Annotated in this window: 50 protein-coding genes; 30 read left to right on the top strand and 20 right to left on the bottom strand. The window is 41.4% G+C overall.

Annotated elements, in window-relative coordinates; all coding sequences use genetic code 11:
- Nucleotides 1-217 precede the first annotated feature (217 nt).
- The 4 genes from rtcA (at nucleotide 218) to mnmA (ending at nucleotide 4,276) form a co-directional block, all read left to right on the top strand.
- A complete protein-coding gene (rtcA, locus tag V7K36_RS26075) occupies nucleotides 218-1,267 on the top strand; it encodes an RNA 3'-terminal phosphate cyclase (RefSeq protein ID WP_335120586.1) in 1,050 nt (349 codons plus the stop codon).
- Between the two features lie 120 nt (nucleotides 1,268-1,387).
- Complete coding sequence (locus V7K36_RS26070) at nucleotides 1,388-2,872, top strand: GMC family oxidoreductase (RefSeq protein ID WP_335120585.1); 1,485 nt, start codon at nucleotides 1,388-1,390, stop codon at nucleotides 2,870-2,872.
- 40 nt (nucleotides 2,873-2,912) lie between these two features.
- The gene (locus tag V7K36_RS26065; RefSeq protein WP_335120584.1) at nucleotides 2,913-3,089 is read left to right on the top strand and encodes a hypothetical protein; all 177 of its coding nucleotides are present in this window, start codon (nucleotides 2,913-2,915) and stop codon (nucleotides 3,087-3,089) included.
- A 131-nt stretch (nucleotides 3,090-3,220) separates the two neighbouring features.
- Nucleotides 3,221-4,276, top strand: a complete 1,056-nt coding sequence (gene mnmA / locus V7K36_RS26060; protein WP_335120583.1) for a tRNA 2-thiouridine(34) synthase MnmA — start codon at nucleotides 3,221-3,223, stop codon at nucleotides 4,274-4,276.
- A 284-nt stretch (nucleotides 4,277-4,560) separates the two neighbouring features.
- Here mnmA and V7K36_RS26055 read toward each other — a convergent pair whose 3' ends face one another.
- The 4 genes from V7K36_RS26055 to V7K36_RS26040 form a co-directional block, all read right to left on the bottom strand.
- Nucleotides 4,561-4,986, bottom strand: coding sequence for a hypothetical protein (locus V7K36_RS26055; RefSeq protein ID WP_335120582.1), 426 nt, complete (start codon nucleotides 4,984-4,986; stop codon nucleotides 4,561-4,563).
- A gap of 850 nt (nucleotides 4,987-5,836) precedes the next feature.
- Nucleotides 5,837-6,013, bottom strand: a complete 177-nt coding sequence (locus V7K36_RS26050; protein WP_335120581.1) for a type II toxin-antitoxin system RelE/ParE family toxin — start codon at nucleotides 6,011-6,013, stop codon at nucleotides 5,837-5,839.
- Complete coding sequence (locus V7K36_RS26045) at nucleotides 6,013-6,282, bottom strand: type II toxin-antitoxin system ParD family antitoxin (RefSeq protein ID WP_335120580.1); 270 nt, start codon at nucleotides 6,280-6,282, stop codon at nucleotides 6,013-6,015. Before V7K36_RS26045 ends, V7K36_RS26050 begins: the two co-directional genes overlap by 1 nt.
- Before the next feature lie 122 nt (nucleotides 6,283-6,404).
- Entirely contained in the window at nucleotides 6,405-7,058 is a 654-nt protein-coding gene (locus tag V7K36_RS26040; protein WP_335120579.1) for a Uma2 family endonuclease, read from the bottom strand.
- Nucleotides 7,059-7,256: 198 nt separating this feature from the next.
- On the opposite strand from V7K36_RS26040, the gene sat reads away from it, so the two are divergent.
- The 8 genes from sat to V7K36_RS26000 all read left to right on the top strand — a co-directional run bounded on the left by sat (nucleotide 7,257) and on the right by V7K36_RS26000 (nucleotide 18,146).
- A complete protein-coding gene (sat, locus tag V7K36_RS26035; protein ID WP_335120578.1) occupies nucleotides 7,257-8,435 on the top strand; it encodes a sulfate adenylyltransferase in 1,179 nt (392 codons plus the stop codon).
- Between the two features lie 155 nt (nucleotides 8,436-8,590).
- A complete protein-coding gene (locus V7K36_RS26030) occupies nucleotides 8,591-10,861 on the top strand; it encodes a caspase family protein (RefSeq protein ID WP_335120577.1) in 2,271 nt (756 codons plus the stop codon).
- A 247-nt stretch (nucleotides 10,862-11,108) separates the two neighbouring features.
- Nucleotides 11,109-12,044 (top strand): DUF2382 domain-containing protein, encoded by a 936-nt coding sequence (locus tag V7K36_RS26025; RefSeq protein ID WP_335120576.1) that lies wholly within the window; start codon nucleotides 11,109-11,111, stop codon nucleotides 12,042-12,044.
- A gap of 257 nt (nucleotides 12,045-12,301) precedes the next feature.
- Nucleotides 12,302-13,222 (top strand): YsnF/AvaK domain-containing protein, encoded by a 921-nt coding sequence (locus tag V7K36_RS26020; RefSeq protein ID WP_335120575.1) that lies wholly within the window; start codon nucleotides 12,302-12,304, stop codon nucleotides 13,220-13,222.
- A 248-nt stretch (nucleotides 13,223-13,470) separates the two neighbouring features.
- Nucleotides 13,471-14,394: an ion channel gene (locus V7K36_RS26015; protein WP_335120574.1), complete on the top strand. Its 924-nt coding sequence runs from the start codon at nucleotides 13,471-13,473 to the stop codon at nucleotides 14,392-14,394.
- 105 nt (nucleotides 14,395-14,499) lie between these two features.
- Complete coding sequence (locus V7K36_RS26010; protein ID WP_335120573.1) at nucleotides 14,500-14,703, top strand: hypothetical protein; 204 nt, start codon at nucleotides 14,500-14,502, stop codon at nucleotides 14,701-14,703.
- A gap of 343 nt (nucleotides 14,704-15,046) precedes the next feature.
- The gene (locus V7K36_RS26005) at nucleotides 15,047-16,741 is read left to right on the top strand and encodes an alpha/beta hydrolase (RefSeq protein WP_335120572.1); all 1,695 of its coding nucleotides are present in this window, start codon (nucleotides 15,047-15,049) and stop codon (nucleotides 16,739-16,741) included.
- Between the two features lie 601 nt (nucleotides 16,742-17,342).
- Complete coding sequence (locus V7K36_RS26000; protein WP_335120571.1) at nucleotides 17,343-18,146, top strand: hypothetical protein; 804 nt, start codon at nucleotides 17,343-17,345, stop codon at nucleotides 18,144-18,146.
- A gap of 142 nt (nucleotides 18,147-18,288) precedes the next feature.
- Here the strand turns inward: V7K36_RS26000 and V7K36_RS25995 are convergent, their stop codons facing one another.
- Nucleotides 18,289-19,623: an HlyD family efflux transporter periplasmic adaptor subunit gene (locus tag V7K36_RS25995; protein WP_335120570.1), complete on the bottom strand. Its 1,335-nt coding sequence runs from the start codon at nucleotides 19,621-19,623 to the stop codon at nucleotides 18,289-18,291.
- 956 nt (nucleotides 19,624-20,579) lie between these two features.
- On the opposite strand from V7K36_RS25995, the gene V7K36_RS25990 reads away from it, so the two are divergent.
- The 8 genes from V7K36_RS25990 to V7K36_RS25955 all read left to right on the top strand — a co-directional run bounded on the left by V7K36_RS25990 (nucleotide 20,580) and on the right by V7K36_RS25955 (nucleotide 27,267).
- Nucleotides 20,580-20,882 (top strand): hypothetical protein, encoded by a 303-nt coding sequence (locus tag V7K36_RS25990; RefSeq protein WP_334826556.1) that lies wholly within the window; start codon nucleotides 20,580-20,582, stop codon nucleotides 20,880-20,882.
- A gap of 84 nt (nucleotides 20,883-20,966) precedes the next feature.
- A complete protein-coding gene (locus V7K36_RS25985; protein ID WP_335120569.1) occupies nucleotides 20,967-21,248 on the top strand; it encodes a hypothetical protein in 282 nt (93 codons plus the stop codon).
- Nucleotides 21,249-21,332: 84 nt separating this feature from the next.
- On the top strand, nucleotides 21,333-21,620 hold the full coding sequence (locus tag V7K36_RS25980; RefSeq protein ID WP_335120568.1) for a hypothetical protein: 288 nt from the start codon (nucleotides 21,333-21,335) through the stop codon (nucleotides 21,618-21,620).
- A gap of 71 nt (nucleotides 21,621-21,691) precedes the next feature.
- Entirely contained in the window at nucleotides 21,692-21,970 is a 279-nt protein-coding gene (locus tag V7K36_RS25975; RefSeq protein ID WP_335120567.1) for a hypothetical protein, read from the top strand.
- Between the two features lie 71 nt (nucleotides 21,971-22,041).
- On the top strand, nucleotides 22,042-22,326 hold the full coding sequence (locus tag V7K36_RS25970) for a hypothetical protein (RefSeq protein WP_335120566.1): 285 nt from the start codon (nucleotides 22,042-22,044) through the stop codon (nucleotides 22,324-22,326).
- Nucleotides 22,327-22,790: 464 nt separating this feature from the next.
- Nucleotides 22,791-23,066 (top strand): hypothetical protein, encoded by a 276-nt coding sequence (locus tag V7K36_RS25965; protein WP_335120565.1) that lies wholly within the window; start codon nucleotides 22,791-22,793, stop codon nucleotides 23,064-23,066.
- 111 nt (nucleotides 23,067-23,177) lie between these two features.
- Nucleotides 23,178-25,322: a peptidase domain-containing ABC transporter gene (locus tag V7K36_RS25960; RefSeq protein WP_335120564.1), complete on the top strand. Its 2,145-nt coding sequence runs from the start codon at nucleotides 23,178-23,180 to the stop codon at nucleotides 25,320-25,322.
- A 1,072-nt stretch (nucleotides 25,323-26,394) separates the two neighbouring features.
- On the top strand, nucleotides 26,395-27,267 hold the full coding sequence (locus V7K36_RS25955) for an SDR family NAD(P)-dependent oxidoreductase (RefSeq protein ID WP_335120563.1): 873 nt from the start codon (nucleotides 26,395-26,397) through the stop codon (nucleotides 27,265-27,267).
- Between the two features lie 93 nt (nucleotides 27,268-27,360).
- Here V7K36_RS25955 and V7K36_RS25950 read toward each other — a convergent pair whose 3' ends face one another.
- From V7K36_RS25950 to V7K36_RS25940, 3 genes are all read right to left on the bottom strand, one after another.
- Nucleotides 27,361-28,014, bottom strand: coding sequence for a PepSY-associated TM helix domain-containing protein (locus V7K36_RS25950; protein ID WP_335120562.1), 654 nt, complete (start codon nucleotides 28,012-28,014; stop codon nucleotides 27,361-27,363).
- A gap of 114 nt (nucleotides 28,015-28,128) precedes the next feature.
- Nucleotides 28,129-30,825, bottom strand: a complete 2,697-nt coding sequence (locus V7K36_RS25945; protein ID WP_335120561.1) for a TonB-dependent siderophore receptor — start codon at nucleotides 30,823-30,825, stop codon at nucleotides 28,129-28,131.
- Between the two features lie 270 nt (nucleotides 30,826-31,095).
- On the bottom strand, nucleotides 31,096-31,311 hold the full coding sequence (locus V7K36_RS25940; protein WP_335120560.1) for a hypothetical protein: 216 nt from the start codon (nucleotides 31,309-31,311) through the stop codon (nucleotides 31,096-31,098).
- 23 nt (nucleotides 31,312-31,334) lie between these two features.
- Between V7K36_RS25940 and V7K36_RS25935 the strand changes: the two genes are divergently transcribed.
- The 3 genes from V7K36_RS25935 (at nucleotide 31,335) to V7K36_RS25925 (ending at nucleotide 35,391) form a co-directional block, all read left to right on the top strand.
- The gene (locus tag V7K36_RS25935) at nucleotides 31,335-32,831 is read left to right on the top strand and encodes a glycosyl hydrolase family 57 (protein ID WP_335120559.1); all 1,497 of its coding nucleotides are present in this window, start codon (nucleotides 31,335-31,337) and stop codon (nucleotides 32,829-32,831) included.
- Nucleotides 32,832-33,146: 315 nt separating this feature from the next.
- A complete protein-coding gene (locus tag V7K36_RS25930; RefSeq protein WP_335120558.1) occupies nucleotides 33,147-34,304 on the top strand; it encodes an FIST signal transduction protein in 1,158 nt (385 codons plus the stop codon).
- 7 nt (nucleotides 34,305-34,311) lie between these two features.
- Nucleotides 34,312-35,391 carry a sensor histidine kinase gene (locus V7K36_RS25925; protein WP_335120557.1) on the top strand — a complete coding sequence of 360 codons (1,080 nt, stop codon included), beginning with the start codon at nucleotides 34,312-34,314 and terminating at the stop codon, nucleotides 35,389-35,391.
- A 38-nt stretch (nucleotides 35,392-35,429) separates the two neighbouring features.
- Here the strand turns inward: V7K36_RS25925 and V7K36_RS25920 are convergent, their stop codons facing one another.
- On the bottom strand, nucleotides 35,430-36,788 hold the full coding sequence (locus V7K36_RS25920) for a sensor histidine kinase (protein WP_335120556.1): 1,359 nt from the start codon (nucleotides 36,786-36,788) through the stop codon (nucleotides 35,430-35,432).
- 406 nt (nucleotides 36,789-37,194) lie between these two features.
- Here V7K36_RS25920 and V7K36_RS25915 point away from each other — a divergent pair, with 406 nt between their 5' ends.
- On the top strand, nucleotides 37,195-37,959 hold the full coding sequence (locus V7K36_RS25915) for a Uma2 family endonuclease (RefSeq protein ID WP_335120555.1): 765 nt from the start codon (nucleotides 37,195-37,197) through the stop codon (nucleotides 37,957-37,959).
- Nucleotides 37,960-38,067: 108 nt separating this feature from the next.
- Nucleotides 38,068-39,219, top strand: coding sequence for an S-layer homology domain-containing protein (locus V7K36_RS25910; protein ID WP_335120590.1), 1,152 nt, complete (start codon nucleotides 38,068-38,070; stop codon nucleotides 39,217-39,219).
- Between the two features lie 134 nt (nucleotides 39,220-39,353).
- Here V7K36_RS25910 and V7K36_RS25905 read toward each other — a convergent pair whose 3' ends face one another.
- Both V7K36_RS25905 and V7K36_RS25900 read right to left on the bottom strand, forming a co-directional pair.
- A complete protein-coding gene (locus tag V7K36_RS25905) occupies nucleotides 39,354-39,791 on the bottom strand; it encodes a CAAD domain-containing protein (RefSeq protein WP_334826599.1) in 438 nt (145 codons plus the stop codon).
- Nucleotides 39,792-40,273: 482 nt separating this feature from the next.
- On the bottom strand, nucleotides 40,274-40,516 hold the full coding sequence (locus V7K36_RS25900) for a hypothetical protein (protein WP_335120554.1): 243 nt from the start codon (nucleotides 40,514-40,516) through the stop codon (nucleotides 40,274-40,276).
- Nucleotides 40,517-40,875: 359 nt separating this feature from the next.
- On the opposite strand from V7K36_RS25900, the gene V7K36_RS25895 reads away from it, so the two are divergent.
- Nucleotides 40,876-42,549, top strand: coding sequence for a sensor histidine kinase (locus V7K36_RS25895; protein WP_335120553.1), 1,674 nt, complete (start codon nucleotides 40,876-40,878; stop codon nucleotides 42,547-42,549).
- Nucleotides 42,550-43,177: 628 nt separating this feature from the next.
- On the opposite strand, the gene V7K36_RS25890 is transcribed toward V7K36_RS25895, so the two are convergent.
- The 4 genes from V7K36_RS25890 to V7K36_RS25875 all read right to left on the bottom strand — a co-directional run bounded on the left by V7K36_RS25890 (nucleotide 43,178) and on the right by V7K36_RS25875 (nucleotide 46,574).
- On the bottom strand, nucleotides 43,178-43,879 hold the full coding sequence (locus V7K36_RS25890; protein ID WP_335120589.1) for a carbonic anhydrase: 702 nt from the start codon (nucleotides 43,877-43,879) through the stop codon (nucleotides 43,178-43,180).
- A gap of 28 nt (nucleotides 43,880-43,907) precedes the next feature.
- Entirely contained in the window at nucleotides 43,908-44,219 is a 312-nt protein-coding gene (locus V7K36_RS25885) for a P-II family nitrogen regulator (RefSeq protein ID WP_335097396.1), read from the bottom strand.
- Between the two features lie 4 nt (nucleotides 44,220-44,223).
- Nucleotides 44,224-45,192, bottom strand: coding sequence for a sodium-dependent bicarbonate transport family permease (locus V7K36_RS25880; protein ID WP_335120552.1), 969 nt, complete (start codon nucleotides 45,190-45,192; stop codon nucleotides 44,224-44,226).
- Between the two features lie 509 nt (nucleotides 45,193-45,701).
- Entirely contained in the window at nucleotides 45,702-46,574 is an 873-nt protein-coding gene (locus tag V7K36_RS25875; protein ID WP_335120551.1) for a LysR family transcriptional regulator, read from the bottom strand.
- Nucleotides 46,575-46,687: 113 nt separating this feature from the next.
- Between V7K36_RS25875 and V7K36_RS25870 the strand changes: the two genes are divergently transcribed.
- The gene (locus V7K36_RS25870) at nucleotides 46,688-47,068 is read left to right on the top strand and encodes a YybH family protein (protein WP_335120550.1); all 381 of its coding nucleotides are present in this window, start codon (nucleotides 46,688-46,690) and stop codon (nucleotides 47,066-47,068) included.
- A 21-nt stretch (nucleotides 47,069-47,089) separates the two neighbouring features.
- Here V7K36_RS25870 and V7K36_RS25865 read toward each other — a convergent pair whose 3' ends face one another.
- Nucleotides 47,090-47,386 (bottom strand): hypothetical protein, encoded by a 297-nt coding sequence (locus V7K36_RS25865; RefSeq protein WP_335120549.1) that lies wholly within the window; start codon nucleotides 47,384-47,386, stop codon nucleotides 47,090-47,092.
- A gap of 138 nt (nucleotides 47,387-47,524) precedes the next feature.
- Here V7K36_RS25865 and pcrA point away from each other — a divergent pair, with 138 nt between their 5' ends.
- A complete protein-coding gene (gene pcrA, locus V7K36_RS25860; RefSeq protein WP_335120548.1) occupies nucleotides 47,525-49,849 on the top strand; it encodes a DNA helicase PcrA in 2,325 nt (774 codons plus the stop codon).
- A 48-nt stretch (nucleotides 49,850-49,897) separates the two neighbouring features.
- Here the strand turns inward: pcrA and V7K36_RS25855 are convergent, their stop codons facing one another.
- The 4 genes from V7K36_RS25855 to V7K36_RS25840 all read right to left on the bottom strand — a co-directional run bounded on the left by V7K36_RS25855 (nucleotide 49,898) and on the right by V7K36_RS25840 (nucleotide 53,085).
- Complete coding sequence (locus V7K36_RS25855) at nucleotides 49,898-50,191, bottom strand: antibiotic biosynthesis monooxygenase family protein (RefSeq protein ID WP_335120546.1); 294 nt, start codon at nucleotides 50,189-50,191, stop codon at nucleotides 49,898-49,900.
- Between the two features lie 91 nt (nucleotides 50,192-50,282).
- Complete coding sequence (locus V7K36_RS25850; RefSeq protein ID WP_335120545.1) at nucleotides 50,283-50,927, bottom strand: retron system putative HNH endonuclease; 645 nt, start codon at nucleotides 50,925-50,927, stop codon at nucleotides 50,283-50,285.
- Nucleotides 50,924-52,177: an AAA family ATPase gene (locus V7K36_RS25845; protein WP_335120543.1), complete on the bottom strand. Its 1,254-nt coding sequence runs from the start codon at nucleotides 52,175-52,177 to the stop codon at nucleotides 50,924-50,926. The genes V7K36_RS25850 and V7K36_RS25845 overlap by 4 nt, the downstream gene beginning before the upstream one ends.
- Nucleotides 52,178-52,182: 5 nt before the next feature.
- Nucleotides 52,183-53,085, bottom strand: coding sequence for a metallophosphoesterase family protein (locus tag V7K36_RS25840; protein ID WP_335120542.1), 903 nt, complete (start codon nucleotides 53,083-53,085; stop codon nucleotides 52,183-52,185).
- A 135-nt stretch (nucleotides 53,086-53,220) separates the two neighbouring features.
- Between V7K36_RS25840 and V7K36_RS25835 the strand changes: the two genes are divergently transcribed.
- Both V7K36_RS25835 and V7K36_RS25830 read left to right on the top strand, forming a co-directional pair.
- Entirely contained in the window at nucleotides 53,221-54,084 is an 864-nt protein-coding gene (locus V7K36_RS25835; protein WP_335120541.1) for a hypothetical protein, read from the top strand.
- Nucleotides 54,085-54,215: 131 nt separating this feature from the next.
- Nucleotides 54,216-55,049 carry an ATP-grasp domain-containing protein gene (locus V7K36_RS25830; RefSeq protein ID WP_335120540.1) on the top strand — a complete coding sequence of 278 codons (834 nt, stop codon included), beginning with the start codon at nucleotides 54,216-54,218 and terminating at the stop codon, nucleotides 55,047-55,049.
- Nucleotides 55,050-55,305 lie beyond the last annotated feature (256 nt).

The following is a 55,305-nucleotide window of genomic DNA, read 5'->3' as shown; positions in this document are numbered from 1 at the left end:
CAAGCTAAGAACATCGGAAGCTGGGTGCGATGAAAGTCGCACGCCCAGATTTAACTGAGAGGTGCGGGGAATAATATCCCCCATCGACTCAACCAGAACTTTCTCTGTATATTTGTGTAACCTCCCTCTAAAAAGCTAGCTACTAGGCGTCTATAATTTGTGTTTTGATTTTAAAATCCGTGGGGATAACCCAAAATCCAACATCCCAAAATCGCCCATGATTGAAATTGACGGTTCCTACGGAGAGGGAGGCGGACAAGTTCTTCGCACTTCCTTAAGTCTAGCCGCCATCACCGGCGAACCCATAATAATTACAGGTATTCGCGCCGGACGTAAAAAGCCAGGATTAGCAGCACAACACTTAACAGCAGTTCGGGCGGCGGCGAGAATTTGTAATGCCCAACTACGGGGTGATGCTTTGGGTTCAATGCTGCTAGAATTCATCCCAGGTAGTGCTGTGCAAGCTGGAATTTATACCTTTGATGTTAGTAAAGCACAACAAGGTGGTTCTGCGGGTGCGATCGCTCTAGTTTTACAGACAATTCTCTTACCTTTGGCACTAGCATCGGGCAATTCCCAAGTAACACTAAAGGGTGGAACTCATGTGAACTTTAGCCCGACAGTGACGTACATTGAGCAAGTTTATCTGCCAATATTGCAACGCATGGGTGTAGAAGCTCAAGTCAAGTTAGGCGCTTGGGGGTGGTTTCCCCAAGGTGGGGGAGAGGTAGTGTTACAGGTGAGTGGCGATGGTAAAATCGGCGGGATTAACTTGGTAGAACGGGGAGAGTTACAACAGGTGCGAGGACTAGCAGTAGTAACGGAATTGCCTTCAAATATTCCGCAACGGATGGCGAATTGTGCAGAGAATTTGTTACGGTCAGCCCATTTGAAAGTTAGTGTACAGGCTTTGCGAGAAAGAGGTGTGGCACCTGGGGCGGGTATTTTCCTAACTGCTGAGTATCAGAACAGCTTGACTGGCTTTGGTGGATTCGGGCGTTTGCGGTTGTCGGCGGAAACAGTTGCAGAGATTGCTTGTCAGCAACTACTCAAGTTTCATCAAACTGGTGCAGCAGTGGATGAACATTTAGCAGACCAATTATTATTGCCAGCTGCTTTAGCGTCACACGAAAGTCAGTATCGAGTGGCTGAGGTGAGTAGACATTTGACGACAAATGCAGCAGTAATTGAACAGTTTGGGCTAGCGCAGATAACAGTAGATGAAGCTGATAAAATAGTGTCAGTGATTCCTGTAATTGGTGGATGAGATTAAAGACTAAATACTTTCTTAAGAGCCTTGATTATGGCAGTATTGTGGCTAAAAAAAAAGGTTACTGTCCGCTCGAAGGTTAACATAATCTTCATACCGGACAAAGAGTTAAGCAAAATGAAAGAAATATTTTATGACTATATTGTTATTGGTGCTGGCTCCGCTGGGAGCATAGTTGCCTCAAGACTTGCTGCTCATAGCTCAAATATAAGTATTCTCCTGCTCGAAGCTGGAGACAGTCCAAATAACTCACAAATGTGGACACCAAGTGACTGGTATGAAGTTTTGACTAGCTATCCTGAAATTGAGTGGGGTTATAAGTCAGTAAGCCAACCAAACTTAAATAATCGTTTTATTAGCCTATCGCAAGCAAAAGTTTTAGGAGGGTGTGCGCTACATAATGCTATGGTCTACGTGCGAGGTAGCATCTCTGATTTTGATGCGTGGGGACAGGTAGCGCCGGGTTGGTCATGGAATGATGTTAGGCCACATTTTGAGGCGGTAGAGAAGACCATGAAAGTGATAAAAGGAGAAAGAGATGAGTTCATTGAAAACTTGTTTGCTGCCGCCAATCAAAGTGGTTTGACTTATAATTGTGACTACAATACCAATTCGAGTCAATATGGATATGCTGAATTTCAATTTAACATAATTAAGACAGCCAGTCTGATTCGACAAACCACGTATAGCACTTTCCAACCAAAGGGATATCAAAATGTAACCGTGCTAAGTCAGGCTTTTGTAACCCAAATCTTATTCGATAATTCAATAGCAGTTGGTATTAAATATATTAAAGATGATCAAGAACAGTTTGCTAACGTAAACAAAGAAGTTATTTTGAGTGCAGGTGCGATCGCAAGTCCAAAAATATTAATGCTTTCAGGTGTCGGCGACGAAAACGAATTAAAAAAACTTGGTATTCCTGTAGTTGCGAATATTCCGCAAGTCGGTAAAAATTTTCACGATGACCTTTTTCTCAGAGTCGGATTTTCTATACCCACTAATCGAGATTTGCCTTTTTATTCTTACGGTCTAGCACCAGCAGTTATCTTTGACTCTACAGAAAACAATAGGGATGTTATCGACATAGAAACCAGTGTAGGTGTTGGAACCTTAAAAGGTTTGTCACCTGAATCTAAGTATTCTTTTTGGTTGTGGCCAAACTTAATGCACTTGAAAAGTAAGGGAACTGTTACTTTGTCCTCAAAGAATCCTGAAGATGCTCCCGTCATTGATCCAGGGTATCTTACTGAACCTGAAGATTTAGAGAAGTGTAAAAAGGCGCTTAAGTTAAGCATACGCATTTGCACACAAACAGGCTTAGACTCATGGCGTGAAGCGCAAATCGTTCCACAACCTGGTGAAGATTTGGAGGACTATATCAGACAAACTGCTGGTACAACACAACATTATTGCGGAACTTGTAAGATGGGATCTGACGAGAATTCCGTTGTGGACACAGAACTCAAGGTGCGTAATACGTCTAAGCTACGCGTAATTGACTCTTCCGTGTTTCCGCTTCCCATAACTGCAAATACGGCGGCAGCAACCATGATGATTGCTCATAAGGGAACTGACATAATAATTAGGTCGTTACAATAAAGCTAGTGGACTATCCAAGGCAAACCTATGTTAATTAATCTTGACAAAAAGATTAATTAACATAGGTTCGCTTATTTTGAGGGATGAAAGGGAATTAACGTCTGAATCGCAAACGGCCAGAACTTATCAAGAGTTAAACCAAGCTATTACACAAGCTTTAGAAACAATAACTAAAAAAGACATTATTGGTTGGTTTACCCTCCTAGCAAGGCTTTGAAGAGTGTGTGCTACAATTAGACAACCACGCAGCAAAGCTGTTACTCTTTAACTTGGCACACCATCACCAGCCAGAATGCTTACTATAATTTAGTTTTTGAATTTTGAATTGCTTATTATATCGTGCTTTGTATGAAAAAAGTCGTCGTTGGTCTTTCTGGTGGTGTTGACAGTTCCACTGCCGCAGCTATCCTGCACCATCAGGGCTATGAAGTGATTGGTTTGACTCTTTGGCTAATGAAAGGCAAAGGTCAATGTTGCTCTGAAGGTATGATTGACGCGGCTGATATCTGTGAACAACTAGGCGTTCCCCATCAGGTTGTGGATATTCGGGATCTCTTTCAGACGCATATTGTCGATTACTTGGTGACTGGTTACAGTGCTGGGATCACACCTTTGCCTTGCTCCCAGTGCAATAAGACGGTGAAGTTTGGCCCAATGGTACAATATGCCCATGAAGAATTGGGATGCGATCGCATCGCCACTGGTCATTATGCCCGAATTAGCCATGACGAAGCAACTGGACGTTACCAATTATTAAGGGCTGTTGACCGCAACAAAGACCAGTCATACTTCCTCTATGATTTGTCTCAAGATTTACTTGCAGCAACTATATTTCCTCTAGGCGAACTAGAAAAAACTGACACGCGCCGCATCGCTACCGAATACGGACTGAAAACTGCTGATAAGCCAGAAAGTCAAGACTTATGCTTAGTGGAAAGTAACGGTTCCATGCGGGCATTTCTCGATAAATATTTAGCTCCCAAAATGGGCAATATTGTAGATGTCACAGGCAAAGTTTTAGGACAGCATGATGGTGTCCATCACTATACCATTGGACAGCGCAAAGGTTTGGGGATTGCTGCTGCCGAACCGTTGTATGTGATTGAATTAGATGCGGAAAATAATAAAGTAGTAGTAGGCGATCGCACTAAGGTAACTCAGCCAGAATGCACAGTAAATCGGGTAAATTGGGTTTCTATTGCTGAACCATCCACCCCAATTCATGCCGAAGTGCAAATTCGCTATCGTTCAACCGCTACACCAGTGACGGTGATTCCGTTGGAAAAGTCTCGTGTGCGTTTGGTGTTTGATGAACCCCAAATCAGCATCACTCCCGGACAAGCGGCGGTGTGGTACGACGGCGAGAAAGTGTTAGGTGGCGGAATTATTGAGCAGTTTAGTTGAATCTCACATCGGTTTTGGTAGAAGCCAAAACTTAGGGCTATTTCGTTCTAGCCAGAAACGGGGGTAAATGAGCAATCGAACAGAAAGTTACGCGCTTGGCTGTAACCCTTACTGGATAAGCATTATATCAATCAATATTTTTGGCAATTCTCAATGTACCAATTAAGCTATTATAAGTACTGCTGCAATTTTTTGTTTTCACGCTATCTGCCATGATTGTTTTCATAGAAAAAATCATGGCAGACTAGTATTTTAAAAAATATTTGCAACTAAGAAGCGTTGCATTAGACGAGACTTACTATCCCAGTGGGATCTAAGACAAAAGCATAATTTCCAGGAGCGTTGACGGTAGTTTTATTTAGTTGAATACCAGCTGTGCTCAAATCTCCATCAAACCTAACATCAGCTGTTGCTGATGGGTCTGAAAAGTCTATTGAATTACCGGGTTTAAGTTGAAGATTTTGTGCAATTGTATTACCAAAGTTTACATCAAAAGAGAGCGGAGAAGAAGTTCCATTGTATATGTCAAGTGGATTTTTCGGTAAGGTCGGATTGGGTGTGAGTGTTGGGTTGGCTAGGAGGCGTGTCTGGAATACTGGGGCTCCACCGCTAATAACTTGAGAGGTCTCATTATCTAACTCTTTGAGTAAACCTAGAGCTTCTAAATCTGTTTTATTGTCTGAACTAAATTGCGAGTGTTGAGAATTCATACGTGATACTCCAATTAAATGCAATATACAATGCTAGGGATGTATTCATCCCATATTGTTTAGTACGATGCATTTTCTGATTTATGCACTCAATAGAAACCTGGTGTCAACTTAACGTGAAAGCCAGTCTATAACTAGCTTTTATAGATTGTCTTGTTGTCTCGTTCCCAGTCTCCAACTGGGAATGCCGTTCTAGAGGCTCCGCCTCCCTTGCTGGCATTGATCTGCATTTCCAGCCAGAGGCTGGAAACGAGATTTGAAAAGGCTTTTAGCTTAAGTTGACACGGATGTTCATGAATTGCCCCTACGGGAAATCAGGTCTTTCACTACCTTTTTGCGTAATTCCTGCTTTTATTAGTCGTCTTTAGACGACTTTCGCTATTAGAGGATGTTTTAAAAGTCGTGATTGATGTATCAAATATTTTTACCCCACCCTAACCCTCCCCTTATAAAGGGGAGGGAACTTGATTTTCTTGTTTCCCCCCAATATATCGGGGGGATTAAGGGGGGTAAAAAATCACACCGTATAACTTTTCAAACACCCTCTTAGCTCGACTTTATCCATTTTTACGCTTAGGCGATCGCTATTACTGAAACCTTTGTGGGACAGTAGTTTTACTTTTCTAACTTCATCGAGAATCTGTGACGTGGAAAAAGTATTTGCGAAAAAGCCAGGGTTTTTCCCGGATAAATAAAACCGAGTTCTTAATTTTGGATAAAGTCGAGCTTAGACTCAGAATTCATTCTGAGGCGGACTAGATGAGAATGAAATAGCCCTCAATTGCCAGACCTGATCAATAGGGCATTGAAAAGATAATTACTTATGGAGTCAATGATGACTGAAGCAATTTTAAATGAGCAAGAATTGACAAGATTTTCCCATTCCTGGCATTTTACCCAGTTGTTTGAAAGTTATTTCTGCTGCTGCAAGAAACCTATCTGAAGCTTCCAAGTTATCTTCTGCAATATAAGTCGCTAATTCTATCAAGTCGCGGATGACTTGCGGTCGTTTGCTTACATCGTTCATTACCCTTGGTTTGACCCTTTATGCTTGGCGATTCTTTCGTGCACAGCTTGGCGGATGTCTTCCCAATCGTCAGGAGTCATCTCAGTTGCATTCCCTGAATTTAGACCTTCTAAAAGCATCGCTTCCAAACGTTCAGCCGCCTGACGCTTTTGATCTTGGCGCACTAACTCACGGAAATATTCACTGACACTGCTGTAGCCACCAGTCGCCACTTTCTCTTCTATATAAGTGCGCATCGCATCAGGAAGAGATATATTTATACTTTTCACTGGCACTAATTCCCTAATTTTTCCTTCATCATATTATTCTATGGCAATTTATGCCATTTATTGCCATGCAGGAGCAATTAGCAAAAGCAATACCTGCGGTGGCTACATATACTTACTCTTTATCAAAAACTACTTCTATCTAATGCTTCTTCAAACTCTTTCAAAGCTTGTACGGTTCCTAATTGCCAAGCTCGTTCAACTGTAGCAACAATAATTTGAGTTAAAGGGATATTTGGAAAATTAGGACTGTGATCAGATTCGATGTAATGTCCATCCCTAAGTAAATAAATCCTCAGCTTTTTACTATCGTAAATCCATAGTTCTGGAACTGCGATCGCTTCGTAAGCATCAAGAGTTGTTTTTGATGTCACATCTGTTTCAATTGCCAAATCAGGAGGCGGATCATCTCGTTCTAGTTTGCGACGACCAATCATTCTTTGGTAATTGTGGATGTAGAAGCAAGCATCTGGTTCTACCCCTGCTGTATTTTCCCGCTTGAAGGTGGTTGAACCGAAGGGTTCATAACTTTTACCTGCGATCTTCAGCAAGATTTTTACAATATCTGAAATTAAGTCCTTTGATTTTTCGTGTTCGGGTAGAGGAACCATAATTTCTAACGTAGACTTGCTATAAGCAACTCGTAGCGATCGCTTTTCCCCCAGTTCCTGCAAAATAGACTCAAATTCCTCCCAACTGATATCCTGGATATTCACTGTACTACCAGGCGCTAGCCGCATTTGGCTAACAGGTTTCACAACGGGCGATACAGCAGTCATAAGCATTTTCCTTATAAAGGAACTATTCTGAAACTTGAGGCTGGATTAGCTTTAGCGTAACCGAATCACATCGCTTAGAGGCCAGTTGCAAAATTTCCCTCCATTCCTCAAACTCTTTTTTTTCTCAGTACCGGCATTTGATAAGTTAGTTAGTACATAATCTGAAACAATAACAGTTAATACAAAGAGGGGATTACGTTGAGTCAAAATCCAGATGCTATAGCCCCCCACGGTGGACAGTTGGTTAACCGTATCGCCACACCAGAACAAAGAGCAGAGTTTCTTTCAAAAGCTGACTTTTTGCCGCGAGTGCAACTTGACGATCGCGCCGTTTCTGATGTAGAAATGATTGCGATCGGTGCTTTTAGTCCACTCACGGGTTTTATGAACCAGGAAGACTACGATCGCACTGTTACAAAAATGCGACTAGCTAACGGTCTTGTGTGGTCAATCCCGATTACACTATCGGTCAGTGAAGAAGTAGCTTCCCCGTTGCAAGAAGGCGGCTTAATCCGTCTGGATAATTCCAGAGGTGAATTTATTGGGGTTTTGCAACTTACACAAAAATATCACTACGACAAAACCCGCGAAGCAATTAATGTCTACCGCACTGATGATGTCAATCATCCAGGCGTACAGGTACTCTATAACCAAGGTACTGTACATCTGGCGGGTGATATTTGGCTGTTGCAGCGCGAACCTCATCCCCAGTTTCCCACTTACCAAATTGATCCAGCAGCCTCACGGCAACTATTTCAAGACAAGGGTTGGAAAACCATCGTCGGCTTTCAAACTCGCAACCCCATCCACCGCGCCCATGAATATATTCAAAAGTGCGCTTTAGAAATCGTTGATGGTCTATTTTTGCACCCATTAGTCGGGGCGACAAAAGAAGATGATATTGCTGCTGACGTGCGGATGCGCTGCTATGAAATTTTGCTGGAACATTACTACCCCTTGGACAGAGTAACTTTGGCAATAAATCCCGCCGCAATGCGCTATGCTGGCCCTCGTGAGGCCATATTCCATGCTTTAGTCCGCAAAAACTACGGCTGTACTCACTTTATCGTCGGACGGGATCATGCTGGCGTTGGTGACTATTACGGCACTTACGATGCTCAATACATCTTTGAAGAGTTTGCGCCAAGCGAATTGGGTATTGTGCCGATGAAATTTGAACACGCTTTCTACTGTACGCGCACTAAGCAAATGGCAACATCTAAAACCAGTCCCAGCAAACCAGAGGAACGCATTCACCTATCGGGGACAAAAGTTAGAGAAATGCTGCGGCGCGGTGAGTTACCTCCTCCAGAATTTTCCCGTCCAGAGGTGGCGGCAGAGTTAGCGCGGGCAATGCGGATAGAAGTACCTGTTTAGGGCATTGGGCATTGGATATTCTTTCTCCCTCTGCTCCCTCGTCTCCCCGACTCCCCCAACTTTGATCAACAAGCAAACATCATAAACTGTAACTTTACATTACAGAGTTCAGCCCTGTAAGCTGCTAACTGATAGCTTAGGGCTGATAGCTAATTATGAAACGGCGCAGGTTTTTACACAGAATTGGCTCAATACTCGCGGTATTGGGGGTAACTGAAGCTGAGTGGTTGACTTTGGGAAATCGCTATTATCAGGCTTTGGCACAACCCAGTTCGCGCAAGTTGGCATTGTTAATAGGTATTAACCAATACCCACAAATGCCAGCCCTCAGTGGTTGTCTGATGGATGTGGAATTGCAAAGAGAACTTTTGATTCATCGCTTTGGCTTCCAAGGATCAGATATTTTAACCTTAACTGAGGAACAAGCTAGCAGAGAATTCATTGAGGCGGCTTTTTTAGATCACCTGGGTAAGCAAGCTAAACCCGATGATGTGGTCGTCTTTCACTTTAGCGGCTATGGCAGCCGTGTCAAATTGGAAACATCGCCAGATAGAATGCAAAATGCTTTGATGACAGCTAATGTGAGTCAAAACTCACAAGATGATAAAATAGTCAACTATATATTAGAAGAAACTCTACTGCTATTATTGCGATCGCTCCCTACAGACCGAGTAACAGCAGTGTTAGATACTAGCTATTATGCTCCTAGTACAGTCTTAGGATTAAAAACTCGCGCCCTTCAGGAGTCACTAGAGGCAAAGTTAGCAGCAGATGAACTCGACTTGCTCAAACAACTTAAAACTCAGAAGTTACCCAGCACACCTGTTGTCTTAGCGGCTACCTCAAATCCAAAGCAGTCGGCGAGGGAAGGACTCTTTTCTGGTTTTAGTGCTGGGTTATTTACCTACGCCTTGACGCAGTATTTGTGGGAATTCACCCCAGCCACCACAATTCAAGTCGCTCTGTCTCATGTGGAAAATTCTCTATCCAAATTGGGTAGCAAACAGCAGCCAGCTTTATTAAGTAATCAGAAAAATTCACTAGCACAGGATGTGGAAAACCTCTCTCCAAACCTCTCCCCTACAAGGGGAGAGGCTTTGAATTCTCCCCCTTCTCTACTAGGGAAGGGGGCTGGGGGGTTAGGTTTTCCAGATGATGTGAAAAGTCAGCTACTGCCAGACAGTACCATTGGTGCAGAAGGGGCGGTTAGTGCCATTGAAGAAGACGGCAAAACAGTTCATCTGTGGTTGGCAGGATTACCTCCACAAGTGCTGCTATACTACGGAGTGAATTCTCGATTTACCCTAGCAACAACAGAGCAATTAGTATTGCGATCGCGGACTGGGTTAACAGCAAAAGCGCAAATTTCCAAAATTGATAGTACAACTCCTCTGCAAGTCGGGCAACTCGTCCAAGAAGCAGTCCGGGTTTTACCCCGGAATATTAATTTAACAATTGCTTTGGATACTGGACTAGAAAGAATTGAGCGGGTAGATGCCACAAGTGCCTTTGCCACATTTTCCCGTGTGTCCACCGTAGTAATAGGAGAAAAACCAGCTGATTATCTATTTGCCAAGCTACAGCAAACGCTTAGTCGCTATGGACTATTTTCTCTTGGTGGCGAGCTAATTCCCAATATCACCGGGGAAGTAGGAGAAGCAGTGAAATTAACCGTGCAGAGGTTAGCGCCAAAATTATCAACCTTGCTAGCAGCCAAGTTATGGCGACTCACAGAAAATCAAGGTTCTTCTCGCTTGGCTCTCAAGGCAACCTTAGAAATAATTAGTGACACATCGCCGAGCGTTGTCATGCAGCGTGAAACAGTGCGAACTTTTAAAACTGAAACTTCAATTAAAAAATCACTCCCCACTCCAAACTCAACACGGGCTAAACAACAGCTATCCACTAATAGCACTCCGATTGTGCCTATCGGTAGTCGAATGCAATATCGAGTGGAAAACCAGAGCGATCGCCCAGTATATTTAATCTTGCTGGGATTAAACAATAATCATACAGCAATTGCCTTGCACTCTTGGGAAACCCCCCAAGAACCCAACACTGCGGACACCAAGCCCCTCCTCAAAGAAGTTGTCATCCCCCCAGGTGAAACCCTCACCTTACCCCAAACTAATGCTGCTTCCGCATGGGTGATTTCAGAACCAGCTTTATTTGACGAACAACAACTAATTCTTAGTACTGCCCCCTTTAGCGAAACTCTCGCCGCCTTGAACACTGCTAAGTATTCCACAGCCGAACAAAGCCCGATTGGCCCATTGTTGAATTCCTTAGACATTGCACAAGCCTTGCTACAAGACTTGCATAACGCCAGCGCCCTCAAAACGGAGATCAACGGCACAGCAGCCGACTCATATATCTTGGATGTGAATAATTGGGCAAGTTTTAGCTTTAGTTTTCAAGTAATGTAAACAGATAAACCACGAAATATCTAAATTAAATTCAGTTGCTAGTAAGAGCAGACACGGCGCAATATTTTTGACATTCGCGTCTCTAGTTAGCTATATTGTTGTATATGCCATCAAGAAAAATATCTATAACTTTTGATTATTTAAGTCTGGAAATAATTCATTCGGCAGAAGGAGGTAAAAAAGTAAATAAATGTCTATTTTAGTTATTAAGAGATGAAGAGAAAATTTTTGAGGTTAAATATAAATAATGGTTCTTCACAAACTAGAAGATTTCGAGCCTAACTATCAGGATAGTTTTGATGGACATGACATTAAGGGTCTAGGCGTCTATGCACAAGGAGCTGATGAAAAGATTGGCACTGTCAGCGATGTTTTAGTTGATGAAGAAGGTCATTTTCGCTATTTAGTCGTTGACTTAGGCTTCTGGATTTTTGGTAAAAAAGTATTATTACCAATTGGTCGTAGCCGTATCGACTATAAAACTGATCGTGTTTACACAATTGGCTTGACTAGAGAGCAAGCAGAAGATTTACCTGAGTTTAATGAACGCCAAACCCTTGATTACGACTATGAAGAACGGGTGCGTGGGGTATATCGGCAACCGGCAGACTCCGCCCTGCCTCTAGGTGCTTCATTACCACAACCGGGAGACTACGCCCTTCCTCTAGATGCTTCATTACCATTGCAAGCGATGACACCCGTAGATACAACCTATCAACAGCCGGTTACGCCTACTTACAATCGTGATAGCTACACTTACCAAAATGAGCCTTCTTTATACGGGTTAAATGAGGAAGATCATCAAACCCTGAGATTGTATGAAGAACGGCTGATTGCCGGTAAGAAACGCCAAAAGACTGGAGAAGTAACGATTGGCAAGCATGTTGAGACTGATACTGCACGGATTGCAGTGCCGGTAGAAAGAGAGCGAGTTGTAATTGAACGTGTAACTCCAGCAGATGCAGGTACTGCCGTTTCTGGGCGCGAAGCAGACTTCCGTGAAGGCGAAGTTACTCGCATAGAACTTCACGAAGAAACTGCTGATGTTCGCAAAGAAGCATTTTTGCGTGAAGAAGTCAGAGTTAGAAAAGTGGTGGATCAAGAGACAGTTGAAACTCAAGAAACTGTGCGTCGTGAAGAGTTAGATGTGAATTCTGGTAATCTTCCGATTGAAGAACGCTAACTATTCATAGTCATTAGCTAGTAACTAATGACTAATAATTAATTCTACACCGTGCAGGTAAGGCTGTTGAATTAGCTTTACCTGTACTTGCAATGGCTGATACCAGTTTAGATTTTGGATTGCGAATATTGCTCTGGATATGGGTTGTATAAATATATCTGTCGCAAACATTTTCTAAATTGTATTCAGATGATCAATACATTTAATATAGTTAACTAGAAAGCAGTTCACAAATTTTGCATATGAATAGCCAACCGATGACAAAAAACATTGGACAGGCAAATACGAACACTCGCACTAGTCCCTCACTAGCAGATTTAAGAAAGAAGGTGAAGGATTTTGCTGTGATCGATAAGCAAGGTCTAGTAGTAGGAGTAGTTCATGATTTAATTGTGGATGCCAATCGTCGGTTAAACTTAGTTATATCTAACCAGGCGAATCAAAAAACTGTAGAATATGGTCAGCAATTAGCCGATAAACATCCTTCTTTATTTCGGTTGCAGAGCCAGAAAATCAAACAAATTGACAAGCCGACTAAATCTGTTTTCATAGACTTAAACAAATCAGAAATCGAGTATATGCCTGAATATTTAGAAACAGAAACACCAGGCGATGCCAATCGGCAAGCTGCTTTGCATCTACCCACACTATCAGAAAATTCAACTGAGCAACTAGTCAACAATCAAACTACAAATAGCCCAGTTGAACCAGTAAATTTAGAACAGGTTAGCGAAGAAAAGATTATTCGTTTACTAGAAGAACGGCTAGTTGTTGAAAGCAGTAAGCGTAAAATTGGCGAGGTGATTGTTCGCAAAGTCATCGAAACCCGGATGATACAAGTTCCTGTCCGGCGTGAAAAGCTGATTGTGGAACAAATTAGTCCAGAACACAAACAACTAGCAGAAATTGATTTAGGAGAAGAGGAAATTTCTGGCGTTGACTTGACCGAAGTAGAAAGACTTGAAGTTACACGTATTGACGGCAGTTTAACGGTAAGCGGGGAATTTAGCTCGCCTAAAACTGCTAGTTTATTGTTGAATGCGATCGCACTAGAGCGAAATCACGGATGCAAGCAGGTGCGTGTTACCATTGCTGTTGAAGATGAGTCATACCAGAAAAAATACCAGGAGTGGTTTGACCGTTGTTCTAAAGGTCAATCGCTAAAGCCGCAAAAATAAGTTTCTAGAAGATAGATTAGTAGGGTGGGCATTGCACACCCTATTTTTTTGCCGATTTACAGCAGTTTTAATTTATACCAAATCTGTCGTAGGGAACATTGCTGTGCCTTCCAGCGTGGTCTATTTACCTGAAAATAGCTATAAGAAAACAAAGGTGAAGTTTCCCGTTTCTTAGCAGGTAAGTGGAATGTCTCCAAAGCAACTTAATTTACAATACTAAGCAGTTGCCGTTCTTTTGGCTACTTGCAATGAAATTTCGACTGAAGAGACTTTCACGGAAGAAACAACAGCGTCAGATCCCACTGATTCAGATTCAAGTTCGAGATGGGAAATTTGAGATTATGGGCATGGCTGCATGGTATTCCTACTGGCGCGATCCCTATCATCTGCTGCTAACGATTCCCTGGACTGCCTTTCTGATTCTGATTTGTACTTTCTATGTAACTATTAATGCTCTATTTGCCCTAGCTTACTTGATAGGAGGAGATTGTATTGCCAACGCCCGACCTGGCTCTTTTTTAGATGTCTTTTTCTTTAGCGTCCAAACCCTAGCATCCATCGGCTATGGGGCAATGTATCCTAAAACAACTTACGCCAACATTATTGTCACCATTGAAGCAATGATCGGTTTGATGGGAATTGCTGTGATCACGGGACTAGCGTTTGCTCGATTCTCCCGACCCACAGCCCGTGTGGTCTTTAGCCGTGTTGCTGTAATTACACCTCATAATGCGATGCCGACTCTCATATTTCGCAGTGCTAATAAGCGTCGCAATATAATTCTGGAGGCGCAGATGCGAGTCTACTTGATGCGCGACGAAATAACCCTAGAAGGGCAGTTCATCCGTCGGTTCTATGATCTCAAACTGCTAACTAACCAAACACCTAGTTTCACGTTAAGCTGGTCAGTGATGCATGTCATTGATGAGTTTAGTCCTCTATATGGGATGACACCAGAATCCTTAACCCAGACAAATACTATTCTGATCATCTCTTTGAGTGGCCTTGATGAAACGGTTGCACAGGTCGTCCATGCGCGTCATACTTATGGTGCTAATGATATTTTATGGAACAATCAATTTGTCGATATCTTCCACCACACACCCGATGGACATCGCTACATTGATTACAACCGCTTCCACGATGTTTTCCCTTTAGATGAAAAGAGTTGAAATGCCTGAAAGTTACTCGGAAGTTTGATTGAGTGGTGATTGTAAGGGTTTAACCACAACCCGACCATTTTCAACTACAGTGCAATTTTTAACCATGCTCTTGCTGTGGTTAACTGGCATATCCTGGCACTGGTTTTGGAGGCAAATATTTTGATTTTGCTCTTGTTGTTGGTTCAGGATGACAACACAACTGGCACCAGAGGAGAAGGACATATAACATATTTTGATCTCTATATCTATTATCGCTCTACTGATGCTGTTTGGCTCAAAAATTTGCTAACCATGTATTTTGATAATTCAGAACAATAAGTAGGGGATACATCGTTCACAGTCTCCGACTGGGAATACCTATTTTGAGGCTCCGCCTCCCTGACTCACGGCAGCAGCCCAATGAGGAGCATTTTCAGCCAGAGGCTAGAAACGAGGTTTTAAAGGGATTTAAGCTGAGGTTGACAGAAAAGTACAGATGTGACTTTGTGTCAATCCAGAAATTTAATTCAGTGCCGGTTATTGTGTATGTGCGAAACTATGGATGTAAGTACTTGCTTTCTTGTGCTTATAGCCTGTGTAAACAGGAAAGCGGTTATAGATCCCGCCCCGCTTTCCTCCTCGCCCAAACTTTTTTGGCAGGGTTAGAAAGTGGGTTTTTCTAATGAAAAAATTTTTGAGATACCTGGGTTTAGGTTTTCTATCTACGTTTTTGACTGCTACTCCCGGATTAGGAGCTGAACGCATTAGCTTTTATTACCCTCCCTTCGGCGAATTCTACTTATCCGTGGACTCGCTAGAAACTTTTGCTAAAGAAGGCAAAATCGATCAAGACTTTTCATTTTATGCTAATCGTGCTACTCCTCAACAACTCGCTCAACTGCGGGATCTACTCCAGCAACGCTTCAATGTCACTCCTACACTAGTATCTCAAGTTACCTACTCACCTGTAGGCGAGCAAGTGATGGAACAGCTGGGAGAATTACTCCTCACTGAGTCTCGAAAGAACGGCTTCTATGCCATACGTGCCTCTTTGATTTTGGCTGCTGCTGATCAAAACGGCTTAACAGTTGTAAATTTGCTGCGGAAATTTCCTAGCAATACTATACGGGTGAATTTTAAACAGGGTTTAAGCATAGTTGATGACTTGTCACAATTGCTGAAAAAAAAGGATGAAGTTTTTGCCTCTCTTCAAAAAGAAGCGATCGCACAAGCAGCAAATTCAACAATTGACTTCTCCAAAGAACGAGATTTGCGATCGCCAGGAAAATTCCACTGGCAGAAAAAAACCTTCGAGCTAAATGACGTTTCTCGCGATCGCCGTCTCCCGGTAGATATCTATTTACCTGAAGGAGGTTCACAAAGCCAAGGAGAAGCGCCATTTCCCCTTGTTGTCATTTCTCACGGTCTTGCTTCAGACCGCTCTAGCTTTGTCTACCTGGCTGAACATTTAGCATCTTATGGTTTTGCTGTTGCTGTACTGGAACACCCTGGTAGTAATGCCAAACGCTTTCAGGAATACTTTGCGGGTTTAGCAGGACCACCAGAACCAGCGGAATTTATCAACCGACCTTTGGATATCAAGTATCTACTCGATGAACTCCAGCGTCTAGAAAAATCTGATCCTACCCTCCAAGGAAAACTCAATTTTCAGCAAGTTGGGGCGATTGGTCAGTCCTTTGGCGGTTATACTGTTTTGACTCTAGCAGGAGCAAATATTGACTTTAACCAACTCCGCCGAGACTGTAATGCCAATTATTCATCCTTTAATTTGTCGCTCTTATTGCAGTGTGAAGCAAGTAAGTTACCCATAAAAAATTACGAACTTAAAGATGATCGCATCAAAGCAATCATTGCAATTAATCCGATTGACAGCTTAATTTTGGGTCAGGGCGAAGTCAGTCAAATTAAAATTCCCATAATGTTGGTAGCAGGTAGTCAAGATATTTTCGCTCCACCCGTATTTGAGCAAATTCGCCCCTTCACCTGGCTTTCTGATCCCAATAAATATCTAGCTTTGATCGAAAACGCCACCCATTTTTCAGCGATCGCTGAATCTAATTCTCAAAACGACGCCTTACCTGTGCCACGCGCTTTGCTGGGTCCCGATTCTGCTGCTGTTTATTCCTATCTCAACGCCCTCAGCGTCGCTTTTTTAGAAACCCATCTCCTGAAGCGCCCTGAATACCGTTTCTATTTGCAGCCATCCTACGCCATATTTATCAGTAAAGAGCCGCTTAATCTCAGTCTTTTACAATCGTTGTCAGCAGAGCAATTCAATCAAATTTGGAATGGGTCAATTCCCCAGTCAGTCAAACCATCAAATCTTCAACCTACCCCTACCCCTACCCATCTGTAAGATGTTGAGGTAAAGGGGTTTTTGTCAATCAGTTAAAATACCCAAAAATTTTTAATAGAAATGATAATCGTGCGGAGGTAGAGTGGGAAAAGAGCAGCATCACTAGCCTATTACCTCTATTTTTGATTATTATTATCTTTAAAGTGTTTGATAACTTAAATAGGGAATGAAAAAGTAAAGCTCACCAAGCCCTTCGGGCAGAGAACAGAGAACAGCAAGAAAAACCTGCCCGAATATTGGGTCTGAGATGTACTTGTTAAGAGCAAGACCCCTTGTGAGCGGTCTTTCAACTCAGCATTCTTCATCACCATTTCCAAGCGACCAAAACAAAACTCTGACCACGCACAAGGGGAAAACGTTGACTGTAACGCAGTTGGTGAAATTTTGTAAATAATTGGCTAACTCTGCATAAAACTTATGAGCGGAACTGATAACTCAATAGACACTGCGCTGTCGAATTATCAGGCAGGACTTTTTTATGAACTTTTGTAAAGAATTAGCTGGCTCTGCATAAAACTTGTACGCCCACCGTAAAGTAAGCAGGTACTACCTTGAGCAACTTCAATAGTAAACAAGTAATGATTGTAGGTGAAAGTTCAACATGAAAAAATTGTTTGCATTAATTGAAAAAGAATCAGCCAAATTTGCTCAGTTACCCTTCTTTAAGTTTTTAGGAAATAAGAGCATTGATGTTATACAAAGATTATCTTTTGCTCCTTGTTTTGCACTTTTTGTAATGGGATATGGAGATTTAAACAAGTTTGTTTGCTTAGAACAACCAACAGTTAACCCAATTCCAGATGTTGTTAACAACCAAATCCGTGAAGAAGAGAATCATGGGATATGGGTTTTAAAAAATTTAGAAGACTTGAATTTTAACCTATTTTTAAATATTACTGACTCTTTAAAAATTAATTTTAGTGATCAGACAGGGATTTTTAGACAAATAATTTATGAACTATATCGGCGAACTTTTCAAGTTAATCCCATTTATAAGCTAGTAGCTATTGAGTCGATAGAATCGATCTCGAATATTTTTTTATCAATAACTGCACCAATCACTCAAAAATTAAAATTTCTTACTAATCGAGAGTATACGTATTTTAGAAATCCTCATTTACTCGCTGAAAATGACCACAATGTTCATTCTCATCAAAGAAAAGAATTTATTGCAAGTATGCATTTAGCAGAAGATATTTGCAAGCAGGCCGGTGAATTAGTTATTGAAGAAGAATTCAGAAGCGGAGCCGGAGCAGGGCGAAAGCTCCGGTCAGAATCAATCAGTGGGGGATTCAGACCCGCCACTTTCTTGTTGACAACCAAATTTTCAATTTGGTGGGAGTGCAAAAACGCCGCTTATTCATGCGCCACTCGTACAGAATTCAGAATTAATTCTGACTCCTGACTCCTGAATTCTGTTTGATAAAATTTTTGAACTATTTACAGCCTTAGTAGATGTGCTTATTAATTTTGCTGAAGAATATAAGATTAAACAATTAATTATTAAATCGGAGGCGGAGTAGCTCTGACTCCGCTCCCGCAGTTGCCTACAAATCTGTTAGCAACCTTGCTTTTCTCAGAATAAATGTTAGTAGGGTTTCTTTTTTGGAAATGATTTCAGCTGTAACTTCCATTCCTGCTTTAAGAGGATAGGATTTATCGCCCTTTTTTAAATAAAGTTTCTCTGCCTCAATTGTCACGTCATAGTAAGGCGCAATTGGAATATTACCATTACCTTGAGATGTAATTGCGTCGGCACTAATATCTCTAACAGCACCTTCGAGGATGCCATAATCTGGGTACGGATACGCAGAAATCCGCATTTTTACTTCCCCATCTGGACACTTCCTTACTTGTACGACTTTACACACCTTCACTTTAGTAATATCCGAAGCTAAAACATGGGCTTTGATCACCAGAGGGGCTTTGTTGGGAGCAATTTGAGCGATCGCATCCCCAGGACGCACAACTTGCCCAGCATTTCTTAATTCTAGTTTGAGGATAGTACCTGCCTCTGAGGTACGAATTACAGTTTTTTGCAGATCCGTAAAAGTTTGTTTAAGTTCTTGTTGAGAGCTACTAATTTGGTTTTGGATTTCAACTTGACGCCTGATGATTTCCTCTTCTTCTTTGTTCAATTGAGCGAGGGTAGACTGACCCTTTGTCAATTCTTGAGCAATGCGTTCTTGGGCGATCGCCACATTAGCATTACTAGGATTCAGTCCAGCTTTAGCATTTTCGAGTCTAGCAGTAGCAGCTTTAAAAGCTTGTTCTTTTTCTTTAATTTCGAGAGTAGCGATCGCCCCTGTATTTCCCAGCTGCTCATATCCCTTCAGTTGCTGTCTAGCTAATTCAAGAGAGGCTTCTAATTCTTGTACTTCCGTCTGAGTAGTGATTTGCTTATCTTGATAGTCTCTTTTGTTGCGACTGAAGTCTGCTTTTGCGGATGCGATCGCCTGTTGCATTGCATTGGACTCAGCAGCCATTTGAGCTTTTAGCGCTTTGAGTTGTGCATCGATTTGCGATCGTTGTAACTGATTCTGCTGAATACTTCCGAGTATTTGGCTTTTTTTAGTTTGCAATTGGGAGTTGTCGATCAGTGCGATCGTATCTCCCTTTTTCACAACTTGATTTTCTTTCACTTTAATACTTATGATTGTTCCCTCGGCTGCTGCTTGCACTAACCGTATTTCTCCGGTTGGGCGGACGGTAGCATCAGCTTTCACTATTATGTTGTATTGAATGACACTAGCAAGTCCGAAGGCAGTGCCAACACTTCCAATTAAAAATATCCCTCCTAACCTTGTCCATATGCTGACTGGCGGAAGATATTCGTCGTTTTCGACTATGCGAAGAAAGTCTGCTTGGGGGTCAATGAGCATGAACTCTAAAAAACATTTTGTTTGTGTAAATAATCTAGCAAAAAAATCTACCTAGCGTTAGCGTGAAGATCAAGATTTAGGGATATCCAAAAAATAAAAGCTCTCTTCTGTTTCAATTATTTTTTTGATAAAACTCCCATAATTTTGGCGTTTTCGCCCTCCACGGCGAAAGCGAAGGCTTTTGCTTTGATTACTGATAAGTGCCTTGCCTGGATGTATTTAGTATGTAAATACAAGGTTTATATACTGTTAAGTTTAAATAACAATTAGCGCATTTTAGTACGAACACCAAATCTTTATAATTTTTGTCTAAAATTTTATCTCTTCTTTATTTATTTACAAAAGTTTTGTATGATGAATCAAGCCTTTTTTCCAATTAATCAATAATTAAGCAAACTTAAGCGTTTTTATATTAAAAGAAATTATATAAGATCAATTTAGCGATGTATATAATGACCTGATAAAAAACATTCTTACATAAAGATACTTAGCCAAAAATGCAGAATCCCAGTTTTGAGTTTGATCAAATTCTTTAAGTGCCATTGGTATAAAATGTTATTCATTTACTTTACTATATCTTTAAATAATCTTTAAATATGGGCATTATCGTTATTTCATCAGCATTAATACGCAATAAGCTTAAATTATACATTTTGTGGCAATATTAAGCTTTTTGATCGCCATATTTATATCAATGTATATTTACACCTGCGATTTTTTGAGAAATAAAAACTTATTTTGAATCAAGAATTTGTATAAACAATAACTATGTAGTATCTTGGCTAAAGAGGTGTAATACATATTTCTTAAAAAAATAGTTACTTGACCTTTAGAACAAGAGTCGTATAATACATTTAGAGACACGAAAAAAGTAACTAAATATACGATTTATATTGATATTTATTACTTTTGAGTGACATGACTTTAATCCCAACAATCAAGCGAGAACTAAAATTATGCAAAGCACATTGTTCACGACATTAACCGCCAACGAAGAAGCCAATCTGTCTGGTGGTAACAAGAAAAAGACAACAAAGCCATCTACTAAAGTTAACTCCATACTTGCTAATCTTGCCGTTGCTTCGAGCGCAATTAATCAAGTAGGTGTTGGCGGCGACGGCGGCACGGCTGGTAAGATCAGTATAGGTGGCGGCAGTGCACCGGTAGTGCTTGTTAAGTCTCCTGTTAGTGCAGATGCAAACGGTGGAAGCGTAACTAACAACGCAACTTCCAACCCAGTTGCAGTTAATGCGCCTTAGTGCGCCTGTTTAGATTAAAGTATTACGTGCCGCTGATGTAGCGTCGCTTCTTTTCAAGTATCAAACTAAGTGAGAACTAAGATTATGCAAAACACATTGTTCACGACATTAACCGCCAACGAAGAAGCCAATCTGTCTGGTGGTAACACCAAGAAAGACTATGAGGCAATCGTCAACGCTGCCGTTGCTGCAAGCACAATTAATCAAGTAGGTGTTGGTGGCGACGGCGGCAAGGCTGGTAATATCACTATAGGCGGCAAAAAAGTACCAGCAGTGCTTGTTAAATCTCCTGTTAGCGCAAATGCAAACGGTGGAAGCGTAACTAACAACGCTACTTCCAACCCAGTTGCAGTTAATGCGCCGTAGTGCGCCTGGTTAGGTAAAAGTATTACGTGGCGCTAATGTAGCGCCGCTTTTTTTCAAGTATAAAACTAAGTGAGAACTAAGATTATGCAAAGCACATTGTTCACAACATTAACCCCTAACGAAGAAGCCAATCTGTCTGGTGGTAACAAGAAGACGGACTATTATAAGGCAATCTTCAACGCTGCCCTTGCTTCGAGCACAATTAATCAAGTAGGTGTTGGTGGCGACGGTGGCACGGCTGGTAATATCACTATAGGCGGCGGCAGCGCACCGGTTGTGATCGTTAAGTCTCCTATTAGCGCAAATGCAAATGGTGGAAACGTAACTAACAACGCTACTGCAAATCCAGTTGCAGTTAATGCACCTAATTAGGTTAAAGTATTACCTGGGGCTGATGTAGCACCGATTCTTTTGAAGTACCAAACTAAGTGAGAACTAAGATTATGCAAAGCACATTGTTCACGACATTAACCGCTAACGAAGAAGCCAATCTGTCTGGTGGTAACAAGAAATATGAGTCAATGCTCAACTTGGCCTTAGCTTTGAGCAAAATTAATCAAGTAGGTATTGGCGGTGACGGCGGCAAGGCTGGTAATATCAGCATAACCGGTGGCAGTGCACCGGTAGTGATCGTTAAGTCTCCTATTAGCGCAGATGCAAATGGTGGAAGCGTAACTAACAACGCTACTGCAAACCCAGTTGGAGTTAATGCACCTGGGTAGGTTAAAGTATTACCTGGGGCTGATGTAGCACCGCTTCTTTTCAAGTACCAAACTAAGTGAGAACTAAGATTATGCAAAGCACATTGTTCACGACATTAACCGCCAACGAAGAAGCCAATCTGTCTGGTGGTAACAAGCCAAAGAAAGACTATAAGTCATACCTCAACCTTGCCTTAGCTTTGAGCAAAATTAATCAAGTAGGTGTTGGCGGTGACGGCGGCACGGCTGGTAAGATCACCATAACCGGCGGCAGTGCACCGGTTGTGATCGTTAAGTCTCCTATTAGCGCAGATGCAAATGGTGGAAGCGTAACTAACAATGGTACTTCCAACCCAACTGCAGTTAATGCACCTTAATGCGCCTGATTTAGGTAAGATTATGAGGTTTAGTATAGCGGCAATAGTAAACGTAAAGACACGTTAACCGCGCCTTTACGCAAATGAAGCACCGCACGTTAACAATTTACTCTGTTTACCCAGATTAAGCTGTTGTTGCACGGCAATCAATTGCTAATTGACCTAACCCTATCAAGTGATTAGCTCTTTACTTGAATTTGACTAATCCTAACATAGGTTTACTGCTAGCCGCCTACTTTTCTTCAATAAACTTAACGAAATCATATTGATGGTTGCCCAATAGCAACCGTCAATAACATCATCGATATCAATGGCGCTTTTCCCTAAAGTTACTATTGACCCTTGAGCAATCAAATAGCGAAACAAGCGCTAACTGAGAAATCCACCATACTCGATCTTTAATCCCAGTCAAATTTGTATAAAGTTCAAAACTTAATAATTAGCAACTTGGGTTAACTAAAATCATGAAAAGCACTCAAATCTCCTCAATGTTTATGTTCATGACTGAAACTGAAGAAGCAAGCCTGTGTGGTGGTAGCACCGCCGTAGCAGTTTCTAATGAGACTGGGACTATTACTAAAGTCAAAGCATCACTTGCGAAAGCAGCAGTAAAGAAACAACCTGCGAAAAAAGCTTTTAAATCAACATCAACTACAAAAGTTGTGAAAAATATCAAAGGAGGAGCAATTCCACCGGAAGTACTATCACCAGACTTCCTATCAATTTTTGGTTTGTCTTGATTGGTATGATAGTTAAACTAAACTGGTTGGTCAAATTTTTAACCACGCAGGGATTAAACCCTGCTATTTTTTTGGGTTTTGTCACCATGTTATTGGGTACTGGAGTCTGATATGAAATACCAAGTTGTTACACAACATAGTGAAGAAGATTGTGGAGCTGCTTGTCTTGCTTCCGTTGCCAAACATTATCGGCGTAACTTTACATTAAATCGCATCCGGGAAGCGGTAGGTACTGGGCAATTAGGAACAACATTGTTGGGATTGAGGCGGGGTGCTGAGGCACTTGGTTTTAATGCGCGTTCGGTCAGGGCATCAAAAGAAATATTAGATCGAATGAACCAAGCACCACTGCCAGCAATCATTCACTGGAAAGGCTACCACTGGGTTGTTTTGTATGGTCAGAAAGGCAAGAAATATATAGTTGCCGACCCAGCAGCTAATATCCGTTATATCTCTAGAAAAGAATTAACGGAGGCTTGGTCAGATCAAGTGATGCTTTTACTAGAGCCAGATTCGGTTCGCTTTTATGCTCAACCGGATGATAAAGTTAACGGTCTTTGGCGCTTTGCGCGGCGTGCATTGCCTTATGGAGGCATAATATTCGAGGCTTTTCTCTGCGCTGTAGTTATTGGTCTGCTTTCGTTAACATCTCCTTTCCTGCTTCAAATTTTAACGGATGATGTACTAGTTCGAGGTGATACCAAGCTTCTTGGTGGTGTGATTATTGCGGTTGTGGTGATGAATTTGGTGTCAAGTAGTCTGCAACTAGTTCAATCTAACCTGATTGCCAATTTTGCCCAACGGCTTGAGTTAGGGCTAGTTCTAGAATTTGCCAGAACAATCCTACGGTTGCCTCTGAGTTACTATGAATCACGTCGCAGTGGCGAGATTGTTAGTAGATTGCAAGATATTCAACAAATTAATCAGCTAGTTTCTCAAGCAGTTATCAGTCTGCCTAGCAGCTTTTTTATCGGACTGATTTCTTTGGGTTTCATGGTATTCTATAGCTGGAAACTCACCTTTGTTGCCGTCGTTGTTGCTATTGTCATGAGTTTATCTACGGTGGTTTTCCTGCCTACACTTCAACAAAAAATCAGAAGTATATTGGTCTTAGACGCGGAAAACCAGGGCGTTCTCGTTGAAAGCTTTAAAGGAGCGCTGACACTCAAAACTACTACTGCTGGTCCTCAATTTTGGGAAGAATTTCAGAACAGATTTGGTCGGCTATCAAACCAAACATTTCGCACAATTCAGATTGGAATTATTAACAGCATCTTTTCTGGGCTAGTTTATGCTATTGGCAGTGTTACTTTGATTGGTTTCGGCAGCACCCTAGTTATTAGTAAAGAACTCAGCATCGGTCAACTGCTAGCATTTAACGGGATGAATGGGAATTTTTTGGGATTCATCGGTGCTGTGATTGGATTTATAGATGAATTCATGCGTGCCAAAACTGCCACGGAACGCTTAACAGAAGTTATCGATTCCACACCTGAAACTCAAAGCGATAGTAGCAAACCCTTTGCTAAAATTCCCAGTAATGCAGATATTATTTGCACAAACCTAAATTTTCACTACGCCGGTAGGCTAGAGCTACTGGAAGATTTTTCCCTCACGATTCCTGGCGGTAAAGTTATTTCCCTAATTGGTACATCTGGCTGTGGAAAAAGTTCTTTTGCTAAAATGATAGCCGGATTATATACACCTCTTTCTGGCAACATTCGTTTTGGTATTTATAATCTGCAAGACCTAGCCCTCGATTGTTTGCGGCAACAAGTTGCTCTCGTTCCTCAAGATGCTCATTTTTGGAGTCGCTCAATTGTTGAAAACTTTCGGTTAGGTTCTCCTCACGTCACCTTTGAGCAAATTGTCAATGCTTGCCAAATTGCTGAGGCAGACGATTTTATTAGTAAATTACCTGAAAAATATCAAACTGTATTAGGTGAATTTGGGTCAAATATTTCTGGTGGACAACGCCAAAGACTGGCTATAGCAAGAGCGATCGTTAACGATCCACCAGTCCTGATTTTAGATGAATCAACTGCTGGACTCGATCCAGTTAGTGAAGCTCAAGTTTTAGATCAACTGTTGTTGCACCGCAAAGGTAAAACCACGATCCTGATTAGCCACCGTCCTAGAGTAATTACCCGTGCTGATTGGATTGTGTTGCTTAATCAAGGCAAATTACAAATTCAGGGGACTGTGGAAGATTTGCGTGCCCAACCGGGAAACCATTTAGACTTTTTAACTCCTTAATTAAAGGGCTAATTTTTCATCGTATCTGGAAAACGAGACTTGGAATTTTTCCCCTTCCTGATACGGGAAGAGGGTTAGGGTATTAGCTTTTCGTGGGCTTTTCCATACAACGTGAAAAGTCATAATTAAGCGGCAGGGCTATTTCGGTCTACACATAAACACATAGTTTGATTTATTCTTACCCACTTACTTACTCGTAGTTTTAGCTAGAGCAATCTTATTTGATTCGTGAAGATTGAAAGCTTTAGATCCTTGACTTCTTAGAGAAGTCGGGGGTCTTTTTGTTCATGAATGATTTAAGTTTGGTATCCACCAGCCAAGTCTCAAGCATTTCCTTGATGAACTCAAAGCTAAAGCTTAACAAGTTACCATTTTTACTAAAGTTTTAGCAGATATAAACATCCCGTCATAATTTCGATTAAAGACAATAATTTAACTCTCTTCTATTCTTTTAAAAATTAGAAATCAGAAACCTTGATTTTAAATAATTACGTAAATATACTTATGCGATTCTGGGAAATAGCTGAAAAACCTAAGTGTTACAACCATAAACCAAAACCTATATGTCTTTTTTATTTCTTAGCTATGACTTAGAAATCACAATTTCCCAAAATATGGGTTAATTGTCAGGAAATTGAGATATTTGTACTGAGATATTCATAAAAACTTATTTAATAAAATCTTTTCCATATATATACTTGTGTTAATAAGTATTAAGAAATCCTGATTAAAGAATATTGCAATACCTTGATTTAATTGCTAACGTGTGTATGACAACGATGCTGATGAGCGCTCGGATCTAGGAGAAGTAAAATCTATGAGCTATATGCGTTCAGCCAAGTATGTTAGGTTTTGATGGGTTAAAAAGGAGAAATTTCTGCCTCGTATAGACAATTATGAGGGATTGCAGATTAACCAAGAAATATCTCGTTGCGAAAGGCTTAATTTCAGTTTGATTTCAATTGCAATTGATTATTTGTCTTACCTTGTGCCGATAAGCGAGTAGCTGTGATTATGTCAGTCGGCAATAACGAAGAGTTTGGTAAGACTTAAATTTTGGAGGATAAAACCAATGGAGATTCAAGGCAAAGTAGCCCTAATTACAGGCGCTTCCCGTGGGATTGGACGAGCGATCGCCCTCGAACTGGCACAATTAGGCATCAAGCGGCTGATATTGGTAGCACGCCATCGCCAAAAGTTAGTTGAGGTAGCTAATGAAATCGAGGCAATGGGTACAGAAACTGCGATCGTGGCATTAGATTTGACGCAGACAATTGAAGTCAATATCGCTGTTGCCCAACTGTGGCGCAATTACGGACAGATTCACCTGCTAGTTAATTGTGCGGGAGTCGCATACCAAAGCTCGTTTTTGCAATCTAAAATGCCCCAAGTTCAAGAAGAACTCTCTGTGAACTTGTTCGGAATGTATAACCTGACTAGTCTGATCGCTCGACGCATGGCCAGCCAAAGACAAGGAACTATTGTTAATGTATCGAGTCTGATGGGGAAAGTAGCAGCACCGACGATGGCGACTTACTCAGCTACCAAGTTTGCAATTTTGGGATTTACCCAAGCCTTGCGGCGCGAACTAGCTGACTATAATATCCGCGTGATCGCATTACTGCCTTCCCTCACAGACACAGACATGATGCGCGACTTAAAATTATTTCGCTGGGTGATCCCCATGACTCCCCAGCAAGTGGCGAAAGCACTCGTCACCGGAATGCAAAATGATTCACCAGAAATTTTAGTCGGATGGCAAAGTCATTTAGCCGTGTTGTGTCAACGCCTTGCTCCTTGGTTGTTAGAGCTAATTTTAAAAATAGCAACTCCGCCAGCAGCAAGAAAACAACAGCCTGGTGAAAGACTGAACAAGCTGATCCCGAAACTGAATTTTTTGACGAGAATCCATCGTTTCGGCGATTTGTTCTTGTCAAGAACATGATTTGTTGCGTGTCTGCACATAAATCCTGGTTGTGGCATCAACGCCAGCCAGGATTTGAGTTATTGCCTAGAAAGTGGGTGGTTGAGCAAACTTTTAAACGGGAGTAACCCTATAGCACTGCGTAAAGCCAGTAAAGAATAAAAAAACCACAGCGATAATGCCAGCTACTTTGTGAATGTCAAAGTTCACCCGCTTGGGATGAGCATCAAGCTTAATTTTGAAGCCTGCAATTAGCTTACGCCAACCTGGCCAGAGAACTAAACCTGTGATGGTGAGCATACACATTAGAAAGGCAGCAATGCCAACAAACATAGTTCCGGTTTCACCTGCCATTAGGCTGTAGTGCAGATTAAGGATGACACCAATTAGAGTTTTATCCGATATCCGCTCACCCATAATTGCGCCTGTATAAGGGTTGACAAAAATTTCTGTCCTTTCCTCATCAGCTGATGACAACTGCCCCACGTAGGGAGAAGAAGGAGTATCTGGCAAATAAATACGAAAAAGATGGAGATCGCTTCGCGCGGCATACTTCGCCTCGATTGTATTCAGTACAGACTCTGGGGATAACTGCACCTGTTGGGGAGTAATAATTCCATACTGTTGAGTAATCATAAAGTGGTCAAAATCTTGCTCGAACACCAACAAGCTGCCTGTCAAGCCAACGATAACCAGCACCAGTCCAACAAAAAGACCGATATATTGGTGCAGGTAAAAAACAATATCGCGTAGTTTTTTCCGGTTCATAATCACCACTTTTTAGTTTGATTTTTATCCCCTCATTCCCCCTTTGCACTGGGGAAGAATTGGTTTGTCTTCACCTCAGGTAGAAAACTCTTTTGTTCCCTCATCTTTGCTGTGTCAAAACTGCACAGAAAACGTCCCCAGCACAGTCAACGGTGCACCAGGACGCAGATAGTAGCCCTGAGAATCGTAATACTGTGTATCAAAAAGATTCTTAAAGTTCAGCCCCACCCTCCAGTTATCCCGTTTGTAAAAAATGGTGGCATCAGCACGCACATAGGAGGGAATTTTAAATGTGTTGGGGAGTTCAGCTTCTCTGTCACCTGTATAAAATACTCCCCCACCAAAACCTAATCCTTTCCAATTCCCGTCTTGAATTTCATAAGTTGTCCACAGACTCCCCCCAACACCAGGAGCATTTACCAGGGAGTCGCCCACTGGTAGAGTATTATCTTTACTCACAAAAGCATCGTTGTGGAATAAGGACGCAATCACATTCCAGCCTGTTAGAATCTGCCCAGAAACATCAAATTCCAAACCGCGACTTTTCACTTCTCCAGCCGCAATGGAATAGTCAGAGTTCCCTGGAGTGGGATCGGTTGTAGCGACATTTTCTTTGGTGATATCATAGGCAGCAAAGGTAGCAGATAGCCTGTCTTTAATCAGATCGGCTTTGAGTCCTACTTCATACTGAGTGCCGCGCTCTGGTGGTAGTTGAGTTCCATCTACTGTCCGCGAGTCACTGGGATTAAACGAGCGGCTGTAGCTGGCGTAAATTGAAATCGGTTCAATTGGCTGATAAACAATGCCAACGCGAGGTGAAAATGCTTCATTGTAAAACCGATCAACGCTCTCATCACCAATCTGATTGTTGCCCAAAACATCCAGTGGTTGAATAGTATTTTTACGATTAATAAAGTCATATCTGCCACCCACTAATAGCTTCAGGTTTGGCAGCAGTGTGACTTGATCTTGCAGATAAAAGGCGATCGTGTCGCGACCGTAGCGCTCGCGCTCTGAGGCTTCATCAAACTCTGGTGGCGGGGAAGCACCATACACGGGATTAAACAAATCAATACTGGGAGTGACGGAAGCGCTACTGCGGAGAAAATCGAAGCCCTCGAGGTCTTTATTCCACTCCAATCCCAGCAAAACTTGATGTTGCACAGACCCCGTATTGAAGTTACCGATCAGATCTGTTTGCAGGGAGTAGTTGCGGTAAAGGCTTCTATCTACCGCATACCGCCGTAACACAGTATGACCGTCTGCATCAAGAGAGTCCGGTCGAAACGCTAAGTCATCACCATCGGTCAACTTAACGGAAAAGGCACTGCGGAGGCGCAGGTTTTTGTTAAAACTGTGATTAAGAGTTAAATTAATGATGTGGGATTGAGCCGAGTAATAATCTCCTGGCTCTCCCAAGAAGCGATTAATCGGCACATTGAAAACGTTGGGATCGGGTAGTAAACCGTCGTAGAAAGTGCGATCGGCATTGAGGTATTCATATTGAAACGTTAACGTGGTTGCATCCCCAAGTTTGAACGTGAGTGCAGGGGCGATGCTAAAGACTTTTTCATTCAAAAAGTCAACGAAGCTACCAGAGTTTTCATAGGCAACATTCAAGCGATATAGAATGCTTTTGTCTGAGTTAAGCGGCCCAGAAAAATCGAGCGAAGGACGATAGGTGCTAAAGCTTCCGGCTGTAAATTCAGCAGAGTAATAGGGATAATCGAGTGGTTTTTTGGTGACATAATTCACTACCCCTCCCGGCTCAAACTGCCCATACAGCACGGAAGCTGGACCCTTAAGCACTTCAATCCGCTCAATGTTTGTCGGATTTGTCAGGGTAAAAGAACCCTCAGAGAAAAAACCATCCCTCAAATTGTTGTAGGTTGAAAATCCCCGGATGTTGTAATTGTCTACCAGTCCAGCAAACCCTCCTTGCACAGTTACACCACTGACATTGCGTGCTGCATCACTAATCCTTGTGATTTGCTGATCCTTGATGACTTGTTGAGGAATAACTTGAATTGACTGAGGAATGTCACGTTGAGGAGTATCAGTTCTTGTCGCAGTTGTGCTATCTGGTACGCGATATCCATCTTGCTCACCCGTTACCACCAATTCAATTGGCTGATCACCCGAAGCTGATGGTTGACTTGGTTGTGTCTGGTTCGTTGGCTGTTGTTGTGTTTGGGGTTGCTGCTGTGATGGCGTAGAAGGTGCAGTACTCGCAACAGAGAAGATCAGACCCTCGTCTGGACTATCAAACAACTCGACAGTTGGTACACCCACCTCACCTGTCACTGTCACCCGGATGGTATTGGCATCAAAATTTGTTACCGTTATGTGTCTAATCCCTGCAATTGGCTTTTCTGAGCGGAATGTGAATGCTTCGCCCGATGGTAGGCGCAGTTGAGCATTGGGAATGTCAGTGATAAAATTGCTACCAGCACTGCGATTGACTATTTGTAACTGTTGACCTTTGTTAGTCTGTAAAATCACCTCCACACCTTTGTCGCTGGGATTGGCTTTAACGGATGTCACTCGCACAATTTCCGATAAAGGCGCTGTTTGGAGTGTTGGCGATTGCACTAGCATTTGAGCGCTGGTGATCGGATGCTCTATCTCGCTAAGTTGCCAAATCCTTCCATTCAATTCCAGAGGCTGTACTTTTATTAACAAAGGTAATAATTTAACAGAATTTTCACTAGTGCTATGTATTTGTTGTACCTTCTGTGCAACAGCAGGATTAGTTACAAACAGGCAAACCGAGCTTGTAAGTAACAAAACTTTCATTAATTGCTTTGTCATCAATTCCTCACACAAAACTGTTGCGACTTAATAGTCACAGGGTTTAATCAATTTCATAGATATTTATTGAAAGTTATTATCACAGGTTTACCTTGAATACACAAGCTAGCGCACTAAATATTGTTATTAACACTTAAAAATTACTAAGTTTGAGTTAAATACATCTATCTAAAGCAATAACTATTTAACTTAATCTCACTTTTTATAGCATAAATGCTCAAACTTCAGTTATGTATTCTCAGTGAAGGGCATTCAATGCTAAAATAAATATCAGTAATAATTGATAAAAAATAGCAATATTATTAAAATATAATCACATTTCCTCACACAATAGCGACACAGAGAGCCATAGCTACCTCTGTGTCTTTTTTTATCTATGTATTGGGTGAGTAGAATAGCTTGCTTATTTCTATACGCGATCGCAGTTTGGTTAAATGGATCTAGTTGCAACTGAGAAATTGCTGCGGCGATCACATAATTAGACATACCTTATTTCGGAGCAACCAGAAATGCTTTCCTTCCCCACAACCCTAACTCCTTTGCCCGAAATCATTGATGGCTTGCCGAATATTTCTGGTTGGGAAACAGAGGTTCTCTCTGTAGTTAACCATGATCAACCAGTATTTTTACCGACAACGAATATCCGCTTAGAAGACGTAAATGCTGTGTTTGCGATCGCCTTACATATGCACCAGCCAACTATACCCGCTGGGAATGGTGGTACACTGATCAGCAATCTGCAATATATGTTTGAACATCCCAATGAAGGGGATAACCACAATGCAGATGCTTTTGCTTATTGTTACAGCCGCATGGGAGACTTGATCCCCGAACTTGTAAATCAAGGTTGCAATCCCCGTGTGATGTTGGATTACTCAGGTAATCTTCTGTGGGGACTCAGGCAAATGGGACGCAGTGATGTTCTTGATAATCTCAAACGTATTACTTGCGATCGCACCTACCAACCTTATGTAGAATGGCTGGGTACAATGTGGGGTCATGCAGTTATTCCTTCCACACCCATAGCAGATATTAAATTGCAGATCATCGCATGGCAACATCACTTTGCGGCAATTTTTGGCTGGGAAGCACTAGCGCGAGTCAAAGGATTTTCGCCTCCAGAAATGCACCTCCCAAATCACCCTGATGCTCTCTTTGAATTTGTGAAAGCGCTGAAAGAATGTGGATATCGCTGGCTACTCGTTCAAGAACATTCTGTAGAAACAATTAGCGGTCAATCTCTTACCCACAAACATTTACCACATCGTCTGATTGCCCGTAATTCTCAAGGCGAAACAATTAGCATTACAGCTTTAATTAAAACCCAAGGTTCGGATACTAAATTAGTCGCACAAATGCAGCCTTATTATGAAGCCAAAACCTTATCCAAACAACAAATTGGCAGTGTATTCGTACCACCTATAGTTAGCCAAATTGGAGATGGTGAAAATGGCGGCGTGATGATGAATGAATTTCCTAGCGCTTTTAAACAAGCTTGGTGGGATATGGTGAATCACGGGGGAGGAAAATCAGGTGTTGTTGGGATGTGTGGTACAGAATATTTAGAATTAATCGAAGCTGCTGGATGCAAACCTGAAGATTATCCAACTTGTCAGCCAGTGGGACAGCATCAGATTTGGGAGCGAGTTTCAGCAGACAATTGCCAACCGGAAGCTGTAGAGAATGCGATTCAAGAATTGAAGCAAATAAACTCCAATTTTCACATGGACGGAGCCTCATGGACAAATCATATCAGTTGGGTAAAAGGATATGAAAATGTGTTGTCTCCCATGTATCAATTAAGCAGTTTATTCCATCAAAAATTTGATCCATTACAGCAAGTTTACTCAGCAGAACCTGTTAGCAGACAATTTAACTACCGTAACGTTCTTCTACATAACCTTTTGCTGCAAACTAGTTGTTTTCGTTATTGGGGACAAGGTGCTTGGACTGATTATGCACGGGAAATTTATCAACGTGGCGAAAGTTTATTACAGATGAATTGAACTGGGTCCTGGAAACTAGTACAATGTGGCGGAAGTTTTCCTACCTTTAACAAGGGGATTTTGCCCATTGTTGTCTGGTTAATTGAGATGGTAGCTGGCTCCCCTTAAAAAGACTTGCTCTAATTCCCTCCTTAAAAAGGAGGGTTAGGGAGGATCAAGCCTTAACCCAAGCGTATCGTCAGATGAGACGGAAAATAAAAAGTCAGGTGAATTGAGATTTAGTTCAAGTAAGTGGGAAGTCTAAGTGTAGGTTGCTAGGTGCTACCCTCCGAATTTGACTAGCACACTAGTATTAAAACTTACAATGAGGTAGTTGTGTTTCGAGTTGTTGTTGGTCATAGCGACGATCCTGATTCTCAAAATGCGATCGCTGAAGTTCTTCAAGAATGTAGCCGTTCACTTGCCTGCTCACTTCCTCAGGCTGGACTTTTATTCACTGCTATAGACTTTGACCATAGATTAATTTTGCAACGTATCCGGGATGCTTTCCCCGGAATTGAGTTGATTGGTGGAACTACAAATGGAGAAATCTCTTCAATTCTGGAGTTTCAGCAAGATTCTCTAACCTTAATGCTGTTTGCTACAGACGAAGTGGAAATTCACTCAGGTGTTGGACGAGGAGTATCCAAAAATCCAGCCCTTGCAGCCCAAGAAGCGATCGCACAAGCCAAGGCAAAGAGTGCATCCTTACCACAATTGTGCCTCACCTTTCCCGATAGTCTGACAAGCAATGGGGTCTTAATTTTAGAGGGTTTAAAACAAAGCCTGGGAGAGCATATTCCCATTATTGGGGGAATGGCTGCCGATGACTATACCTTTGACAAAACCTACCAATTCTTCCAGGGTGAAGTATTGAGTGATTCAGTTCCAGTGTTGCTGTTCTCTGGACAAATACTATTTTCCCACGGAGTTGCCAGTGGTTGGACTCCTGTCAGTCAACGTAGCCGTGTAACTAAAGTTAATGGCAACGTAGTCTATGAAATTGATGGACAGCGTGCCTTAGATTTCTACCAGCACTATCTCGGTGAAGAAAGATTTGCGTCCAACTATGCCATCCATGCTCTAGCAGTTTTTGAGGATCAAGACCATTTTTATATGCGGGCACCCAATGGTTACGATCAACAATCTGGTAGCGTTACGTTCTTCTCTGATATTCCTGAACAGGCAGTTGTACAAATTACTGATGCAACTCGTGATAATATTCTGTCAGCTTCTGAGACATCCTTGAAGAATGCTCTTACCGATTATCCCGGTGTGGAGCCAACAGCAGCGTTACTTATTTCCTGTGCAGCCCGTCGGCGAATTCTGGGAACTCTCACAAGACTTGAGTATCAGCTTGTCAAAACTCATTTACCAAAGGCATTACCTTGTTGTGGTTTCTACGCTTATGGTGAAATTGCCCCTTTGGTGAAAGGAGGTCAAACGCAATTTCATAACAAAACCTTTGTCACACTGCTAATGGGAACAAAATGAGTAGTGTATGGATAACCAAGACGATTCCATACAGATCCAACAGTTAGAAAAGACAAACCGTATCTTGCGGAAAAAGCTGGAACGCTGCGAATCTGAACGCCGCCAGCTAGAAACTGACATTTGCACAAAGGAATTTTTACTGAAGAAAGTTATTTGTGAGTTAGAAGATTCTCGGATAGATTTGCAGCACAGAGGCCAAAAGTTAGAAAATACGTTAGATAGTTTGCATAAAATGCAAGCTCAAATAATTCAAAGCGAAAAGATGTCTGCCCTGGGTCAAATGGTGGCAGGCATTGCTCACGAAATCAATAATCCCGTTAGCTTTATTTACGGAAATCTCAGCTATATCAGCCAATACACTCATGACTTACTACGACTGGTCGAACTTTATCACCATCATTTCCCCAACCCACCTGCTGAAATTCAAACTGAACGCAAAACCGTCGATTTAGAGTTTCTAGAAAAAGACGCGATTATGGTATTGAACTCAATGAATATCGGGACGGAGCGTATCCGAGATATTGTGTTGTCACTGCGTAACTTCTCCCGCCTAGATGAAAGTGAGTTCAAAGCCGTAGATATTCATGAAGGCATCGACAATACTTTGATGATTTTGCAGCACCGCTTCAAAGCCACTGATAAAAGCCCAGAAATTCAGGTCATTAAAGACTACGGCAATTTATCCAATGTAGAATGTTACGCTGGACAAATCAACCAGGTGTTTATGAACATTCTAGTAAATGCGCTTGATGCCCTGGAAGAATTCAATGCCAAACGAACTTATCAGGAAATCCGAAACAATCCCAGTCACATCACTATTCGTACCTCTGTCGTTGATTCGCAATGGGTAAAAATTGCGATCGCTGACAATGGATCTGGGATTCCAGAATCGATTCAAAAACAGATTTTCAACCCCTTCTTTACAACAAAACCTGTCGGTAAGGGAACAGGAATGGGAATGGCTATTAGCTATCAAATCATCACCGAAAAACATGGCGGCAAGTTAGAACTTTTCTCAACACCTGGAAAAGGAACGGAGTTTATGGTTAAAATTCCTATCCAGCAGCAAGTTTCGGAAATAATCTAACACAACGTTATGATAGATATTCATAATTCATAATTCAATCAAACTAAAGGCAATAAAATTTCAAATTCAGTACCTATACCAATCTGTGAATTAAAACTCAATTTTCCGCCATGTCTCGCGGTGATAATTCGATAACTTACTGCTAAACTAGTATTTTTACCAGTCTTTCTTTCAAAAGAAAAAGACTCGATAATTTGCTGTTGTAATTCCTGAGACATTCCAGAACTATTGTCAGCAATGCGAATTAAAACCCAGCGAGAATCTGGTGCATCTGGGTTGCTTGCTTGCTGTGAAATTACTTCTGTGGTAATCTCAATTCGGGGTTTTTGAACAGTCTTTGTATCTTCCAGATGCAACTGCTGTCGCACGCCTTCATTGAGTAAAGTATCCACAATTTCGCTGAAAATATTCATTAAAACCTGATTTAACTGCCCAATAAAGCAATAGACTGGCGGCAATTGACCGTAGTATTTGACGATTTCAATTTCGCCTTGAAGACGACTATTAATTAATAAAATAATACTATCTATACAGGCGTGTAAATCTACTGGCTTGGGATAAAGTTCATCGATATGACAGAAGTTTTGTAAGCTAGTAACAAGTTTTTTTAATCTTTCCGCTCCAGTGCGGATACTAGCAAGCGATCGCGACAAATCTTGTTCTAAAAAATCAAATTCAATCTCTTCTTTAATCTGATTAATTGCCTGGGACGCCGATGGTAATTCTTTGTCGTAAGCCGCTATCAGCTTGAGTAAATCTTGACTGTAGGTTGAAACATAAATTATATTACCCCAAATAAAACCCACTGGGTCTAAAATTTCGTGGGCTACGCCGTCTACCAAACGCCCCAGATTTGCCATTTTATCATTTTGAATCATTTGGGCTTGGCTGCGTTCGTACCGCACCAAATTGTCGATTCCCCGAATTTGCCAAGAAATAATATTTAATTCTTGGACATCTAACAATCTATAAGCTCCAGATTGTGTTTGGACTACAATTGGTTCTGCTAATAATTCTGGCGATCGCTTTAAGCTAAGTTGCATCGCAGTTAAAATCGATGTTGTATCAGCAAGCAGCAACATCGGTATCCGCGTATAGCTGTAGAGAACGGCTAATGGTTGTTGAACAAATAACTCTTGTCCATAAGGACGAATCAAAAATTCCAGCAGTCGCCGCCGCGAAATCATCCCAATGAACTTTCCCTGTTCTACCAAAATTACTCCTGGTAGCAGGGGGTATTTTTCCAAAAAATGAGCCACTTCCATCCCAGTGCGGTTAATTTCCACTGGGAAGTTATACATTGGTAGTTCTTGGAGGGTTGACTCTAAACCGAGATCGCGATCGCTACCCTCAGACAAAAATGGTGGTGAGATTTGGTAACTGAATTCTTCTGGCACTACACACCCTGATTTTTACAAAGACAGGTAAACAATAAGTTAATATTTTACATTCTGCCACTCTCTAAATCCTGTTTCGGTTTAGTTATCTAGTTGAACTAGTACAGCTATTTATTCTGAGGCGGTTGTGGGAATGAGCTATCGCCTCTTTTACCCCGCACCCTAAAATTACTAAGGAATGTGAATTAAATAACGTCGAAATATGGTTTTTAACCTCACCCCGCCTTTGACTTTCGTCAAAGTCTCCCCTCTCCGAACTCACGGAGAGGGGCTGGGGGTGAGGTTTTGTATTTTATTAAATCCGCGTTCCTAAAGTGAAGTCTAAACTTGGCTTTCACGATTACTGGCAAGAGCGATCGCAAGCTAAACTAAAAATAACCTTTACAAAGAGTGCAAAGGTAGCATTATGACCTCTGCAACCAATCCATCCACCGCCCTCACTCCTTTCCCTGACCATACCCAGCTTCCTGAGTCTGATGGCACGTTTGTGAAAAACTGGCAAGAGCATCCCCAAAGCCTCCTACTAACTGACTCGATTACACCTATCCTCAAGCAATTAAATCCTGAAGATCAATATTGTATTGGCCAGGACTTAGGCATTTATTGGCGCTTGACTGATCCCCCTGAAAAAGGCGCAGAAGCACCAGATTGGTTTTATGTACCAAATGTACCGTTTTTGCTGAATGGGCAAACGCGACGTTCTTATGTATTGTGGCAAGAATACATTGCCCCGTTGATTGTCTTAGAGTTTGTTTCTGGCAATGGTGCAGAAGAACGAGATAAAACTCCTTGGAAGGGTAAATTTTGGGTTTATGAGCAGGTGATTCGTCCTCCCTTCTACGGCATTTATGAAGTGAGTAAAGCCAGTATAGAAGTTTATCACCTGATTGAAGGACGGTATCAGGTGTTACCAGCAAATGAACGAGGACATTATCCTATCGTTTCTTTGGGTGTTGAATTAGGCTTATGGCTAGGAGTTTACCAGAATGTAGAATTACCCTGGCTGCGTTGGTGGGATTTACAAGGTAATTTGTTGTTGAGTGGCGATGAAAGAGCTGAACAGGAATCCCAAAGGGCTGAACAGGAATCCCAAAGGGCTGAACAGGAATCCCAAAGAGCTGATCGCCTAACTGCCCAATTGCGATCGCTCGGCATTGAACCAGAAACTTGATATCTTACTACGAATTACGAATTACGAATTAAAAAGGGCTGGTGTAAAAGAGCCATCTGTGGCTTAATTTGTTTAGACACAAATTTTACTGCTACCAGGGTAATCATGATGACAAATAGACCTCCTTCCGAACCGGAGTCATCCCAAAGAACTGCCCTTGGCTTTGATGAATTTATAGCCATTCTGGTTGCCTTCACCACTATCGGAGCGATTCTTTTTTGGTCATTGTCCCGCAGGGATTCTAGCTGGAACTTAAACGCGCTGCTGTCGCCTGACTCTACTCCATCTGGTAGTGTTCAACCAAATCAACTATTGCCCTCTCCTACTGCCAAGGTACAACCAAATCCAGTCCCCAACAAAGTTTTACCCTATTCTCCTCCACCGGAGGCTGTTGTTGAACCCACCACACGTTCATTCCCAACTAATAGCGCAACTCCTTCCCGCCCCGTGTTGCCATCTGTTCAGGTAATCCCAACTCAATCTTCACAACCACAGACACCTGTATCCTCTTCAGCAGGACTTGAGTCATCAATTAGATTATCAGCATTGCCTTTAGTAACTCCGGCAAAACCAAAATCAATCATTCCACCGCCAATTGCATTTAACGATGTGCCCAATAACTTTTGGGGTCGGCGTTTTATAGACGTTCTTTCTTCCCGTGGTATTCTCAAAGGGTTTCCTGATTATTCTTTTAGACCAAATCAGGCTGTAAACCGCGCCGAATTTGCTGCTATACTCCAAAAAGCCTTTGACCAAGAACCGTCTAAGACTGCGATCGCATTTCAAGATGTATCAGCAAAATTCTGGGCAACTCCAGCAATTGACGAAGCCATCAGTGCCGGATTTCTCAAAGGCTACCCGAAAAAAACCTTCAAACCACAACAAAATATTTCGCGAGTGCAAGTTTTAGTTGCCCTTGTCAGTGGGTTGAATTTGAAAGCACCCACTTCCCCAAATCAAATTTTAAGTGTCTATAAAGATGCTAAAGATATTCCAACCTATGCTACTAACAAAATAGCCACTGCTACAGCCAATCGTCTGGTAGTTAACTATCCAAATCCACAAATTCTTGACCCCAACAAAGTAGCTAGTCGGGCGGAAGTGGCGGCGATGATTCATCAAGCTTTAGTCAAACGTGGCAAGTTGAAGGCAATTCCATCTCAAAGTATAGTGCGATCGCCCAAAATATCTTCAGAACTTTCGCAGACCTCAAAACCGAACCCAAAGGGGAAATTGTCCGACAGAGGTTCGTCTCAATAAACTTTGTAGGGAATTTTGACAGAAGTCTGATTGCCTACTTCCGGCGATCAGACTTCTGTGATTTAGAATTAGAGTGTACTCCTACACAGGAGCAAGCTAGCAAGAGCGTCTGGTAGAGAAGCGATAATTAGATATTAAGCTTCTGGAATTTGTTTACCGACAACTTGTGATTTAAGAACGGTGATTTCACCAGTTAACTCTTTCCTGGTTGAGGCTTTGAGTAAATAGCGGTAAACAAACCAGGCAGAATAACCAATACCAATCAACTCAAAAGTAGGTGCTACCAAGGGGATATCATTTAAAGCATCTAATATTGCCAAGAGTACTTTAACCCCAACAATTGATCCCACAATTAAACCAACTGTTACCAAGGGTTGCTTATATTGATTAAAGAAGCCTCCCACATATTCTGGCAACGTTGCTAAAAAGGTAGAAATTTGCTCCCCGTATTTTAGCCATTCGTCTTGAGACTGCGCGGGAGGCTGAAGTTTGGTGATGCTTCCAGTTTGGTTGTTGATCTCTGCCACTGTAGTCTCTTTGGATGCGGTTTCGGTAAATTCTTGTTCTGGCATTTTCACTCCCATAAATTTGATAGTTGAGTTTTTCTAATCTGGATAATTACAACCAAAAGGCTGTTGATTAAGTAATGCACAAGTCCATCAGTACAATTGGGTGAAGCACACAAAAAGGTTTTAGTGTCCTATAACCATAATTGCCCCGTAATATCTACTGCATCAACTACAAGGTAGAAAGTCAGCAGGAGGATAGAACTCACAAGGCAGCAGGATGTATTATAATCAACTTCCTGAGTTCTATTTTTTGGAATCAACTGGAATCCTCAGGTTGTGATTATCCCATTCCGTGTCATTTGCTCATAATCGTACTAAATCTAAGTACAAATCAGGCAAAAATCAGTCTACCTCTCATTTATATAAGCCTAGAAGCCGATTTTAGCTGATATTAAAACTATCTTAAGCCGCGTTCGTCAATTAACGCATTCGTATTGATATTAATACGTAATCAAAGTTTTTGTGTGTTCATATAGACTAGACTTTTAACCTATTTTATGATATAGATACCTGGGGATGAGGGGGATGGGGGAGAAATAACCAACGCCCCATGCCAATGCCCAATGCCCCATGCCCAATGCCCAATGCCCAATGCCCAATGCCCAATGCCCAATGCCCAATGCCCAATGCCTAACGAATGTCAAAGCTTTTGTTTTTTTCCTGATTGTATTAATTTTATAAGGAAGCAGTAAGGTAGAGTAGTGGCATACCTGATGGCAAGAACTCATTGCTATCAACTGTATATTGAGGAAAGTGGTGTGGTAAGGAGAAGACCGTCTTAGACAGGTCTTTAGTGCAGGAAATTATTCCTTGCTGCTGAAAAAAGTGAATTCTATTCGCTGTCAGTAAGTGTACTTAGCAGCATTGCTATCTAAATCACTTATACTAGATTATAAGATTATGCTAATTATCTAGTGAGCAATGATTTGCTCTTACTATAAAAGAGGATAATCTAGATGTTAATCACCAATTGAAGTGTTTGCACAAGCTAAACTGATTTGGTGATTTTTGCGGGAAGGCAAGGAGGTTTGAGAAATGCTCCCCTCAAAAGCCAACCCCGATCGACAAAAGTTCAGAAAGCAAAAAAGTGTCAGCCGAAGAGCCATCGACAGACGAACTCCCAACCATAGAATTTCCATCACGAGGGAAACTCAAAGCTAGTTCTTGGCGCATCCATCAAAAAATTGGCTATGGGTACTTTGTAGCGATCGCAATTGGCTTTTTTGGTTCACTGACTGGGTTAGTGATCGCCAGCTACTACCGGGGAAAGGAAGTCAGGCAATTCAATCAAGCCTATGAACAAGGGCAACTACTGAGTAATTATAAAGATGCAGTAGTCGGGGCGCAATTACATAGCTCTAACTTAGTTGCTGTATTGGAAAATTCACAACAGCTACAAAGCAAAAAAGCCGATTTTCTGAAGAATGTTGAAAAAGCTAAAGAATTAGAGTCAAAAATTGCCGTATTTATCGATAGTAAACCGAAAAGATTAGCAGCAACAAGTTCGACTTTACAGACGTTATTGCTGGATTACAAGACTAATTTAAAAGCTTACGTTAACCAAATCGAGGTCGTCTTACACAAAATTGACTCCCAACAAGTGCAGCAGAAGCAAATTTCTTCTGCCCGATCCCAGTTATTGACAATTATGCGTGGTGAAACAGCCGTGCGGCTAGACCAGCTTTCGCAAAACTTGACTAACATCCTGCAAACTGCTGAAGATCAAGAGCAAGAAAAGCAAAAAGCCGTTGAGCAGGCAAAAGTAGTTGAGCGATTGATCGTGATGATCAGTATGCTGGTTTCGGTGGCGATCGCAGCCATTATAGCTTGGCGTACCAGTCGCGCGATCGCTGAACCAGTGATCATTGTCACCCAAGTAGCTGAACAAGTTGCCAGAAAATCTAATTTCGATTTGCGAGCGCCCGTCACCACTGAAGATGAAATTGGGCTACTCGCCAAATCTCTAAATCATCTGATTGAGCGAGTATCTGAGCGAACAAAAGAACTACAACAAGCTAAAGAATTAGCCGAAGCTGCTAGCAAGGCAAAAAGCATATTTCTGGCAAATGTCAGCCACGAATTACGCACACCGTTAAATGCTGTGATTGGCTTGAGCCAACTTTTAGAAGACGACGCTACCGATCTGGGTTTATCGGGAGACTTTATTACAGATTTAGAGACAATTAACTCTGCTGGTAAGCATCTACTGCACTTGATTAACGAAATCCTCGACTTGTCAAAAATTGAAGCCGGGAAAATGACCCTCTATCCAGAGATATTCGAGATTGCGACGCTGATTCATAACGTCGTCCTTACAGTCAAACCAGCTATAGAAAAAAATGCCAATGTTTTAGAAGTGGATTTTGATCAGCAACTTGGCACCATGTACGCCGATCAAACTCGGATGCGGCAGGTGTTATTAAACTTACTCAGCAACGCCAGTAAATTCACTACAAATGGCAAGGTGATGCTGACAGTCAATATAGAAAAGGATGAATTCCGACCGGAGGCACCTTTGGGTATGATTACTTTTACCGTTACTGACACAGGTATAGGTATGTCTCACCGTCAACAGCAGCAGTTATTTCAACCTTTTACACAAGGAGATACCTCCACTACGAAAAAGTATGGAGGTACGGGACTAGGGTTGGCAATTAGCCGCCACTTTTGCGAGATGATGGGTGGTGAGATTATTGTCAAAAGTCAGCCGGGAATTGGCTCTACTTTCACTATTCGTTTGCCAATGACTGTGCAGGATTGAAGGAGGGAGGGCATTGGGCATTGGGCATTGGGCAAAACAGTTCCTCTTTTCCGTTAGCGGGGCGTTTAGACTGTTCTGAGTAAAGAAGTCAATCAATTTTGGATTTTAGATTTTAGATTTTAGATTTAGAGGCTATTTATAAAGTAAAAATAAAATTCTTGTAGGGTGTGTTAGGCGCATATTTCGATATGATTTGTCACGAAAAATATGACTCTCGGCTATCACGCACCGTGTTATATAGCGGTGCGTTAGGCTAAAGCCGTAACACACCCTACCTTTTGATTTACTTTATAAATGGTCTCTTATTCTCGCGTTTAAATTCGCTTGCTCTCAGACCCAATACGCTTGGGTTAATAAAAATTGTCGGTTGGGTTAAGCAAAGCGCAACCCAACAAAGCCCTGGAAATGTTGGGTTTCGTTCCTCAACCCAACCTACGCAGTTTAAGGTTTTAGCGCTAACCCAAGCGTATTGGCTTCAGACCGGTTTAAATTTTGGATTTTGAGTCTTCAATCCAAAATCCAAAATTTAAAATCTAAAATTCGGTGAGATTCCCCACTCAGGACTCAGGACTCAGCACGGGCTAAACCATAGCTATCCGCTAACAGGACTCAGAACTCAAATGCCCAATTAAGTAATGATACTCACTTTACCTGTATCCAAGTCGTAACGACCCCCGACAATTTTCAATTTGCCCGATCGTACCTGCTCAGTTAAAAGCGGCGATCGCTTCAACCGTTGAATTTGATATTGCACATTTGCAACCACAGCATTTTCAACGGCATCACCCGACTGACTCTTGACCTTTTCCACGGCGGGCTTAATTGCCTTAACAAAAGTACCAATATCACCAAGTAACGATTCGTTTTGTACAGCAGCGGTTACTGCCCCACAACGCTCATGACCCATCACCATCAGTAGGGGAGAACCTAACAAGACAACCGCATATTCAATACTGCCGATCGCTTCATGGGTGGCAATATTTCCGGCAATCCGAACATCAAAAATGTCCCCAATGCCCTGATCAAAAACAATTTCTGCGGGCACTCGTGAATCCGCACAACTGAGGATGGTTGCAAATGGATGTTGAGCTTGAGCAACTTCCTGCAACCGCAGCGCAGATTGATCGGGGTATTGGGGTTTATGAGCAATAAATCGCTGATTCCCCTCCATCAGCTTTTTTAAGGCTGCATCGGGATTGAGGGATTCAGGGGAGTTTGCGGGTATTTCCGCAGCTTTAGCCTGTTTAACTTGCCAGAGTAAATCGCTGGCAGTTAGCATCATTCCAAACGCTCCGGTCATTCCTAACTTCAAAAAGTCACGACGTTCCATGAAATGCTTCATTGAATTTATAAATCTCCTAAATCGACGCGACACATCTGACAGAGCGAATTTCCATCACATCGGAAACGTAGCAAGTACCTCCGAACTTGTTGAGAAGTGGTTTGATATTTTCGACAACACGCTTGAGTTGTTCTGGCATACAAAACGCGAGGATGTAAACATTATCAAGCATGGTCATGTCTAAATCTTCACTAGTTCCTCGTAATCCTTTACCAACAACATTTCTAATTACGGCATGGCTATGTACACCAGACTTGTCTAAACTATCTAAAATTTTGGCAAGCTCAAAGGAGTTAGCGATAATTTCTATCTTTTTAACTACGTGCATATTATTACCTCCAAAATAGGTTAATTCCGTAGAGATATAACGGAATTCCTACAATAATATTGAACGGGAATGTGACTGCTAGAGCCGTAGAAACATACAGGCTGGGATTTGCTTCCGGAACAGTCATCCGCATAGCTGCTGGGACAGCAATGTAAGAAGCACTGGCACACAATACAGCGAATAACAGCGAATTTCCCTGAGGCATACCGATGAATTTGGCAATCACCAACCCAATGCCTGCATTGAGTATTGGAATTAGTATCGCAAATAAAATCAGGAAAACTCCGGTTTTTTGCAAGTCTTTAATTCTTCTAGCAGCGACTAGTCCCATATCCAGTAAAAAGAAGGTGAGAATGCCATAAAACAACCCTTGAGCAAAGGGTTCTAATACGTGCCAACCACGTTCTCCTGTTAAGACGCCGATCAAGAGGCTACCGACTAATAGAAAAACTGAACTATTAAGAAATGCTTCTTGCAAAACTTCCGACCAAGAAAACTCTCGCTTTTCATCGGCGGTGAATATATTCACCAAGATCAAACCAACAATGATCGCCGGAGATTCCATCAGGGCAAGAGCTGCTACCATGTAGCCATCATACTGAATCCCAAGCTCACTCAGAAAAGCGCCAGCAGTGATGAAAGTGACAGCACTGATAGACCCGTAGGTTGCTGCGATCGCAGCAGCATCGTAAGTATCCAGTTTCCACTTTAGGATAAAAAAGGTGTAAATTGGAACAAAACAAGCCATCAGCATAGCTGCCAGGAGTGTTAGAACTACTTCCTGAGTGAGGCCGCTTTTGATTAGTTCTACCCCTCCTTTAAAACCAATGGCAAACAGCAGATACAACGAAAGGAGTTTGGGCACTGGTGGGGGAATTTCTAGATCAGACTTGACAAAAACAGCAGTCATGCCTAAAAAGAAAAACAGGATTGGCGGATTCAAAAAGTTGGATACAATTAAGCTAAAATCCATATCCACCCCTCTTTATACTGGTGAAACCTGCAATTAAAGAAATTTTTCATCTTTAAAAATTTAACGGTTCAATCATGATGTATCGTGTATTGCTACCCAATGTCAATTGGGTACTCAAGGAGTGAATAGTCTTATTGGTGACTATACTCTCAGTTAGGTATTACAGCGTTTTTCAAGCAAATAAACCACGGGCTAGGGAACATTGCCGTATCCCTACGAAAATCTGTAGTTCAATTACAATTAACTGAAAATAGCTGTAAGCTCTGTTGACAACCGAACAAGTGAGAGTTTGCCCACCATGTTTTGATGTTTGATTCCCCGTGGCTGATTTTACGACACAACGCGCAGGAATAACTAGTGGTTAACTTTTCTAGGTAGAAAAGTTAACGTATTGTCGGGGCAATCTCTTTCCCTTTTAGTTCATCAGTACTAATTACTTGTCTTGATCGCCCTGTGACACTTTATGGTGCGGAATCTGGGTTGTAAATTCTGTCAGTAAAAGTTTCTTACTATTGAAACAAGCAATCAACCCACTCAGTACAAAAGTCAATATAAGTACTGACCAAACGAGATAGTTGCTTACAGGATGGATACAGCAGATTTAGTTGTTGAGTGGGTAACGAATAATCTTCCAGTAATGTCTTCAACTGTCCGCTAGCTAGATGCTCTTTGATCAGGAAAGGGGGCAGTTCAGTAACACATGTACCAGCTAGAACTAACTTCAGGAGATGAAGATAATCATTGACTTGCAAACTGGGAGCAATCTGGATCGACTCATCTCCTAATGACCATTTTCTCGCATCAGTTCGTGTGTTCCAACTCGCACAAGGTATTGTGAGAAGTTGCTCTGGTTGGGAAGGTTCACCATATTTTTTGAGAAAATCTGGGCTAGCAACGAGCTGATGACGATATTCACCCAACTTCTTGGCAATTGTCTGATTATCCTTGGGTTCGCCAACTCTTAAAGCCACATCAATACCATCCTCAATCAAATTGGTCTTGCGTTCAGTAATAAAAATTTCGAGCTTGACCTTGCAATAGCGTGCTTGAAAGTCTTGTAGTAGTTCTTGCCAAGGAAGAAATGCAGGCGGCAGAGAGAGCCGTAGTGTCCCTGTCAGTTCCTGCTGCTGATTTTCAAGGATAGACAAACCAGTTTCAAACGCCTCGAATCCGCGAGCCGCGTATTCATAAAACGTTGTACCTGCTTGAGTCATTCGTAAATGGCGTGTAGAACGTTCTAAGAGTCGAATGCCGAGGTCTTTTTCCAGTTCAGCAATCCACCGACTCACGGTTGCCACCGGGGTATTTGTCCGTCGGGCAGTCTCTGAAAAGCTGCCATACTGAACCACTTTGACAAACAAAGCAGCCGAGTTGAAGTCCATTGTATCTTTCCATATTTGAGAAAATACTTCTCAATTTTACCTACTACCCATCAAATCTAAGAATATGTACACTGCTCAATAGGTTAAAAAAATCTCAATTCAGGAAAGTATCTATGAAACAGATTCAAGAAGTTCTTCAGCAATATGAGCAGGTTTTGAATGCGTCAGATGCTAATGCGGCGCTGGAACTTTACAGCAGTGATCCGATATTCATGCCCCAGTTTGCACCTGCTCAAGTAGGACGCGATGCAGTTCTTGATACCTACAAGCAAATTTTTCAAACTATCCAACTCCAGGTCAAGTTTACGATCCATGAGGTAGAGGCAATGGGGGAATTTGCCTATGCTCGCACCTCATCATCAGGCACGGCAACTGTTTTAACCGACAACAAAACTACGTCTGAAGGAAATAATGAGATGTTTATCTTCAAGCAGGAGAACGGCAATTGGAAAATTCATCGGTATTTGTTTGCCTCTTCACAGGCATCCAATTAACTCATCCAATTAGCCAGTAGATCACGGCGGAAATAAACATACCATTCCAAATGGCGCAAAAGCTTGGAATACAATACTTTTGACTTTTGACTTTTGACTTCCGCGCAGAGGTACTAGCTGTAGCAGCTTGCAAATATAAATGCTCTGGCTTACAGGCAACTGCCTCAGTTTATCCCAATCTGAGTCTTGTGGCGTTGCTGGCTGAGGTGTGTGGTTTTCTTCGACAAACACGATTATAACTGACTGCCCCTCATGCCCTTCAATTGGTTCGTTAGGATGAACCACACCGTTTTGGAATGTGCCTTTGACTGACAGCATAGCTTTTTCTTGCTTCTACATAAATCATGATAGAGTACCATTCTGGTTAAGAATATTGCCATACAATCTTTATTGACCAAGTTTCGTTAGGATGTTGTAACCTGGGCAATAGCGCCAGGCGATCGCTTTTTCACATCCATGACAACAACCATCGACTTTCTCAGTCACCTTAACCCTAGCCAACGTCAAGCTGTCGAACATTACTGCGGCCCGTTGCTAGTTGTTGCTGGCGCAGGTTCCGGCAAAACACGAGCGCTGACTTATCGCATTGCGAATCTGATTCTGAAACACCGCGTTAATCCAGAAAATATCCTGGCGGTTACTTTTACCAACAAAGCCGCACGGGAGATGAAAGACCGGATTCAACGGCTGTTTGCGGAACAACTTGCAATGAAACAACACGGTCAGCGTTTTGATTTGTTGACAGAATATCAACAAATACAATTGCGATCGCAAGTTTACAAAAACACGATCAAAGACTTATGGTGTGGCACTTTCCACAGTCTATTTTCTCGCATTCTCCGCTTTGATATTGAAAAATACGTAGACGAAAAAGGACGCCGTTGGAATCGCAATTTCTCTATCTTTGATGAATCAGATGTTATAACTCTGATCAAAGAAATCGTTAATAAACAACTAAATTTAGACGATAAGAAGTTTGACGCCCGCTCTGTCCGCTACGCTATTAGTAATGCTAAAAACCAAGGTTTATCACCTCAAGAATTTGAGCAAGATCAACCCAATTATCGCGGACGGGTAATTGCTCAAGTCTACAATTTATATCAAGATAAGTTAGCACAAAACAACGCTCTCGACTTTGATGATCTAATTCTTGTACCGACTAGATTATTTCAGCAAAATGAGCAAGTATTGGGTTATTGGCATCGCAAGTTTCACCATATCCTCGTAGATGAATATCAGGATACTAACCGCACTCAGTATCAACTTATTCATTTATTGGTTACTAACGGCGAAACCAGAAAGAGCGAATGGGAATGGCAAAATCGCTCAGTTTTCGTTGTCGGCGATGCAGATCAATCAATTTATAGCTTTCGGATGGCAGATTTCACCATCTTGCTGGGATTTCAAGAAGACTTTGGTGATGGTTTGGTAGATGATGACACCCGAACGATGGTTAAGCTGGAAGAAAACTATCGTTCTTGTGAAAACATTCTGCAAGCGGCTAATGAACTAATTGAAAATAACACCCAACGGATTGATAAAATCCTCAAACCAACGCGGGGTCCGGGTGAGCAGATTACTTGTCACAAAGCCGATGAAGAACTTGCAGAAGCGGCATTTGTAATTAATCAAATTAGCACTTTAGAAAACCAAAATCCAGAGTTGAACTGGGGCAGTTTTGCAATACTTTATCGGACAAACGCGCAATCTCGCTCCTTTGAAGAATTGTTGGTGAAATATCAAATTCCTTACACAGTTGTAGGGGGAATGAGATTTTACGATCGCAAAGAAATTAAAGATGTCGTCGCATATTTAAGAGCAATCGCTAATCCATCTGATACAGTCAGTTTATTACGAGTTATCAATACTCCTCGGCGAGGAGTTGGCAAAACCACTATTGATGCTTTGGTAAATGCCTCCCAACAATTAGGGACAACCCTGTGGGAAATACTCAGCGACGAAACATCAGTTAATACATTAGCTGGACGGGCAACAAAAGCTGTAAATAGCTTTGCCGCAATGATTAGCCGTTGGCAAGGACAAATCGGCACGCTTCCCGTAACTGAGGTTTTGCAAGGAATACTAGAAGATTCTGGTTACGTTCAAGACTTGATGAATCAAGGCACAGATGAAGCCACAGATCGGGTACAAAACGTTCAGGAACTTTACAACGCCGCACTGCAATTTCAAGAAGAAAACGAAGAGGTTTCCCTGCGAGATTTTCTGAGTAGTGCCGCCCTCAGTTCCGATTTGGATAACTTAAAAGAAGGACAGACAGCCGTTTCTTTGATGACTTTACACGCTTCCAAAGGTTTGGAATTTCCCGTAGTATTTTTAGTGGGATTAGAACAAGGGCTATTTCCCGGCTACCGATCGCTGAGTGATCCCGCATCTTTGGAAGAAGAACGCCGCCTGTGTTATGTGGGGATTACTCGCGCCCAAGAGCGGTTATTTTTATCACACGCCCGTGAACGCCGTTTGTATGGTTCTCGTGAACCTGCGATGCGATCGCAATTTCTCGACGAATTACCAGAAGAATTATTATCTACCAAACGCGCGAGTCGTCAAAGTTATACCAAAAGTGCTTCTACTACTAGTGGGAAACAAGATACAACGCAGAATTGGCAAGTAGGCGAGAGAGTATTACATAAAACTTTTGGGCTGGGTGAAATCACTCATGTTTTCGGAACGGGTAGTAAAATGTCTGTGGCAATTAAATTTGCTAGTTTGGGACAAAAAATTGTTGACCCAAGAGTAGCACAGTTGCAACGAGTAGAGTGATACAGCCGCAGATCCCCGACTTCTTAAAGAAGTCGGGGATCTTGTTTTTCATATTTCAATTTCTTCAAAGTGTTCAACAGTGGGAAATGGCTCATAAAAATGATGCAGAAGTTTTTTCCACTCTTGATACTCAGCAGAATTTCTAAATCCGACAGTATGAGATTCCAAACTTTCCCATCTGACAAGTAATAAATATTTACCTTGGACTTCTATACATCTATGCAATTCATGGGATAAATATCCGTCCATTGAGGAAATAATTTTAGAAGCTTTTTTGAAAGCAGCTTCAAAATCAGATTCTAGACCAGGTTTAACATGAAGTATTACTGCCTCAAGAATCATAAAATTTTGCAGTGAGAATTAAACTGATGTTATTTAGTATAAAGTGGATGCGATGTCTACGACGGGCTACGCCTACACACACTTTATTGAATCAAAAATAATTATTGAAAAAATAGCTAATAGCAGCACAAAACGGAGTATATTGACCGTTAACATCCAGTTTTTCATAACTCTTAGCAAGTAGCTGTATTTCTGCTTCCGTTAAACCATCAGTAGCAAGTAATGCAGCGTCAATTGCTAGCCTACGCATATTTTGCAGCTTGCTGATATTGAGTGCAAGCTTCTCAATCGTTGTTTCAGCAGCAGCTTTTTTAGCTGGCTCATCTGTTGATTGAATTTCGCCAGAAGGAAGATATTTAAAAAAATTAGTGCAGGTTATTTCTAGAGGTGAAACCATCAGATGCTCGTTGTACCACTTATCTTTTCTATGACCACAATGTACTGGTACTCGAGGTTGATCTTCATCTTCACCTTGACATGACACCATGAGATTTGTGTATTCATAAGTCAATTGTGTATAAATACTTTTGGGTTTCAAGTGTTCAATATGGCATTCATTCCTCGTGATTGAAGCACCACAGTAGCAGCAGATATAACCTTGTTCACAGAGCAATGCCTCGAACACGTTATTTTTCACTGATTGTTTGAAATTTATCCAAGGAAGTATCTTACCGCCAAGCTTCTTATTCCATTTAGTTAAGCTAATCGGTTCTGCACCCTTTTTTATGTGTTTCATCGATTGATAATTTCCTTGCGCCGGATGAGTACATCTGCTTTTACAAACTCGGGCTCATCTGCTCCAATTTTATTGGCTAACTTTTGTCGTAATTGCCTAGCACCTTCCAGGTTTCCTGCATCAATTAATCGAAAAAGTTCTAAAAGACTTTCTTTAATTTCCTGTGGACGGGCTGGAACATCCATTAAGTCTTCTAGTATTCGATTGCTATCTCTCCCAAAGGAACTTTCTGGTCTTTTAGCAACAACACCTTCGTCTGTTTTTTCTAAAATGTAAATTCCTTCCGGCTTGACTTGGCTAATTACTTGAGGCGAATGGGTGGTGACAATAAATTGGCAATTGGGGAATGTTCTTGTCAAAGCAGGAATAATTTCTCGTTGCCATTTTGGGTGTAGATGCAGTTCAATTTCATCAATTAAAACAACACCATCACCTTGGAGTGGATCTGGTAAACCTGGGTTAGCGATCGCTAATCGTCTTGCTAAATCTCCTACCATTGCCAACAAGCATTTCTCCCCATCTGATAGCTGATTAATTATCAGTTCCTGATCATATTTTATTACAGTCATTCTTAAAGGAGAACGACGAACTCGTAACTTTGAGAAACTAGGTATTAATAAAGATATAGCTTGTCTAACTGCTTCTAACTGTGAATCTTGGTAAGCACGATTGTCTCGTAGTAACTCACTCTCTAAATCTTCTCGGTTTCTAAACCATTGGAAAAAAATCGCAAAGTCATTTCTGCTGCCTGTAAGCGCTTTTTCATAAGCATCTATTTGCTTAAACTGAGTTTTATTTTGAATCTCTAGTCTAATATCAAGAACTGCACGATTGACGGGATAGTACACTGCTAGAGGTAGGTTGTATTGAGGCTCATTTTGCCAATGACGCCAAATTGCATTAGCAGCAGACTTTATCATTTCATGCATTGAATCTTCAGATACCCCATTACGACTTCGAGATATTTCCCAATAATCTTCTCCTCCGCCTAATAAAATCGTAATATTCAGTCTTGTTAATATGTCTTTATTAGAAATATCTAGTTCACTAAATGCTCGTACTTCATCTTTTGGAGAAACACCTCCAATCCACTCCATAAAACGGGAAAGTAAGAGGGAAAGAGCATCAAGGATGCTGGACTTACCTACACCGTTAATACCAATAAACACAATAGGTTCACTTACATCGAACTCCAGCGTCAAATCACCGATTCCACGGAAGGATTGCATTTTAAGACGCTTGACTTTCATAATAATTACGCTGATTTTAATTGAATAATGCCTTTATCAAAAACGCGATTATCAGTAGCGATCGCACTTATTTCTATTCTATCTTTATACACCTGATAAGAGGCAAAACTTAAATTACTGGTGGAATATTCTGTCCACTCAGAACGTCCAACAGGACGATTACCTGCACCTGCGCCACAAATTAAATAAGTTGTACCATTAATAGCACGAGTGCGTTCATAACTATGTTCGTGGCCATTGATGTAAAGTTGAGCGCCGTATTTTTGAAATAGAGGAGTGAAAGTTTTAATAAAATCTGGATTACTCCCATACTGACCCGATGAATAAATCGGATGATGTCCAAACACGACTTTCCAAGGCGCATTACTAAGACTTAATTCTTTTTCTAACCAAGTTAGCTGGTTTTTCCAATCAGCATTACTGTTAGTATCTAAAGCGAAAAATTGTACTTGATTACGTTTAAATGTATAGTAACGTCCCTTCATATTAAAGCCGACATACTTGACTTGTGGATCACCATTGGCAGTACGAATATCGTGATTACCTAAACAAGCCTGAAATTTCACACTTTGCTTCAGCAAAGCTTGATAGGGACGCTCAAAAACTTCGCCGATTTTTTCAATTTCGCCGTTATTATAAATGTTGTCTCCAGCTAAAACGACTAAATCATAAGGATTTTGCTTGTGATACGCATTCATCGCTCCAGCCACAGCATACTGTCCTTTAGCCCCAGTCCCCGTATCAGCCACAGACACAAAACGTAATAACAAGTCTTTTTTGGCTGGGTTGGCGGCTATAGCTGTTGTTGAATCGCTAATATCAGCACTTTGATGAGCTAACATCCAGCCTAAAAATCCTGTACCAAAGGCGCTGAGGCTAGTTAAAATTTGACGGCGTTTCAGGTTCATAATTTACCAAATTTAATAAATAGTCAGTTTAGCTGAAGCAATGTGCAATGAAGTGATACATTAAGGCAAAAGAGGCAGCACACAGTAATAATGTACGTTGTTTGTCTTTGATTCGCTGCTTTTGGTGAAAGTTCCATGTCACAAGACAATCAATCAAAACCGACGGATGAGCGGGTAACTCAACCTCCCCAAAAACCTTACCAGAGAGTTCAGCCATTTTGGAAGGCTAAAACTATCCAACTTCTCCAAGGGACGATTGGGGTTTTAGAAACAACGGTAGAGAAACTGGAGACAGCACCAGTACCGGGTACTAAGGAAAAACTCAGTTTTTTCCAGCAGCTTCAGTTGCGATGGGGTGGACTGTTAAGAACAATCCGCTTGTTTTTACCATCAAATTTGTCAACAAAGTTATCAGATACAGCTTTGACGGGAATTGTTACTGGAATTGCTGTAATTCTCGTTTGGACAACTACAACTGTATTTACTGGTAAACCGACTGAAGTAGCAACAGTTCCACCAGTTGAAAAGATTCCTGCACCGACACCAACGATAATTACTCCACCGGAGTCAGTCGTACCAAAACCACAGCCACCAGAGGAAATTACGCCGCCGCCAGAAGTACAAACTACGCCACCAACGCCAGAACCAGTACCAATTCCCACGCCAACGCCGACACCAAGAATAGAATTGACACCAGAACAAGCCTTGATTGCGGCTATTGAAAATCAGGTAGCCGAAATTAGCGATCGCATTGCCTCTGGTCTGATAAAGTCAATTCAAGCCAACTTTCGCACGAGTAATCTAACTGTCAAAATTAATGATGATTGGTACACTCTCAAAGAATCTCAGCAGGACAAACTAGCTGCGGAGATTTTACAACGCTCTCAAGAACTTGATTTTACCCATTTAGAAATTATCGACTCCCAAAATAGGCTGATAGCGCGTAATCCAGTTGTTGGTACTGAGATAGTGATTTTTAAACGGCAAACTACAAGTTAAAATAATTCGTAATTCGTAATTCGTAAAGCACATTATAAAACGTTGAATTGATGGATGTTAATTCAGGCAAGGTATGTGTTTTGTAATAATTTATGTAAACACTTAATTTGGACGTTTAACTTCAAGTATTTATGTTAGATAATGTTTCGCTATTGCTCAAAGCTTGTGAAAAATTAAATATCAGCTATGAAATTATTCATCCGGCTGAAAACTTAGTCAAAATAAAACTGAATAATAAACAACATTATTTTTGTAATTATAGTACTCCGATAATAAATCAAGCAGTAGCACAAATTATCAAAGACAAAGAATATACTTACCATATTTTAAAGAACAAAGTTAAACTTCCTCGGACAGTAGGTTTTCTTTCCCCTTTTTGTGACCTCCAGTATAAGATTTACTTAAAATTCCCAAGCTTTCAAGATATTATATTAGAAATAAAAGAAAAATTTGAAACACCTGTGATTGTTAAACGAAATTCTGGTTCGAGTGGACATAACGTCTTTTTATGCCAGAAGACAGATGAAATTGAAGCTGCTTTAAAAGAGATTTTTAATATCAATTATAAAAAGTATGATTACGTTGCGATCGCTCAAGAATTTATTCACATAAAATCTGAATATAGAGCCATTTTCTTAAATAAAGAGTTAGTTCTACTCTATGAAAAAGATATAACTGATGCAAACTTTGCAGGTAATCTCAGTCCTCTGCACTGGGATGGCGCAAAAGCAAAGTATATCAATGATTCACAAATATTGTCAGAGATTGCTAATTTCGCTAAACCAATTTTTGAAGAATTAGATATTGATTATGGTGGTTTAGATATCGTCTTAGATCGAGATAACCACTATTGGTTAATTGAAATAAATTCTCACCCAAATTATAGTATTTTCACTAGAGACAATGGAGAGGAGCCTGTGTTGAAAATTTTTGAAAAAATGCTCATTAGCTTAGCCTCAAAATAAAAAATTCAGTGCTTTGGTTAACTAATTTATCGTAAATAAAAGGGTTTAAAACCCCTATCTCTACAGTTAGCCCCAGTTTCAGTCGGGGTTTAAATCCCCCGGAGTTGCTCCTCTTGGGGAGACCCCAAGACCGCACTCCTCTTCATCTGAAATCGTCTAAAATGTTTGAATTTTGAATTTTGAATTGTTATCACTCTGGATTCAGCACAATTGAGCTTGGAGGTGCTATTATTTCTTCCTTTGGCTGAGTTATAAA

Origin of the sequence: Nostoc sp. (genome assembly GCF_036919555.1) — a bacterium.
GTDB lineage: Bacteria > Cyanobacteriota > Cyanobacteriia > Cyanobacteriales > Nostocaceae > Nostoc.
Note: the sequence above shows the minus strand (reverse complement) of the source record. Positions and strands in the feature narration are given on the sequence as shown.

Excerpts from the sequence above, each read along its gene's own strand:
- rtcA (WP_335120586.1), top strand. The coding sequence starts at position 218 with ATGATTGAAATTGACGGTTCCTACGGAGAGGGAGGCGGACAAGTTCTT.
- V7K36_RS26070 (WP_335120585.1), top strand. The coding sequence starts at position 1,388 with ATGAAAGAAATATTTTATGACTATATTGTTATTGGTGCTGGCTCCGCT.
- mnmA (WP_335120583.1), top strand. The coding sequence starts at position 3,221 with ATGAAAAAAGTCGTCGTTGGTCTTTCTGGTGGTGTTGACAGTTCCACT.
- V7K36_RS26055 (WP_335120582.1), bottom strand. The coding sequence starts at position 4,986 with ATGAATTCTCAACACTCGCAATTTAGTTCAGACAATAAAACAGATTTA.
- V7K36_RS26050 (WP_335120581.1), bottom strand. The coding sequence starts at position 6,013 with ATGAACGATGTAAGCAAACGACCGCAAGTCATCCGCGACTTGATAGAA.
- V7K36_RS26040 (WP_335120579.1), bottom strand. The coding sequence starts at position 7,058 with ATGACTGCTGTATCGCCCGTTGTGAAACCTGTTAGCCAAATGCGGCTA.
- V7K36_RS26030 (WP_335120577.1), top strand. The coding sequence starts at position 8,591 with ATGAAACGGCGCAGGTTTTTACACAGAATTGGCTCAATACTCGCGGTA.
- V7K36_RS26025 (WP_335120576.1), top strand. The coding sequence starts at position 11,109 with ATGGTTCTTCACAAACTAGAAGATTTCGAGCCTAACTATCAGGATAGT.
- V7K36_RS26020 (WP_335120575.1), top strand. The coding sequence starts at position 12,302 with ATGACAAAAAACATTGGACAGGCAAATACGAACACTCGCACTAGTCCC.
- V7K36_RS26015 (WP_335120574.1), top strand. The coding sequence starts at position 13,471 with ATGAAATTTCGACTGAAGAGACTTTCACGGAAGAAACAACAGCGTCAG.
- V7K36_RS26005 (WP_335120572.1), top strand. The coding sequence starts at position 15,047 with ATGAAAAAATTTTTGAGATACCTGGGTTTAGGTTTTCTATCTACGTTT.
- V7K36_RS26000 (WP_335120571.1), top strand. The coding sequence starts at position 17,343 with ATGAAAAAATTGTTTGCATTAATTGAAAAAGAATCAGCCAAATTTGCT.
- V7K36_RS25995 (WP_335120570.1), bottom strand. The coding sequence starts at position 19,623 with ATGCTCATTGACCCCCAAGCAGACTTTCTTCGCATAGTCGAAAACGAC.
- V7K36_RS25990 (WP_334826556.1), top strand. The coding sequence starts at position 20,580 with ATGCAAAGCACATTGTTCACGACATTAACCGCCAACGAAGAAGCCAAT.
- V7K36_RS25985 (WP_335120569.1), top strand. The coding sequence starts at position 20,967 with ATGCAAAACACATTGTTCACGACATTAACCGCCAACGAAGAAGCCAAT.
- V7K36_RS25980 (WP_335120568.1), top strand. The coding sequence starts at position 21,333 with ATGCAAAGCACATTGTTCACAACATTAACCCCTAACGAAGAAGCCAAT.
- V7K36_RS25975 (WP_335120567.1), top strand. The coding sequence starts at position 21,692 with ATGCAAAGCACATTGTTCACGACATTAACCGCTAACGAAGAAGCCAAT.
- V7K36_RS25970 (WP_335120566.1), top strand. The coding sequence starts at position 22,042 with ATGCAAAGCACATTGTTCACGACATTAACCGCCAACGAAGAAGCCAAT.
- V7K36_RS25965 (WP_335120565.1), top strand. The coding sequence starts at position 22,791 with ATGAAAAGCACTCAAATCTCCTCAATGTTTATGTTCATGACTGAAACT.
- V7K36_RS25960 (WP_335120564.1), top strand. The coding sequence starts at position 23,178 with ATGAAATACCAAGTTGTTACACAACATAGTGAAGAAGATTGTGGAGCT.
- V7K36_RS25955 (WP_335120563.1), top strand. The coding sequence starts at position 26,395 with ATGGAGATTCAAGGCAAAGTAGCCCTAATTACAGGCGCTTCCCGTGGG.
- V7K36_RS25950 (WP_335120562.1), bottom strand. The coding sequence starts at position 28,014 with ATGAACCGGAAAAAACTACGCGATATTGTTTTTTACCTGCACCAATAT.
- V7K36_RS25945 (WP_335120561.1), bottom strand. The coding sequence starts at position 30,825 with ATGACAAAGCAATTAATGAAAGTTTTGTTACTTACAAGCTCGGTTTGC.
- V7K36_RS25940 (WP_335120560.1), bottom strand. The coding sequence starts at position 31,311 with ATGTCTAATTATGTGATCGCCGCAGCAATTTCTCAGTTGCAACTAGAT.
- V7K36_RS25935 (WP_335120559.1), top strand. The coding sequence starts at position 31,335 with ATGCTTTCCTTCCCCACAACCCTAACTCCTTTGCCCGAAATCATTGAT.
- V7K36_RS25925 (WP_335120557.1), top strand. The coding sequence starts at position 34,312 with ATGGATAACCAAGACGATTCCATACAGATCCAACAGTTAGAAAAGACA.
- V7K36_RS25915 (WP_335120555.1), top strand. The coding sequence starts at position 37,195 with ATGACCTCTGCAACCAATCCATCCACCGCCCTCACTCCTTTCCCTGAC.
- V7K36_RS25910 (WP_335120590.1), top strand. The coding sequence starts at position 38,068 with ATGACAAATAGACCTCCTTCCGAACCGGAGTCATCCCAAAGAACTGCC.
- V7K36_RS25905 (WP_334826599.1), bottom strand. The coding sequence starts at position 39,791 with ATGCCAGAACAAGAATTTACCGAAACCGCATCCAAAGAGACTACAGTG.
- V7K36_RS25900 (WP_335120554.1), bottom strand. The coding sequence starts at position 40,516 with ATGAGTTCTTGCCATCAGGTATGCCACTACTCTACCTTACTGCTTCCT.
- V7K36_RS25890 (WP_335120589.1), bottom strand. The coding sequence starts at position 43,879 with ATGGAACGTCGTGACTTTTTGAAGTTAGGAATGACCGGAGCGTTTGGA.
- V7K36_RS25885 (WP_335097396.1), bottom strand. The coding sequence starts at position 44,219 with ATGCACGTAGTTAAAAAGATAGAAATTATCGCTAACTCCTTTGAGCTT.
- V7K36_RS25880 (WP_335120552.1), bottom strand. The coding sequence starts at position 45,192 with ATGGATTTTAGCTTAATTGTATCCAACTTTTTGAATCCGCCAATCCTG.
- V7K36_RS25875 (WP_335120551.1), bottom strand. The coding sequence starts at position 46,574 with ATGGACTTCAACTCGGCTGCTTTGTTTGTCAAAGTGGTTCAGTATGGC.
- V7K36_RS25870 (WP_335120550.1), top strand. The coding sequence starts at position 46,688 with ATGAAACAGATTCAAGAAGTTCTTCAGCAATATGAGCAGGTTTTGAAT.
- V7K36_RS25865 (WP_335120549.1), bottom strand. The coding sequence starts at position 47,386 with ATGCTGTCAGTCAAAGGCACATTCCAAAACGGTGTGGTTCATCCTAAC.
- pcrA (WP_335120548.1), top strand. The coding sequence starts at position 47,525 with ATGACAACAACCATCGACTTTCTCAGTCACCTTAACCCTAGCCAACGT.
- V7K36_RS25855 (WP_335120546.1), bottom strand. The coding sequence starts at position 50,191 with ATGATTCTTGAGGCAGTAATACTTCATGTTAAACCTGGTCTAGAATCT.
- V7K36_RS25850 (WP_335120545.1), bottom strand. The coding sequence starts at position 50,927 with ATGAAACACATAAAAAAGGGTGCAGAACCGATTAGCTTAACTAAATGG.
- V7K36_RS25845 (WP_335120543.1), bottom strand. The coding sequence starts at position 52,177 with ATGAAAGTCAAGCGTCTTAAAATGCAATCCTTCCGTGGAATCGGTGAT.
- V7K36_RS25840 (WP_335120542.1), bottom strand. The coding sequence starts at position 53,085 with ATGAACCTGAAACGCCGTCAAATTTTAACTAGCCTCAGCGCCTTTGGT.
- V7K36_RS25835 (WP_335120541.1), top strand. The coding sequence starts at position 53,221 with ATGTCACAAGACAATCAATCAAAACCGACGGATGAGCGGGTAACTCAA.
- V7K36_RS25830 (WP_335120540.1), top strand. The coding sequence starts at position 54,216 with ATGTTAGATAATGTTTCGCTATTGCTCAAAGCTTGTGAAAAATTAAAT.